52 protein-coding genes, 4 pseudogenes and 1 riboswitch (1 of these 57 running past the window's edge) are annotated in these 57,671 nt (G+C 58.7%); of the genes and pseudogenes, 25 read left to right on the top strand and 31 right to left on the bottom strand.

All coding sequences use genetic code 11. The features are described 5' to 3' along the window. Positions 1-1,569, top strand: the 3' portion of a protein-coding gene (locus tag BMX61_RS20155; protein ID WP_075627954.1) for a GAF domain-containing protein. It extends 1,452 nt beyond the left edge of the window; the window shows 1,569 of its 3,021 coding nt (coding positions 1,453-3,021); the start codon falls outside the window, past its left edge; the stop codon is at positions 1,567-1,569. Positions 1,570-1,828: 259 nt separating this feature from the next. On the opposite strand, the gene BMX61_RS20150 is transcribed toward BMX61_RS20155, so the two are convergent. Together BMX61_RS20150 and BMX61_RS20145 are read right to left on the bottom strand one after the other, a co-directional pair. Next, the gene (locus tag BMX61_RS20150) at positions 1,829-2,437 is read right to left on the bottom strand and encodes an NAD(P)H-dependent oxidoreductase (protein WP_075627953.1); all 609 of its coding nucleotides are present in this window, start codon (positions 2,435-2,437) and stop codon (positions 1,829-1,831) included. A 42-nt stretch (positions 2,438-2,479) separates the two neighbouring features. Continuing rightward, complete coding sequence (locus BMX61_RS20145; protein ID WP_075627975.1) at positions 2,480-2,878, bottom strand: RidA family protein; 399 nt, start codon at positions 2,876-2,878, stop codon at positions 2,480-2,482. Between the two features lie 140 nt (positions 2,879-3,018). Between BMX61_RS20145 and BMX61_RS20140 the strand changes: the two genes are divergently transcribed. From BMX61_RS20140 to BMX61_RS20120, 5 genes are all read left to right on the top strand, one after another. Further along, the gene (locus tag BMX61_RS20140; protein ID WP_092742956.1) at positions 3,019-3,612 is read left to right on the top strand and encodes a TetR/AcrR family transcriptional regulator; all 594 of its coding nucleotides are present in this window, start codon (positions 3,019-3,021) and stop codon (positions 3,610-3,612) included. A 178-nt stretch (positions 3,613-3,790) separates the two neighbouring features. Beyond that, complete coding sequence (locus BMX61_RS20135) at positions 3,791-4,015, top strand: hypothetical protein (protein WP_075627950.1); 225 nt, start codon at positions 3,791-3,793, stop codon at positions 4,013-4,015. Between the two features lie 2 nt (positions 4,016-4,017). Continuing rightward, the gene (locus tag BMX61_RS20130) at positions 4,018-4,443 is read left to right on the top strand and encodes a gamma-glutamylcyclotransferase family protein (protein ID WP_075627949.1); all 426 of its coding nucleotides are present in this window, start codon (positions 4,018-4,020) and stop codon (positions 4,441-4,443) included. Continuing rightward, positions 4,440-5,417, top strand: coding sequence for a TIGR03885 family FMN-dependent LLM class oxidoreductase (locus BMX61_RS20125; RefSeq protein ID WP_075627948.1), 978 nt, complete (start codon positions 4,440-4,442; stop codon positions 5,415-5,417). Before BMX61_RS20130 ends, BMX61_RS20125 begins: the two co-directional genes overlap by 4 nt. A gap of 612 nt (positions 5,418-6,029) precedes the next feature. Next, complete coding sequence (locus BMX61_RS20120; RefSeq protein WP_075627947.1) at positions 6,030-8,315, top strand: methyl-accepting chemotaxis protein; 2,286 nt, start codon at positions 6,030-6,032, stop codon at positions 8,313-8,315. Positions 8,316-8,362: 47 nt separating this feature from the next. Here the strand turns inward: BMX61_RS20120 and BMX61_RS24385 are convergent, their stop codons facing one another. Beyond that, the gene (locus BMX61_RS24385) at positions 8,363-8,833 is read right to left on the bottom strand and encodes a hypothetical protein (protein WP_139198969.1); all 471 of its coding nucleotides are present in this window, start codon (positions 8,831-8,833) and stop codon (positions 8,363-8,365) included. 250 nt (positions 8,834-9,083) lie between these two features. On the opposite strand from BMX61_RS24385, the gene BMX61_RS20115 reads away from it, so the two are divergent. Both BMX61_RS20115 and BMX61_RS25165 read left to right on the top strand, forming a co-directional pair. Beyond that, positions 9,084-9,284 carry a type II toxin-antitoxin system VapB family antitoxin gene (locus BMX61_RS20115; RefSeq protein WP_006699143.1) on the top strand — a complete coding sequence of 67 codons (201 nt, stop codon included), beginning with the start codon at positions 9,084-9,086 and terminating at the stop codon, positions 9,282-9,284. After that, positions 9,281-9,664, top strand: coding sequence for a type II toxin-antitoxin system VapC family toxin (locus tag BMX61_RS25165; protein WP_075627946.1), 384 nt, complete (start codon positions 9,281-9,283; stop codon positions 9,662-9,664). The genes BMX61_RS20115 and BMX61_RS25165 overlap by 4 nt, the downstream gene beginning before the upstream one ends. A 190-nt stretch (positions 9,665-9,854) precedes the next feature. Here the strand turns inward: BMX61_RS25165 and BMX61_RS20105 are convergent, their stop codons facing one another. The 6 genes from BMX61_RS20105 to BMX61_RS20080 all read right to left on the bottom strand — a co-directional run bounded on the left by BMX61_RS20105 (position 9,855) and on the right by BMX61_RS20080 (position 16,648). Then, positions 9,855-10,829 carry an ABC transporter ATP-binding protein gene (locus BMX61_RS20105; RefSeq protein ID WP_075627945.1) on the bottom strand — a complete coding sequence of 325 codons (975 nt, stop codon included), beginning with the start codon at positions 10,827-10,829 and terminating at the stop codon, positions 9,855-9,857. Then, positions 10,822-11,829 carry an ABC transporter ATP-binding protein gene (locus BMX61_RS20100; protein ID WP_075627944.1) on the bottom strand — a complete coding sequence of 336 codons (1,008 nt, stop codon included), beginning with the start codon at positions 11,827-11,829 and terminating at the stop codon, positions 10,822-10,824. The genes BMX61_RS20105 and BMX61_RS20100 overlap by 8 nt, the downstream gene beginning before the upstream one ends. Then, positions 11,826-13,253 carry an amidase gene (locus BMX61_RS20095; protein WP_075627943.1) on the bottom strand — a complete coding sequence of 476 codons (1,428 nt, stop codon included), beginning with the start codon at positions 13,251-13,253 and terminating at the stop codon, positions 11,826-11,828. Before BMX61_RS20095 ends, BMX61_RS20100 begins: the two co-directional genes overlap by 4 nt. Positions 13,254-13,255: 2 nt before the next feature. Beyond that, positions 13,256-14,020: an ABC transporter permease gene (locus BMX61_RS20090; RefSeq protein ID WP_170854987.1), complete on the bottom strand. Its 765-nt coding sequence runs from the start codon at positions 14,018-14,020 to the stop codon at positions 13,256-13,258. 106 nt (positions 14,021-14,126) lie between these two features. After that, positions 14,127-15,098 carry an ABC transporter permease gene (locus BMX61_RS20085; RefSeq protein ID WP_139198968.1) on the bottom strand — a complete coding sequence of 324 codons (972 nt, stop codon included), beginning with the start codon at positions 15,096-15,098 and terminating at the stop codon, positions 14,127-14,129. Further along, complete coding sequence (locus BMX61_RS20080; RefSeq protein ID WP_083639453.1) at positions 15,083-16,648, bottom strand: ABC transporter substrate-binding protein; 1,566 nt, start codon at positions 16,646-16,648, stop codon at positions 15,083-15,085. Before BMX61_RS20080 ends, BMX61_RS20085 begins: the two co-directional genes overlap by 16 nt. A 164-nt stretch (positions 16,649-16,812) precedes the next feature. Here BMX61_RS20080 and BMX61_RS20075 point away from each other — a divergent pair, with 164 nt between their 5' ends. Next, complete coding sequence (locus tag BMX61_RS20075) at positions 16,813-17,760, top strand: LysR family transcriptional regulator (RefSeq protein WP_075627939.1); 948 nt, start codon at positions 16,813-16,815, stop codon at positions 17,758-17,760. A gap of 233 nt (positions 17,761-17,993) precedes the next feature. Here the strand turns inward: BMX61_RS20075 and BMX61_RS20070 are convergent, their stop codons facing one another. The 6 genes from BMX61_RS20070 to BMX61_RS20045 all read right to left on the bottom strand — a co-directional run bounded on the left by BMX61_RS20070 (position 17,994) and on the right by BMX61_RS20045 (position 23,816). Further along, complete coding sequence (locus BMX61_RS20070; RefSeq protein ID WP_075627938.1) at positions 17,994-18,761, bottom strand: HAD-IIA family hydrolase; 768 nt, start codon at positions 18,759-18,761, stop codon at positions 17,994-17,996. Between the two features lie 88 nt (positions 18,762-18,849). Continuing rightward, entirely contained in the window at positions 18,850-19,686 is an 837-nt protein-coding gene (locus tag BMX61_RS20065) for a phosphodiesterase (protein ID WP_075627937.1), read from the bottom strand. A 69-nt stretch (positions 19,687-19,755) separates the two neighbouring features. Next, positions 19,756-21,006 (bottom strand): ABC transporter substrate-binding protein, encoded by a 1,251-nt coding sequence (locus BMX61_RS20060; RefSeq protein ID WP_075627936.1) that lies wholly within the window; start codon positions 21,004-21,006, stop codon positions 19,756-19,758. 37 nt (positions 21,007-21,043) lie between these two features. Next, positions 21,044-21,874, bottom strand: coding sequence for a carbohydrate ABC transporter permease (locus BMX61_RS20055; RefSeq protein WP_075627935.1), 831 nt, complete (start codon positions 21,872-21,874; stop codon positions 21,044-21,046). After that, the gene (locus tag BMX61_RS20050) at positions 21,871-22,752 is read right to left on the bottom strand and encodes a carbohydrate ABC transporter permease (protein ID WP_075627934.1); all 882 of its coding nucleotides are present in this window, start codon (positions 22,750-22,752) and stop codon (positions 21,871-21,873) included. The genes BMX61_RS20055 and BMX61_RS20050 overlap by 4 nt, the downstream gene beginning before the upstream one ends. Next, on the bottom strand, positions 22,749-23,816 hold the full coding sequence (locus BMX61_RS20045; RefSeq protein WP_234794762.1) for an ABC transporter ATP-binding protein: 1,068 nt from the start codon (positions 23,814-23,816) through the stop codon (positions 22,749-22,751). The genes BMX61_RS20050 and BMX61_RS20045 overlap by 4 nt, the downstream gene beginning before the upstream one ends. 179 nt (positions 23,817-23,995) lie before the next feature. On the opposite strand from BMX61_RS20045, the gene BMX61_RS20040 reads away from it, so the two are divergent. The 3 genes from BMX61_RS20040 (at position 23,996) to BMX61_RS20025 (ending at position 31,924) form a co-directional block, all read left to right on the top strand. Next, complete coding sequence (locus BMX61_RS20040; protein ID WP_075627932.1) at positions 23,996-24,868, top strand: LysR substrate-binding domain-containing protein; 873 nt, start codon at positions 23,996-23,998, stop codon at positions 24,866-24,868. A gap of 673 nt (positions 24,869-25,541) precedes the next feature. Then, positions 25,542-26,996, top strand: a complete 1,455-nt coding sequence (locus BMX61_RS20030) for a Shedu immune nuclease family protein (RefSeq protein ID WP_083639452.1) — start codon at positions 25,542-25,544, stop codon at positions 26,994-26,996. A 62-nt stretch (positions 26,997-27,058) separates the two neighbouring features. After that, a complete protein-coding gene (locus BMX61_RS20025; RefSeq protein ID WP_223215461.1) occupies positions 27,059-31,924 on the top strand; it encodes a P-loop NTPase family protein in 4,866 nt (1,621 codons plus the stop codon). Positions 31,925-31,953: 29 nt separating this feature from the next. Here the strand turns inward: BMX61_RS20025 and BMX61_RS20020 are convergent, their stop codons facing one another. From BMX61_RS20020 to BMX61_RS20005, 4 genes and pseudogenes are all read right to left on the bottom strand, one after another. Next, the gene (locus tag BMX61_RS20020) at positions 31,954-33,903 is read right to left on the bottom strand and encodes a DUF3732 domain-containing protein (protein WP_075627928.1); all 1,950 of its coding nucleotides are present in this window, start codon (positions 33,901-33,903) and stop codon (positions 31,954-31,956) included. Then, complete coding sequence (locus tag BMX61_RS20015; RefSeq protein ID WP_075627927.1) at positions 33,900-34,403, bottom strand: three component ABC system middle component; 504 nt, start codon at positions 34,401-34,403, stop codon at positions 33,900-33,902. Before BMX61_RS20015 ends, BMX61_RS20020 begins: the two co-directional genes overlap by 4 nt. Then, complete coding sequence (locus BMX61_RS20010) at positions 34,400-35,611, bottom strand: ABC-three component system protein (RefSeq protein ID WP_075627926.1); 1,212 nt, start codon at positions 35,609-35,611, stop codon at positions 34,400-34,402. The genes BMX61_RS20015 and BMX61_RS20010 overlap by 4 nt, the downstream gene beginning before the upstream one ends. Positions 35,612-35,759: 148 nt before the next feature. After that, positions 35,760-36,842, bottom strand: a pseudogene (locus BMX61_RS20005) (RHE_PE00001 family protein); the annotation flags it as partial. Positions 36,843-36,948: 106 nt separating this feature from the next. On the opposite strand from BMX61_RS20005, the gene BMX61_RS20000 reads away from it, so the two are divergent. The 4 genes and pseudogenes from BMX61_RS20000 to BMX61_RS25160 all read left to right on the top strand — a co-directional run bounded on the left by BMX61_RS20000 (position 36,949) and on the right by BMX61_RS25160 (position 40,343). Beyond that, on the top strand, positions 36,949-38,601 hold the full coding sequence (locus BMX61_RS20000) for a Mu transposase C-terminal domain-containing protein (RefSeq protein ID WP_075627974.1): 1,653 nt from the start codon (positions 36,949-36,951) through the stop codon (positions 38,599-38,601). A gap of 6 nt (positions 38,602-38,607) precedes the next feature. Next, positions 38,608-39,486, top strand: a complete 879-nt coding sequence (locus BMX61_RS19995) for a TniB family NTP-binding protein (protein ID WP_075627925.1) — start codon at positions 38,608-38,610, stop codon at positions 39,484-39,486. Between the two features lie 20 nt (positions 39,487-39,506). Beyond that, positions 39,507-39,890 (top strand): annotated as a pseudogene (locus tag BMX61_RS25460) (TniQ family protein); the annotation flags it as partial. Between the two features lie 177 nt (positions 39,891-40,067). Beyond that, positions 40,068-40,343 carry a hypothetical protein gene (locus tag BMX61_RS25160; protein ID WP_234794761.1) on the top strand — a complete coding sequence of 92 codons (276 nt, stop codon included), beginning with the start codon at positions 40,068-40,070 and terminating at the stop codon, positions 40,341-40,343. 114 nt (positions 40,344-40,457) lie between these two features. On the opposite strand, the gene BMX61_RS19985 is transcribed toward BMX61_RS25160, so the two are convergent. Further along, positions 40,458-41,429, bottom strand: coding sequence for a malate dehydrogenase (locus BMX61_RS19985; RefSeq protein WP_075627923.1), 972 nt, complete (start codon positions 41,427-41,429; stop codon positions 40,458-40,460). Positions 41,430-41,459: 30 nt separating this feature from the next. Beyond that, positions 41,460-42,221: a substrate-binding domain-containing protein gene (locus tag BMX61_RS19980; RefSeq protein ID WP_075627922.1), complete on the bottom strand. Its 762-nt coding sequence runs from the start codon at positions 42,219-42,221 to the stop codon at positions 41,460-41,462. Positions 42,222-42,347: 126 nt separating this feature from the next. Between BMX61_RS19980 and BMX61_RS19975 the strand changes: the two genes are divergently transcribed. The 6 genes from BMX61_RS19975 (at position 42,348) to BMX61_RS19950 (ending at position 47,945) form a co-directional block, all read left to right on the top strand. Next, positions 42,348-43,226 carry a LysR family transcriptional regulator gene (locus tag BMX61_RS19975; RefSeq protein WP_075627921.1) on the top strand — a complete coding sequence of 293 codons (879 nt, stop codon included), beginning with the start codon at positions 42,348-42,350 and terminating at the stop codon, positions 43,224-43,226. A gap of 59 nt (positions 43,227-43,285) precedes the next feature. Beyond that, entirely contained in the window at positions 43,286-43,858 is a 573-nt protein-coding gene (locus BMX61_RS19970) for a uracil-DNA glycosylase family protein (RefSeq protein WP_210186302.1), read from the top strand. 63 nt (positions 43,859-43,921) lie between these two features. Continuing rightward, positions 43,922-45,064, top strand: coding sequence for a TDT family transporter (locus BMX61_RS19965; RefSeq protein ID WP_078057769.1), 1,143 nt, complete (start codon positions 43,922-43,924; stop codon positions 45,062-45,064). 77 nt (positions 45,065-45,141) lie between these two features. Continuing rightward, positions 45,142-45,750 carry a DsbA family protein gene (locus tag BMX61_RS19960; protein ID WP_075627919.1) on the top strand — a complete coding sequence of 203 codons (609 nt, stop codon included), beginning with the start codon at positions 45,142-45,144 and terminating at the stop codon, positions 45,748-45,750. Between the two features lie 420 nt (positions 45,751-46,170). Beyond that, positions 46,171-46,572 (top strand): DUF305 domain-containing protein, encoded by a 402-nt coding sequence (locus BMX61_RS19955; protein WP_075627918.1) that lies wholly within the window; start codon positions 46,171-46,173, stop codon positions 46,570-46,572. Further along, entirely contained in the window at positions 46,569-47,945 is a 1,377-nt protein-coding gene (locus BMX61_RS19950) for a YncE family protein (protein ID WP_075627917.1), read from the top strand. Before BMX61_RS19955 ends, BMX61_RS19950 begins: the two co-directional genes overlap by 4 nt. A gap of 99 nt (positions 47,946-48,044) precedes the next feature. Here the strand turns inward: BMX61_RS19950 and BMX61_RS19945 are convergent, their stop codons facing one another. From BMX61_RS19945 to BMX61_RS19900, 10 genes and pseudogenes are all read right to left on the bottom strand, one after another. Further along, complete coding sequence (locus BMX61_RS19945) at positions 48,045-48,824, bottom strand: anti-sigma factor family protein (RefSeq protein WP_075627916.1); 780 nt, start codon at positions 48,822-48,824, stop codon at positions 48,045-48,047. Further along, complete coding sequence (locus BMX61_RS19940; protein ID WP_075627972.1) at positions 48,821-49,327, bottom strand: sigma-70 family RNA polymerase sigma factor; 507 nt, start codon at positions 49,325-49,327, stop codon at positions 48,821-48,823. Before BMX61_RS19940 ends, BMX61_RS19945 begins: the two co-directional genes overlap by 4 nt. A gap of 57 nt (positions 49,328-49,384) precedes the next feature. After that, complete coding sequence (locus BMX61_RS19935) at positions 49,385-49,855, bottom strand: nuclear transport factor 2 family protein (protein ID WP_234794760.1); 471 nt, start codon at positions 49,853-49,855, stop codon at positions 49,385-49,387. 128 nt (positions 49,856-49,983) lie between these two features. Next, on the bottom strand, positions 49,984-50,790 hold the full coding sequence (locus BMX61_RS19930; RefSeq protein WP_075627914.1) for a universal stress protein: 807 nt from the start codon (positions 50,788-50,790) through the stop codon (positions 49,984-49,986). Between the two features lie 217 nt (positions 50,791-51,007). Beyond that, the gene (locus BMX61_RS19920) at positions 51,008-51,445 is read right to left on the bottom strand and encodes an EamA family transporter (protein WP_075627912.1); all 438 of its coding nucleotides are present in this window, start codon (positions 51,443-51,445) and stop codon (positions 51,008-51,010) included. Further along, positions 51,442-51,831: a fluoride efflux transporter CrcB gene (crcB, locus tag BMX61_RS19915; protein WP_075627911.1), complete on the bottom strand. Its 390-nt coding sequence runs from the start codon at positions 51,829-51,831 to the stop codon at positions 51,442-51,444. The genes BMX61_RS19920 and crcB overlap by 4 nt, the downstream gene beginning before the upstream one ends. Before the next feature lie 10 nt (positions 51,832-51,841). Further along, entirely contained in the window at positions 51,842-53,659 is a 1,818-nt protein-coding gene (locus BMX61_RS19910) for a voltage-gated chloride channel family protein (RefSeq protein ID WP_075627910.1), read from the bottom strand. Positions 53,660-53,754: 95 nt separating this feature from the next. After that, positions 53,755-53,834, bottom strand: a riboswitch (Fluoride riboswitch). A gap of 72 nt (positions 53,835-53,906) precedes the next feature. Then, positions 53,907-54,020, bottom strand: a pseudogene (locus BMX61_RS25150) (cytochrome b); the annotation flags it as partial. Positions 54,021-54,051: 31 nt separating this feature from the next. Next, positions 54,052-54,738: an SMC-Scp complex subunit ScpB gene (scpB, locus tag BMX61_RS19905; protein WP_075627909.1), complete on the bottom strand. Its 687-nt coding sequence runs from the start codon at positions 54,736-54,738 to the stop codon at positions 54,052-54,054. 2 nt (positions 54,739-54,740) lie between these two features. Further along, positions 54,741-55,694 (bottom strand): DUF1403 family protein, encoded by a 954-nt coding sequence (locus BMX61_RS19900; RefSeq protein ID WP_234794759.1) that lies wholly within the window; start codon positions 55,692-55,694, stop codon positions 54,741-54,743. Between the two features lie 270 nt (positions 55,695-55,964). Here BMX61_RS19900 and BMX61_RS19895 point away from each other — a divergent pair, with 270 nt between their 5' ends. The 3 genes and pseudogenes from BMX61_RS19895 to BMX61_RS19885 all read left to right on the top strand — a co-directional run bounded on the left by BMX61_RS19895 (position 55,965) and on the right by BMX61_RS19885 (position 57,671). Next, positions 55,965-56,219, top strand: a complete 255-nt coding sequence (locus BMX61_RS19895) for a type II toxin-antitoxin system VapB family antitoxin (protein WP_075627907.1) — start codon at positions 55,965-55,967, stop codon at positions 56,217-56,219. Then, positions 56,219-56,604, top strand: a pseudogene (locus tag BMX61_RS19890) (type II toxin-antitoxin system VapC family toxin). Before BMX61_RS19895 ends, BMX61_RS19890 begins: the two are co-directional and overlap by 1 nt. Beyond that, on the top strand, positions 56,601-57,671 hold the full coding sequence (locus BMX61_RS19885; protein ID WP_075627906.1) for a site-specific integrase: 1,071 nt from the start codon (positions 56,601-56,603) through the stop codon (positions 57,669-57,671). The pseudogene BMX61_RS19890 and the gene BMX61_RS19885 overlap by 4 nt, the downstream one beginning before the upstream one ends.

Here is a 57,671-nt window from a genome sequence, read left to right as displayed (position 1 = left end):
GCGCGCGCCGAAAGCGCTTTGCGCACTTTGAATGCAACGCTTGAGGAGCGGGTAAATCAGAGCCTGGCCGAACGTCGCATCTATGCGAGCATCGTTGAGGACACCGACTCCCCAATTCAGATGATCGGCCGCAACTACACGTTCCTGGCGATAAACCCCGCAGCACAGGCGGATTACGAGCGGGCCTTTGGCGTTCGCCCCAAATTGGGGCAAAGCCTGATGGACTTACTGGCCCATGTTCCTGTGCAACGGGATAAAGCAAAAGCCATATGGGATCGTGCCCTCGCGGGTGAGGCATTCGATCAGACTGGTTGGTGGGGCGAGGATGACGCAGAGCAACGTGCTTATGAGATGCGCTTCCGCCCGGTCGTTGGCGTCGATGGCAAGGTAAGCGCAGCCTACCTGATTGGTCGTGACATGACCGACCTTCTGAAAGAGCAGGAACGTCTGTCGATCGCTGAAGAGCAGCTTCGACAGGCTCAGAAATTGGAGGCGATCGGGCAACTGACCGGCGGCGTCGCGCACGACTTCAACAATCTTTTGACGCCGATCATTGGAAGCCTCGATATCCTGCAGCGTAAGCAACTCGGCGGAGAACGGGAGCAGCGCATGGTCGCTGGTGCCGCTCAAGCAGCAGAGCGAGCCCGAGTGCTTGTTCAGCGATTGCTGGCCTTTGCGCGAAGGCAACCTCTGCAGGCAGCAGCTGTCGATGTGGGAGATCTGGTCCAGGGAATGGCTGAATTGATATCAAGCACCGCAGGACCTCAGATCCACATCGCGATCGACGTCTGCGAACATCTTCCGCCTGCTTTGGCCGATCGCAATCAGTTGGAGATGGCGCTCTTGAACCTTGCGGTCAACGCTCGCGATGCGATGCCGGACGGCGGAACGCTGCGCATTACCGCTTCTTCGTCTTCGGGGAGAACGGCAAGACCCTCCGAGCTCGCAGCGGGAACGTACATATGTCTTTCGGTGTCAGACACCGGCGCAGGCATGGATGAACAGACTTTGAAGCGCGCGACCGAACCCTTCTTTTCGACGAAGGGCCTCGGCAAGGGAACTGGGCTTGGGCTTTCGATGGTGCACGGCCTGGCGCTTCAGTCGGGGGGCACCCTTACCATCAGGAGTCGGCTCGGACTTGGCACGAATGTCGAGATCTGGCTCCCTATCAGTAAAGGAACCGTTCAAGATGAGGAGCGTCCGTCAGCAAGTGCGACAGCCACCCTTTCCGGTGTTGCCCTGCTTGTCGATGATGAGGACCTCGTTCGCCTCAGCACGGCGGAGATGCTGCGCGAGCTTGGCTATGATGTTGTCGAAGCGGAATCTGCGGAAGTCGCTCTAAAACTATTCGAACAGGGTCTTACGCCAACGCTCCTGCTCACCGATCATCTCATGCCTGGCATCAGCGGGACAGAGCTCGCGAGAGCGATCCTTGCTGCTCGCCCTGACGTCCAGGTCCTAATCGTCTCTGGGTTTTTGGAGGTTGAAGATGTGGCACCGGACCTGCCGCGGCTGACAAAGCCGTTCAGAAGGGAAGAGTTGATGAACATGTTGAGCAATCCGTCGTAGTCATCGATGATCTGCTCGTCGCTGACATCGAAATGATCCATTCTCTGTGTTCTTCTCCACAGAACAGAACAACGTCAGCCTTTAAGCATGTCGTACAAAAGGTTGCAGTGGTTGTGCGGTAACGCGGCAAACCATGACATCAAAGCGGTGGGAGCGAGAATCTGACAGATCGCCACATGCTTTGGCAAATAACAGCGAAGCAGGTCAGCCCGCTCAAGATCGCAAAACTGCCTGAATGCTGCATTTCCGTTGCAGCAAGCTACACACCTTTCCCATCCCTTATCGCCGAGGTAAGGTTCGCTCCGATCTCGCGAGCACGCTGGAGCCCTGCCTGAGAGGAAGCAGCGTCCAGCGGAAGCAGGAGTTCCGATCCGACCATGCGCGCACCGACATAGCCGAAAATGCCCTGGTCGATCTGGGTCTGGATTGCCTGGGCGTATCCGCGCTTGTGATAGGTACGTTGCGTCGCTCCGCCGATCGCAATCGTCTGGACCGCTAGTCGACCGAGAAGACGCGTTGTGTCTTCCCCGCCGGCATCGATATAGGCCCAGCCATTGGTGAACACACGGTCGATCCAGCCTTTGAGGATGGCTGGCAGGGACCACCAATAGACGGGGAAGATCAAGATCAGCAGATCGGCACGGTCGATCCTCGCCTGTTCGGCGACAATGTCAGCCGGAGGAGCCGTTCCGTCTCGGAACGCCCGATAATCGGCCGCTGTATAGCGAGGATCAAAATCCTCGGCCGTGAGATCGGCGATCTCGTACGTGTTGTGCGGACTGTCCTTGAGGCCGCCGATCACTTGCTCGGCTACCGCGTGCGTGTAGGACCCGGCCTCGGGATGCGCGATCACGATCAGGGAATGCATAAAAGTCTCCATCTAGGGAGGGGTCGGCTCAAAGAGAGATGGCTACGCCGTCGGCCGTATGCGCGCGATGACTTTGATTTCGAAATCGAAACCAGCAAGCCAGGTGACGCCGATAGCGGTCCAGTTCGGATAAGGCCGCTTGGAGAAGAACTCCTCCTTTATTGGTAGCAGGATATCGAACTGGTTCTGGGGGTCGGTGTGAAACGTCGTGACATCGACGATATCGTCAAAGGTGCAGCCGGCAGCCTTGAGCGTTGCCTTCAGGTTCTCGAACGCCAGCCGTGCTTGTTGGCCGAAGTCAGGCTCTGCCGTTCCGTCCTCTCTGCTACCGACCTGGCCTGAAACAAATAGCAGGTCACCGGACCGAATCGCCGCCGAATATCCATGCTGTTCATAAAGGGCGTGCCTGTTGGCTGGAAAAATTGCTTCACGGTGGCTCATGGAATTTTTCTCCATCGACGCGAAGGAAGCTCAAGCCGCTTCCATCGCCGCAGCACTTCAGATACATTATGTATGTGAAATAGCAGGATACGAGACGTATGTCAAATTAAATACGTACCGTATATGAAATGGGGGATGAGATGGCCAAAAAACGTGCGCAAACGATGCAGGAAAACCGGGCGAAGCTCATCGCGGCTGCACGCAAGGCGTTCGCCGAAAAAGGCTATGCCGCTGCCTCTATGGATGAGCTGACGGCAGAGGCGGGTCTCACGCGGGGGGCGCTCTACCACAATTTCGGCGACAAACGCGGGCTGTTCGCCGCGGTCGTCAACCAGATCGATTCGGAAATGGCTGCGCGTGCAAGGACGGTGGCCGCAGCCGAGCCTGACGAGTGGAAGGGTCTGCTCGCTGAGGGAATAGCCTATATCAAGATGGCGCTTGATCCAGAGGTTCAACGCATTGTTTTGCTCGATGGGCCCGCTGTCCTCGGCGATCCCTCCAGATGGCCGAGCCAGGACAACTGCCTGCAGATTACAAAGCAAGCTGTCGAAAGGCTGATCGCGAGTGGAACCATGAGGCCTTTGGATGCCGAAGCCGTTGCTCGCCTGATCAGCGGCGCGTCGCTCAATGCCGCACTCTGGGTGGCCGCGAGCGACGATGCTGCCGCGGTGCTGACGAAAGCTGTCGAGGTCTTTTGCGCGATGGCCAGTGGGGTTCTCGTACCACGCAACTGACTGTCGAGGCCTTCGCCCTGATACCGAACAGCCCTCCCCCCCCCCCCGCTTGAAAACGTCCTATCCGCATCAGGCGGGGATGTACGATACCGGACTAGGCAGGTGTAAACCCGCGAACGACAGGAACAGAACGTTCCAGCTTGGTGTTCATCGGGGCGACAAAGGAGTTGTCTACGTGATGTTCAAGCCCAATTCTCGTCCGCAGGACAACGACAAGGAATGCCAAGACGTGATCGAAGCGGAGGCCGTAGCGCTCATCGATCGCGCGCAGCAGGCCGGCTGGAAAAGACAGCAGGTCATACGCGCTTTGAACGATCTGGCAGCCGGCCTCTGGTTCGACGAGCAGAAAACCGCCGGCGTAAAGCCCAAAATGCCTGTAGTCGGCACCTTCCCGATCGACTGACCATGCCGCTCGTTTTCATCTATGGCACCCTGAAAAAGGGGTTTCCGCTTCACGAAAAGGGCCTGACTGGCGCGCGGTTTCTCGGGCTTTATCGGACAGTCGAGCCTTATCCGATGGTGATCGCTCAGGATTTCTTCGGCCCCATGATGCAGGACAGGCCCGGCGAAGGACGACAGGTCGAAGGCGAGCTTTACGAGGTGCAGGAGGAGCGTCTCGGAATCCTCGACGAGCTTGAAGATGTCGGAGATCCGGGGAGTTTTCGGTCTACCTTGCTGATCGAACCAAAAGATGGCGGCGTCAGAGAGACAGCCATTGGCTTCATGAAGGCCGAGAATTGGCTGCAGCCAACGCACACCGGCTTCTTGTCAGACTATCAGGACCGCCGGTTCATTCCGCCATGGCAGCGATCAGGAGAACGATCCGAATGATCATCGGATACCACGCGTCTCATGAGCAGTTCACGCCGAGCGAACTGCTGGACTACGTCCGTGCAGCGGAAGACGCCGGCTTTCGGGCGATCATGACGTCCGACCACATCGCGCCTTGGAGCAGGCGCCAGGGAAACGCCGGCAACAACTGGGCTTGGCTTGGAGCCGCGATGGCCTGTACCTCGCTTCCGTTCGCCAGCCTGGCCATTCCCGGCGGTTGGCGGTACCATCCGGCAGTCTTGGCACATCTAATTGCCACTCTAGCAGAAATGTTTCCCGACCGGCTGCGCTGGATCGCGGTCGGTAGCGGTGAGGCGCTGAACGAACATGTCGTGGGCTCGGTTTGGCCTGACAAAGGCGAACGCAATGCACGCCTTTTGGCCGGCACAGAAATTATGCGGTCCTTGCTGCGCGGCGAAGAGGTTAGTGAAGAGCGTCCCTGGTTTTCGACGGATCGCGCACGGCTTTGGTCCTTGCCCCTAAATCCGCCCCGAATGCTTGGCGCAGCACTGACGCTGAAAAGCGCCGCGTGGATGGGTTCATGGGCAGACGGTCTGATCACAGTCCGAAAAGCACCTAACGAACTGGCGCAGATCGTCGAAGGTTTTCGTGCTTTCAGCGGCAAAAACAAGCCACTGGCATTGCAGCTCCAGATTTCCTGGGCCGAAGACGAAGAAGATGCGCGCAGCGCAGCTTGGGAGCAGTGGCGAAACGCTGCGGCGCCGCCTGCCTGCCTTGCGGAACTGCAAACACCTGACGAATTCGATGCGGTGACGGCGGCTGTGCGATCGCGTGACATCGACGAGGTGATACCGCTGATCACGCGGTCGGATCAGTTGCTGAAGATTATCGAAGAATGCTCATCCTGCGGGTTCGACGAGATCTACATCCATAACGTTTCGCGAGACCAGCCCGCGTTCCTCAACGTCATGAGACATACGGTGCTACCAGAACGACGAACGAAGGATTCATAAAAGATCTGGCTTGATCCATCACGTGGAAATGCGCTCGGCGCCCGTCACGCGGGTGTCTATCAGCCATAGGAATTGCTGTCTCGACCATTGGCCGCCATTGCTCGGCGACTTCGCGAAAGGCCCGGCCTCGTCTCACGGCCCCCCTTGAGCCCACGGCCGCAGCAGCCGAAAAGACCGATACGGCACGGGGCCGCTGACGCTAGGCTGCAAGCGACGAGACCCGGCCTGTTAACGGCCACCGCACCGCCCTCACAACAAGACAGGCTCCAGGCCGTAGAGAGCCCACGTACATTCTTATGCAGACCGGTCTGGCTGCCGAGGCAGGCGACAACAGAACATCCTCTTTTTCCCTCGCCGAGAGACAAGCCCGACGCGGCTTGCCTGTCGTCCGCGAGAAGGTGGACAGACCAGGCAAAGATTGACCATATATTCTCGCACAGGTTGATGTTCAAAAAACAAAAATATGTAGATCTAATTAATTGATTACTATCGTCTTTCAGAGCCAAGACGGTCCAATAAAAGACGAGTCTTTTCCCTTTTTTGGCAACTTAACACAATTTTTAGCTGTTTGAGTCAGCTATACAACAAATTATTTTATGCTTCGAGGATCCCGTGGCTCAATCAACTGTCAGACATCCACTCTGGATAAAGATCACTGCTTATGGCTTCGCTGCCGTGCTGTTTTCAGCAGCGGCAATTGGCAGCATTGCCTGGTACCGACAGTCGGAGTCGACCGCCGATACGCTGGATCGCGAAGCTGCAGCGGATCTTGGACTGGTTGAGACCGACATGGCCGCACAACGCAAGACGGCCGCGACCCTGGCAGTGGCGCTGGCAGGCGAACCGGACATGGCGGGGCTGATCGAAGCCAACAGCCGCGACGCCATTATCAACCGGTATGCCACATCCATGCCGTCGATCATTCAGGATGGAGGTGTCACGCTTATCACGGTTGTCAACGCCAAGGGTGAGGCGGTTGCCCGCATTCATACGCCGGACAAATTCGGCGACGACATGACGAGCCGACGCAAGACAGTGGTCGAAGCCATCAAGACAGGCCGTCTGGTCGCCGGCATCGAACCTGGCCGCAACGCGGTCAGCATGTTCGCCTCTGCGCCGGTCAAGCGAGATGGCGCGGTCGTCGGCGTCGTCGATGCGGGCACGGCGTTGACGAATTCTTACTTCGCCCGGCTTGCCAAGGACATCGGCGGCGAAATTGCGGTTCATGTCAATGTAGACGGTCAACTGGTCAAGCAGGCCTCCACTTTCGACGGCACATTGCTTTCCGACGAGAGCCTGCAACCCGTCCTCGAGGGGGAAAGTGTCCGCTCGGAAATTTCTTTGGCCGGGCGGTATTATGTCGTCAACGCACGGCCGCTGACGAATTTCTCTGGCGCCACGATTGGCGTGGTTGAGATCGCGTCCGACGTGACGGAAGTTATCCAGGAAGCACAGGAGGCACTGTGGATCAGCATTGGTGGCACGCTGATCGTATCCCTGTTCTCGCTCATCGGCTTCTTCGTCTTCGCACGTTCCCTCGCCTCGGTGATCGGGAACATCACCTCGACCATGACCAAGCTTGCCAATGGCGATCTCGCCGCCACTGTCGAGGGTGGAAACCGACCCGACGAGGTCGGCGCCATGGCACGGGCCGTTCAGGTTTTCAAGGACAATGCGCTGCGTAGCCGCGATCTGGAACAACAGGCTGAGCGGGACCGATCCGCCTCGGAAAAGGAGCGCCAGCGCACGATCGATGCCGACCGCGACCGCACCGCGGCCATGGCACAGGCCACCAGCGGGCTGGCCAATGGGCTGAAGCGCCTGTCGTCCGGCGATCTCTCCTTCCAGCTGACGGAGCGGTTTGCAGACGATTTCGAGAGCCTGCGGGCCGACTTCAACCTAGCAGTTGACCAGCTACGCCGGACACTCTCCTCGGTTGCCGATGCAACAAGCTCGATCGACGGCGGATCGCGGGAAATCAGCCGCAGCGCCGATGATTTGTCGCGGCGCACCGAGCAACAGGCCGCGTCGCTCGAGCAAACAGCCGCCGCGCTGGACCAGATCACAGCCAATGTCTCCAACTCGTCCAAGCGGGCGGAAGAGGCGCGAGCCGTTGCCGTTCAAGCCAACGAAAACGCCCGCCTGTCGGGCGCGGTGGTCTCCGACGCCGTTGATGCCATGAGCAAAATCGAGCAGTCATCCAACCAGATCTCTTCGATCATCGGTGTCATCGATGAGATCGCCTTCCAGACCAATCTGCTGGCGCTCAATGCCGGGGTGGAGGCTGCACGGGCTGGTGAGGCCGGGAAGGGCTTTGCCGTTGTTGCCCAGGAGGTGCGTGAGTTGGCACAGCGCTCCGCGCAGGCAGCCAAGGAGATCAAGGAGCTGATCCGGAACTCATCCGGTGAGGTGCAAAGCGGCGTCAAGCTCGTCAGCCAGACCGGCGATGCGCTGAAGACGATCGAAGGTTTCATCGTCACCATCAACCAGCATATGGATGCGATCGCCACCTCGGCACGCGAACAGTCGGTAGGCCTGTCGGAGGTTAACACCGCCGTTAATCAGATGGACCAGGTGACCCAGCAGAACGCCGCAATGGTCGAAGAAACCAATGCAGCCGGTTCGACGCTGGCAACCGAAGCCGCCCGCCTGAAGGATCTCGTTTCGCACTTCCAGCTGGGCAGCGGGGCGCCGACATTCGCACAGGCGGTCAATGCCGGTCCGGCCAGTCACGCGGTTTCAACAACGCTGCAGCGCAAGCCCGTGGCCGCAGCCGCCGGCACCAGTCATCCTGCCCCCTCCCCCGCGCGCAGCATGGTCAACCGGGTTGCCCGCGCCTTCACCGCAAAATCCGGAGTCAATGCAGCGCCTGTCAGCGAAGGTTGGGAGGAGTTCTGATGATTTGTTGTTCGACATTCGGTCTCAGCTTTTGCAGCGATCCTGTGTCAAATACCCAAGTCACGCCAGTTGAAGGCTGTCCGAGCGGATAGAAGAACGGTCAGCCTAGAAAGGCGGGCCGTGATCGCAAATTCGATGACCATACCTGTGCAAGAGGCTTCAGACGTCCGTTCTTCGAGCAGAGCCTTGCAGATCCTGGGTTCACCGCGGCCTGGTGATGCTCCACCACCAAAGGCCCCTGCAAGGCTCAAATCAGCCGGCGTGCTCCATGAAGTACGGGTGCCGTACGCGATGCCGAAGCCCACTTGTGTCTGCGCCTGCGTCAAGCGTCCGGAGGAAGGGCAAAGCAACGACAGACCTCCCCTCACACCACCTGCCGATATACGTAAGCCGGTCTGCCGCTCGGCACGAAGGAGAACAGCGCTGGAGGCGACAATGAGGATGGCGCCCATGACAACAGCATGTGACGGCATATCTAGACGTTCTTCTTCGATGCTTTGACTTTGCGTCTCGCTCACCCACTCCCCGTCTTCGCAGTCCGCACAATCACCGAATGTCTTGGGGCTCAAGGGTCAGCGAGAGCCATAGGTAGCCGAGAAGCTTCCCCTCTATCGCCGGAAATTCAACGATAGGGTTTTCGGAGACGGCATTTTTCGCTCTTGGTGAGCTTCGAACCGCGACTGCAATAGGCATAACAAAGCGGGCTTGATGCGCGTAGATTTCTGCACCATTTGGTGCTATTTTCATATCAGCGTTATGGAGCTAGTTATGCGATCAACCATCAATCTCGACGACAGCCTTATGGAAAGAGCGAAGTCCCTAACGGGCACGAAGGAAACGGCGGCTCTTGTGCGTCAAGCATTAGAGACTTTGGTGCGAGTCGAGTCTGGCAAGCGGCTAATCGCTCTTGGAGGCACTATGCCTGAGGCTGAGGCAGCGCCTCGCCGCCGGAGCGAAGTGGGGAAGTGATCCTTGTCGACAGTTCAATCTGGATTGATCATTTCCGACAGGTAGACCCGGAGCTAGTCAAAATCATCGGAGATGATCAGCTACTTTGCCACCCTTTCGTTGTAGGTGAGTTGGCCTTGGGTAGTCTGCGAGAACGGGATGCGGTATTAGCGTTTCTCACAGCTCAGCGTGAAGCAGTAGTTGCAACCCATGCAGAGGTGATGACAGTCATTGATCGCCATTCGATATTCAGCATGGGGATCGGCTATACTGATGCACATTTGTTGACGTCAACTCTCCTGGACCGACGATCCAGCTTGTGGACGAGGGATAAGCGCCTAGCGGCCGCCGCTCGGAAGGTTGGCGCGGCGCTTTATCCCCCACCGCATATTCCTCATTAGAAATGAATTTACGAACCCTTTAGTGCAATTCCTGCTCTTGAGAGGATACGAACCGTCGACCATGCTTTAACACCAGATGCTCCCACTTTGCATCAGCTAGCTTTGCCGCTCAAGTTCAAGCGGTAAAAGCCAATCACATTCATACTGCTAAGTTTCGTAACGAGCAGCATTTTTACGGGGTGAGAAGCACTTAGGCGAAATGGCATGCGACTAGATGGGTCGTAGCCGGCCCGCTCTCAATCTCCCCGGCGAGCGATGGCGCTTCGTTTGCGCAGAGTTCAGTCGCGATCGGACACCGAGTTCGGAAGCGGCAGCCCGATGGTGGGTTCACCGGGCTCGGAACGTCTCCAGAAAGAGTGATCCGTTCACGGCGCTCCGCGCCGATTTCCGGCTCCGGTATCGCCGACAGAAGCGCCTTCGTATAGGGATGGCGCGCGCTGCTCATGATCTCCCGGGTCGTTCCGATCTCGACGATCCTGCCAAGATACATGACCGCGATTCGGTCGCTGACATAAGCGACCGCCGCGAGATTATGTGCCACGAACACGTAGGTCAGTCCTAGTTCGCGCTTCAGGTCGCCTAAGAGGTTCAGGATCTGCGCCTGCACCGACACGTCGAGAGCCGAGATCGGTTCGTCAGCGACAATAATCTGCGGGCGCATTACAAGCGCCCGGGCAATGCCGATACGCTGACGCTGGCCACCCGAAAACTCGTGCGGAAAGCGGCCCAAGGCATCACGGGGCAGGCCAACACGGTCAAGAACCTCCTCGACGCGCTTTATAATCTCCTTGCGTCCGATAGACCCATCGGCCCATAGCCCCTCGGCAATGATGTCCCGAACCTTCATACGAGGATCAAGAGAGTCGTTCGGGTCCTGAAAGACATACTGGAGCTGCCGGCGGACGCGCTTGCGCTCCTTTCGCGGCATGCTTTGCAGCGCTTCGCCGTTAAATGTCACTTGACCAGCTGTGGCCTCGTGTAAGCCGACCAGAAGCTGGGCAATCGTCGATTTGCCGCAACCGGATTCACCGACGAGGCCAAGAGTTTCGCCTTGCTGGATGTCAAGAGTGACATTGTCCACGGCTTGAATCACCATACGATGCCGACCCGAGCGAACCGGGAAATGTTTCGTAAGGCCGCGAACTTGCAAAATGGGGTCAGTCATCAGTCACCTGTTCTCGCATCGTGCCCTGGTCAGGGATCCAGCAGGAGAAATGGCCCTGCGGGCTAACTACCTTCGGCGGCGCCTCGCGGCTGCACTTCGCCATCGCGACGGGACATCGGTTTTCAAAACGGCACCCCTGAGGCCAAGCCTTGGGGCTTGGCACCGTCCCGGCAATCGTGCTGAGACGCACCGTTGGGTCGGTGTTAAGCCGCGGGATGCAGGCGAGTAGCCCGCGGGTATAGGGATGCTGCGGATTGGCCAGGATGCTAGCGACAGGTCCGCTCTCGACAATTTTTCCACCATACATGACGGCAACATCGTCACATATTTCAGCGACGACACCCAGATCGTGGGTAATGAACATCACGCCCATGCCGAGTTCGTCTTTCAGGCGCACGACAAGGTCAAGGATCTGTGCCTGGATCGTCACATCCAGCGCGGTTGTCGGCTCATCTGCGATCAGGAGGCTCGGATCGCAGGTCAAGGCCATGGCGATGACGATTCTCTGGCGCATCCCTCCAGAGAGTTCGTGCGGATAGCTGTCGACGCGGGTCTCCGGAGAAGGAATGCCGACCATCGTCATGAGTTCAATTGCGCGGGCGCGGGCGTCCGACTTGCTGATGCGTCGGTGCAGCCGGAGATTCTCGATGATCTGGTCGCCGACACTGAACACCGGATTGAGCGAGGTCATCGGCTCCTGGAACACCATGGCAATCTCGTTGCCGCGGATTTCGCGCCATTCCTTTTCGCTTAGCTTGACGAGATCCCTGCCCTTGAACAGGATATGGCTGTCGGGATCGACCCAGCCAGGGCGTTGGATGAGCCCCATGATTGACGCACCCGTAACGCTCTTGCCGGAGCCGCTTTCGCCGACCACGCCGAGGATACGCCCTTCACGAATAGTCAGGTCGACGCCATCGACTGCGCGGGCCAAACCATCTCTCGTTGGAAAGTTCGTGCGAAGGTTCCGGACCTCAAGAAGCGGAACAACACTTGTCATGACGCGAGATCCAGTTCGAATTCAGGGTGACGGTTGCCCAGTTTCAGTGCCTTCTCGAACTGCCTGCTTGCGCGCAGCACGAGCGCCTCTTCGTTGGGGCGGCCAATGATCTGCAGCCCGACCGGCATGCCACGCACGAATCCGCAATGGATGCTGGCGGCGCAGTAGCCCGCGAAACTGATTGGCAGGGTGTAGGAGACGAGAGAGGGAATGCGCAGCGTCAGGTCGTTTGGATCAACGACTGGAGAAACGATGCCAATGGTGGGAGAGATCAGGAGGTCGGTTTCCTCGAAGACCTCCTCGAGATGGCGGATGAATTCCGCGCGCCTGCGCACGGCACGGGAATAGCCGGTGGCTGTGACAGTTGCCGCCCATTCGAACCGGCTCGATGCATAAGGCGCCAGGAGGGCAGCTTTTTCCGGGTCCGCCATGATGGCTTCGCCCAGATCGGCGTGGCGATCGACGAAGTCGAGCACGCGCCAAGCTTCATCGACATCTTCGGTTTCCAGGACGATATCCATGTCCGACATGACAGCACCGAATTTCTCGGCTTGCCGCCCTGCCGCGCGGACGGTGGATACAACGTCCGGATCAGAGAAATCGGCCGCTGCGATATTGTCCCACCAGGCTATGCGCACGCCATCTATTCCATTCTCCAGAGCGTCGACATAGTCCGGGGGCGCGTCGGTGCGGCAGAATACGTCACCTTTCATCGGGCCCGCGATGACCGAGAGAAGTGTCGCTGCATCACGGACATCGCGCGTCATCGGGCCGATGGCCGAGAAGAAAATCGTGGAGCCGAACCCGCCGTGACGGGGCACGCGCCCGCGGCTGGGAAGCAGCCCGAAAACCCCGCACTGTGCCGAGGGGAGCCGGATCGAGCCACCGGCATCGCTACCAAGCGCCAACGGCCCAAAACCCATCGCAAGGGCGGCGGCTGCACCGCCGCTGGAGCCGCCTGACGTGCGTGTGGTGTCCCAAGGGTTAAGGCACTCGGGCGCGACATTGCCCGCAGTGCGCCAGTACATGCCGAACTCCGGCGTATTGGTCTTGCCGAGGATCACCCCGCCTGCGGCGCGGATGCGTGACACATGGATACTGTCGTGATCCGGGATGTGGTCCTGAAGAAGACGCGAGCCGCCCGTCGTGCGCAGGCCACGAGTAAAATACTGATCCTTAATCGTTACAGGCACACCGGCCAGCGGCCCCAGCGGACGACCGGCAGCTATATCTGCATCAACGGCGCGCGCCTCGGCAAGCGCCTGGTCCTCGTCAACGGTGATGAAAGCGTTTATCCGGCCGTCCAGCCGCCGAACACGATCCAGCAGGGCGCGCGTAAGATCTTCCGAGGAGAGCTTGCCGGATTGGATTTTTGCTCGCAGCGCCCAGGCGGATTGCCATTCGATATTCTGATGGTATTGCATTCTCATTTCGCTTTCGGATCAAACTTGTCGCGAAGCCCGTCGCCGAGCAGAAGGAAGCCCAAAACAACCAGCATGATCGCGGCGCCGGGTGCGAGCACCAGCCAAGGAGCGTTCGTCATCACCGATGTCGATTCCGCGATCATCGCACCCCACGTCGGGGTCGGCGGCTGAATACCCATGCCAAGAAAAGACAAAGCGGATTCCGTCAGAAGGCTGGCGGTGATTGTCGAGGTCGTCTCGATGATGAGCGGCGTCGATATGTTGGGCAGGATATGGGTGAGAACATTCCTCCATGCCGGTACGCCAAGCACTTCGGCAGCGCGTACGAATTGTCGCTGGCGCAGGCTCATGGTGGAGGCGCGAGCAACACGGGCAAATTGCGGAACGAACAGGCCGCCCATGGTGAGGATGAGGTTACCCGTGCTGCTACCCAGTACGGCAACCAGCGCAATCGCGAGCAGGAGTGGTGGGAAGGCTTGCAGGACATCGAGAAGCCGCATCAGCCAAGCGTCCGTGCGACCGCCTCGGAAGCCCGCAACCGTACCCCAGATCGTTCCCACAGCAATCGACAGAAACGTGGCGCCGAGCGCGACCAGCATCGAACTGCGGGTGGCCTCGAAGGTTCGGGTCATCACGTCGCGCCCGAGAAGGTCCGTGCCGAAAGGGGTTTCCGCCGAAGGCGGACTGAGTGACATCCCGACCATGTCGGTGGCCGCATAGGGCGACAGGATCGGCACGACAATGGAGCCGACGAAGATCAGGACCAAAAGCAGCGCGCCGCTCTGGATCAAAAGGTTCTGGCGCAAGAGGCTCAAACCACGCTTCTGCGACGGCTCGTGGCGGGCGGATGCTTGATGTGTTTCGGCCATTCGATCAGATCCGTGGGTCTAGGAATTGATAGGCAAGGTCGACCGCGAGATTGATCAGGACCACCATGGCACCGACAACGATCACTGTGCCCTGTATGAGGGTATAGTCCCGGCTGGAGATGGCGCTGAGCATCAACTGACCCAGGCCGGGAAGCCCGAAGACCTGTTCAACGACGACGACGCCTGAAATCAGCTGCGCCGCGATCAGGCCGGAGGCAGTCACCACCGGGAGCAGCGCCGTCCGCAGCCCGTGCTTGAGCAGGATGCGCATCGGCGCCGCGCCCTTGGCGCGAGCTGTCGTGATATAGGGCTCACGCATGACCTCCAGCATCGCGCCGCGCGTGTAGCGCATTATTGTCGAAATCGAGGATAGCGACAGGACGGCGGCTGGCAGCAGCAAGGTGCCGATGGCGCCATGGAAATCATTGGCGAAATCAAGACGGTCGAACAGCTGGACCTGAGGGAAGAACAACGAGAAAAACAGCACGGCCGTTACACTGGCGACGAAAGTGGGGATCGCCATGCCCGCAAGCGAGAAAATACGGAGCGAGAAGTCCGACGGCCTGCCTTGGCGGCTAGCTGCCCATACACCCGCTGGGATTCCGATGATCACGGAAATCAGCATGGCAATTCCCGTGAGTGCCAGAGTGACCGGAATATGTCCGACGATTTCCTGGCCGACTGACGACTTGTTGACCAGCGACATGCCGAGATCGCGTTGCAACACGTCCGTGATCCATCTGAGATATTGGACGGGCAAGGGCAGGTCGAGGTTGAGACTGCGGCGAATGTTCATCGCCTCTTCAGAATCCGCGGCAATCTCAGCCCCGGCGATGACAGTGACGACATCGCCGGGGATCAGGTGAACGAGCGAGAAGCTGACAACCGACATCCCGAACAAGACTGGAATGAGCAAGGTTAGCCGCTTAAGCAGGAATGTTGAGAGCATGGTAGTGACCCTTATCGGGTTAGCCAAGATTCACGCAGAAGCACACGCTGGCCGAAAGGCGTGCTCTTGTAGCCCTTTAGTTTGTCGCTCCAGACCTCCAGGAACATCGGACTGGCGGCCGGAAAGATCGCGTAGGCCTGGTCGGCAATACGCTCCTGCATTGCGCGGTAGACCGCAACGCGCTCCTCCTCGTCGTTTGCGGCACGACCGCGCGCAAACAATGCATCCAGTTCCGGATCCTTCGTCTTGCCAGGATTAACACTGGAGGCCGAATGGAAACGCACCCTGAGATTCGCTTCCGGGTCGGGCGCGGGCGCCAGGCCAGCCATGCTGATCGGGGCCAACGTTCCCTGGAAGTCGCGGAGAAGTGCACCCCATTCCTTCTGTTCGATCTTAATGCGGATGCCGATGCGCGCCACTTGCTGTTGCACCACCTGGGCCACGGTCACATCACTCAAAGTCAGTGGCGAGACCGAGAATGTCGTGTCCAGACCATCCGCATAGCCGGCCTCAGCCAGCAGCGCTCGCGCCGCATCGAGGTCCTCGGTATTATACGGCAATGCCGCGACATCCTGGCTCGAAACGCCATAGGGTGTTTGCGCCGGCGGGATTGAGGCGCTCTGCGCTGCGCGACCACGCCAGACGACGTTGACGATCTGCTGACGGTTGATGGCCATCGAGAACGCCCGGCGCACCCGTACATCGTCGAAAGGCGGCTTGCTCTGGTCGAGTTCGATTAGAAGGGCGCGGATCATCGCGGGTGTGTCAGGCGTGACGAAGCCTGAACGCTGGGTGAGCTGGTCGGCAACCTCCGGCGTAATGACCCAGCTCATAGCGGCAGATCCGCTGCGCAGGGCCGCAGCACGGCTGCCTTCATCGGTGATGATGCGCAATTCGATGGCATCGAGATAGGGGAGCCCCTTCTCGTAATAGCCGTCGTGCCGGGAGAGGAGAACGCTGGCATTGGATTTGAAGCTGTCGAGCTTGAATGGCCCCGTCCCTGCCCCGCCCGCGGCAAGGTCACCGCGCTCGGTCACATCCTTCTTGTTTATGATGGCGCTGTACTTGACCGTGGCCAGATAATTCAGGAAGGGAGCGAAAGGCTCGGAAAGATGGAAGATAACCTTGCGATCATCTGGCGTTTCGATGCTCTCGATCGACGCAAAGATCGACTTCCACGGCGAACCTGTATCCGGGCTGGCGATGCGTTCGAAGGTAAAGCGGACGTCGGCACTCGTCAGCACCTCGCCATTATGGAACGTCACGCCCTCACGTAGAGTAAAGCTGTAAGTTTTCGGATCGACGATCTCGTAGCTTTCGGCAAGGTCGGGTTCGACTGCCGTGCCGCCTGCATTCCAGCGCAGGAGACATGTATAGATCAGCTCCGTCACATTCGTCGTAGCGAAGGCGGCCGATTTTTGCGGATCGAGTGTTGGCGGGTTGGAGTCCTGCGCTATCACCAGAGTTCCACCGCGCGTGGGCGAAGAATCCTGCGCCTGCGCAGCCGTAGTTGCCAGCCCGGCGACCGCTAGCATCGAAGCACTAGAGTAAAGAAAACTGCGTCTTGTAAGTGTCATTGCTTTGATCCCCTTCGTCTTCTTCCCGACGTCGCTGGTCGGTTTTCCGCGTTGTCTCGCGTTGCCAAGTCCGGCCGTTAAGCCACTTTCCTGCTTTTTAGAACCAAGTAGAAAATCCGGACAATATCGCCTATGAACGGATAATATAACTAAAGAGGCATATCGTGGACTTCCCTCACCTTCGCGAATTTCTTGTGGTTGCAGATCACCTAAATTTGTCGCGCGCGGCTGAAAAACTGGGCATTTCACAGCCGTTTTTGTCCAAAAAAATGGCACGCCTGCAGGAGCATGTCGGGCTTCAATTATATGCAAGAAAAGGACATGGTATCGCATTGACCGACGCGGGCGTGACGCTCTGGCGTCGTGGCACTGCCATCTTCGATGCGATCACGAGCACCAACGATCTCCTTGCTGATCTTCGCGGCGGAGTGACCGGACACGTTAGACTGGGTGCTGGTCCTTCGTTTATGACGCATGTCGTACCCGTGGCTCTCGCGGAACTTCATCGCGAGGAACCCGGCCTTCGCTTCACCGTGAGAGAAGGCACCACACAGGAGCTCTGCGAATGGGTAAAGACGCGCGAGATCGATTGTGCGATGCTGGGATGGGTTGGTACGCCCGGCGGGCGCGAGCCCCTTGATCCCGCCCTGTCATTCAGCCGATTGATAACCGACGACCTGGTTTTGGTGACACGCCGCGATCACCCGTTGCAACAAGCCCCGCTTCGGCATTTTTCGGATGTCTCGCCCTATAGCTGGATTATGCCCCGATCGAACTTGAAATTGCACCAGGAAATCGATCGCTTATTTCTGGAAAACAACGCGCCTTCGCTTACCGTGAAGATCCACACAACGTCACTCTTCGCGACCTTTGCGATCCTTCGGCGCACCGACATGATCACGGTACTAGCAAAAAGCGCCCTGTCCGAAGCCGACACGGGCTCCGTGCGTGCCCTGGAACAGCCGTGGTTAAATCTTCGGCGGGAGGCATTCCTCGTCACCATGAAAGGAATGCAGCTTTCACCTTCCGCGAACAAGCTGGTGCAGATGGCTCGTAGGAAGTTACGTCCCTTGTCTCACCATCAATTCGGGAATCAAACCGAAAGCGAATGAGACGAGAAGGAATACTTATGGATGCGGATGCTTGAATGCTTCGGGTCGTAGTGATGTGGCAAGGTGGGTTGGCTGAGCCGAGCCGAGCCGAGCCGAGCCGAGCCGAGCCGCAAGTGCACTTATTGCGCGGGCGATCAAGGTTTAAATGAGTAGAGCAGTAGGGCCTGCTTTGGTCTTGAAAGGACACGAACCGTCGACCCGCTGTCAACGCCGCCTCGAGTTTGGCTTTTGGTTCAATCGAACCTTGACAACCTGTCGCGCTTCCCGACTCGTTCAGGATGAGCCTGCAGGAGCCAATCTTCGTCGCCATGCTCAAAACCTACTCTAACAAAGCGGATACCAACGCCCGCTGCTCCCTTCCCATCGGTTTCCGGATTATCGCCGACCATCAGCGTTCTCGCCGGTGTGCTTCCAATCAACGCCATCCCGGCCAGAAACAATCCCGGCTGGGGCTTGCCGATGATGTGATGAGGAACAGGGCCGGTACATGCAAGGACTGATGCGGCAAGCGCTCCAGTCTCCGGCACGACCGAACCGTCGGCTCCGGGATGGGTTCTGTCCGGATTGCACACGAACAGTTGCGCACCGGCCAGGACGGCATTCGATAGCGTCCTGATCTTGTCATAGGAGAAGGCGCGGTCACGGCCGATCAGCACTGCATCCGGTTTGATGTCCGTAACATCGAGACCGAGACATGTCGCATAGTCCTGCAGAGACTTGCTCGCCGCCATGGAAAGACGCGCGCCGGGCATGTCGATGGCAACCTGGCGAATGGCTTCCATTCCAGCTGACACGATCCGGCATTCCGGCACCGGGATTCCAATTGCCTGCATCAGTACGGCGATCTGGCTCGCCGTGTGCTCGGCATCATTGGTAACGATGGCAAAGCGGCCCCGGCTTTTCTCGATGAGCCCATGCGCCCAGGGCAGCGGCTTGCCGTCGCTGGCAAGTGTTCCATCGAGGTCGAAGAGAACGCCGTCGGTGTCTTGAAATTCGTGCATGTCAATCGATGTCAAAGTTGCAAACGGGCGGGCCGCAGACAGCGGACTGTCTGCGATCGCGCTTCGGATCGAAATGGGTCGATTTCAGTTATGCGGCCGGGAAGCCCAATGCGTATTCGCGGCCCTTGACCTCGTCGCCATCGAGCGGGAAACGCCTCGTGGCATCAAGGAAGTAATTCAGGTGCACGACGAGACTATCCTCATTCACCGAGACGACAGCATAGGCCGGCGGCTCGTGGCTTCCCGGAATATCGTCACCATGCGGATGAAGTGCGAGCGGAACCTGATGGTTGAGGCCGGGGATGAGCGAGAAGGAAATTCCGTGCCAATTGCCGAAGATCGGCCGATGGATGTGACCGAGGAAGATATGGCGGATACGCTCGGCATGCGGTTCCAGCACCTGCCACAAGGCACCGGCGTCCTGCTGTGAAAGCATATCCATCGAGGAAATCCCAACCGGGAAGGCAGGGTGATGCATGAACAGCAGAACCGGTTCGTGGCTTTCGGAAAGTTCCTTTTCGAGCCAGGCGCGTCGTGCCGCACAATAGGCGCCGGCATGCGTTCCCTGCTGCTTGGTGTCGAGGAATATCAGCCGATGGCCATCCACGACGCGGCTGCCCTGCACGAAACCGTTGCCGTCATCCATCGCTTCCGGAAAGACGCTGCGGAAGGCCATCCGCTCGTCGTGATTGCCGATAAGCAGCACCGTCGGGATCGGGTTCGTCGCGATACGCTTCTGAAGCTCCTCGTAGGCCGGGATTTCACCCCAATGGGCAAGATCGCCGGTGATGACGAGCAGGTTGGCATCGGAATGTTCCGTCGTGATGCTCTTCAGCGCCGCATCGAAACGCTCGCGCGGATCGAGGCCGAAGAGCGTTGCGGGTTGCGGGACGAAATGCGTGTCGGTCAGGTGGATGAGCTTCATGACGGATATCCTTTTTTGAACAAGCGTCGCGTGGCCGCATGAAGCGGCCACGCGACGCCCTGTTGGTAATCAGCGACGCGGCAGAAGCGCCTGAGTGTCGGCTGCCATCTCGGCAAGAACGGCCTCGGCTTCTTTGGCGCGGGTGCCATCCATGATCGACTGCATGTGATCCTTGATGACATCGGTGATCTTCAGGCCGTTATCGCCCGGGAAAGCATACCAGCCGGTCAGGTAAGGAAGCTCGGAAAGAGCGACGGCCTGGTTCGGATTCCGAGTGTAGAAATCCTTGAGCAGATCAGCAGCCTTGGTATTGGGCGCCATGTAGCCGGTGGTGCGGACCATGATCGCGCCACCTTCCGGACCGGTGGCGAATTTCAGGAATTCCCATGCCGCCTTCTGCTTCTCTTCTGTCTTTGCCGTGATGATGGCGACATTGCCACCGGCCGGCAGACGCGTGACGCCATCCTTGATATCCGGATAGACACCGGTCTTCAGTTCGAACTTGTCACCGACCTGCTTGGTAACGGCATTGACGCGCGACGTGGTGGTGACCATGACGCCGATCTTGCCGGCAGAGAAGGCCGCCAGCATGTCGTTGGCCGTCATGTTCGGAGACTTGGCTTCGGTGGCAAGGCGTGCCAGCGTTGCGATCGCCTGCTTGCCGGCCTCGCCATCGAAGGCAACCTTGGTCTCGTCAGCGGTGAGCATCGTGCCGCCATTAGCGAAAACCATGGCCTGCCACAGCCAGTTGCCGGTGATCGACCACTCGGCCATCACACCATCGGCTTCGCCCTGGGCATTGATCTTCTTGGCAAGCTCGATGATTTCGTCCCAGCTCTTGGGCAGGCTGTTTTCGTCGAGACCAGCCTGCTTCACCAGATCCATGTTGTAATAGACGATCGGCAGCGAGATCGCGAAAGGAAGACCATAGACCTTGCCGTTGACGGCACCGGCCTGACGCATGCCGTCATGATAGCCTTCGGCGTCGAAGTCTTTTTCATTCGCGATGAAGTCATCGAGCGAGACGGCGATTTCCTTGTCCGCCAGCACGCGAACGCGGTTCAGGCCCTGAAAGGTGACGTCCGGCACATTGCCGGTAATGCCTTCGCGCAACACACGCTGTGCGGCATCCTCGTATTCCTTGTAGGGCGTACGGAACTCGACCTTGATGTCAGGATGCTTCTTGCTGAACGCTTCGGCGAGCTGCTTCTGGGTTTCATCGAACAGTTCCGGATAGGGATACTGTACGGTGATCGTGGTCTGGGCGAGCGCCATGGAAGCCGTCAGCGAAAGCGCTGCGGCGGTCAGGATCATTCTCATTCATAGTCTCCAGTCGTGGATGGATGTTGGGTTGCGGTTATTTGATGCCGGTGAAGGCAATGCCTTCGATGAAGCGCCGTTGTGCCAGGAGGAACAGGGCGAGAAGCGGAGCGACAATGATTGTCGCGGCGGCCATGAGCGGGCCGAAATCGTTGCCGGCTTCGGCGTTGCGAAAGGCCATGATGCCGAGCGGCGGCGTGAAATAGCTGTCGCTCGATACGGCGACCAGCGGCCAGAAATAGTCGTTCCAGTGGGCGACGACCGAGAAGACGCCGAAGGCCGTGAGTGCGGGGATAGCTGCAGGCAGCATGACGCGCCAGACGATCGACAATTCGGACATGCCGTCCATACGCGCGGCATCGACCAGATCATCCGGTACGCCCATGAAGAACTGCCGCACAAGGAAGATGCCGAAGACCGAGATGGTGAAAGGCAGGACGAGCGCGCTGTAGCTGTCGAGCAGACCGACATAATAAAGCAGGATGAACAACGGCACGGCGATCGCCTGATAGGGGATCAGCAAGCAGAAGAGCACGAAACCGAAAGCGACATGGCGGCCGAAAAAGCGCAGTTTGGCGAGTGCATAGGCGGCCGGCAAGGCGACCAGTACCTGCAGGAAAAAGATCGCCGCCGTGACGACAACGCCGTTGACCAGATAGAGCATCAGGGGCGCTGCGGAAAACGCTTCCGAATAATTCTCGATCACGGCGAGCTTTTGCGGCCACCAGCGCACCGTATCGGAAAAGATCTCGTCGGCCGGTTTGATCGAGGTGGAAACCATGACCGCGAAGGGCAGAAGCGCAAAAGTCGCGATCGAAAGCAGGGCGGCATGACGAAAGGCCGAAGCGGCGAAAGAGCGGGGCATCATGCGCTTGCTCCATTCTTCTTGAGGGACACGAAACGCAGCAGGCTGACACCGACGACGAGCAGGATGAAGACGATGGTGATCGCTGCTGCATGGCCGCTGCGGAAGAACTCGAAGCCTTCGGCATAGATCGTGTAGAGCAGCACTTCCGTTGCCTTGTTGGGGCCGCCCTGGGTCAGCGCATGCACCGTGTCGAAGACCTGAAAGGAGCGAATGACGGAGGTGACGGCGACGAAGACGGTAACGGGCGCCAGCAGCGGCCATGTGATCAGCTTGAACCTCGCCCAGGCATTCGGTGTGCCATCCATTTCGGCGGCGTCATAGAGGTCGCGAGGGATGGCCGAGAGGCCGGCCATGAACAGGACCATGTTGAAACCAAAACTCTGCCAGATGCCGATCACCGCGAGCACATAGAGCGCGATCCCGCCGTCCTTCAGCCAGTTATGCGGGGCAAATCCCAGCGCCTTCATCGTGGCGTTGACGATACCGAAGCTCGGATGCAGCATGAATTCCCAGACCACGGCCATGGCAAGAAGGCTCGCCATGACGGGCAGGAAGAAGGCGGTTCGATAGAAGGAGCGCAGCGAGGTTCCGGCATCGATGAGGAGCGCGCTGACAAGGCCGAGCAGCATCGAGCCCGGCACGACGACGGCCGAATAGATCAGCGTGTTGCTCAAGGACTTCCAGAAGGTCGGATCATCCGCCAACGCCTCGAAATTCTCGAAGCCGACAAAACTCAGGCTGCGGTCTCCGAGCTGGTAGTCGGTAAAGGCCAGCACGAAGATCGACGATAGCGGCGCGAAAAGGAAAAGCAGGGCCAACACCGAAGCCGGCGCGATGAGGGCAAGGCCGGCCCGGTTCTGGCTGGCGGAAAGGCTCATCGGCCACCCTCCAGCCGGAAGGCACCGGCGATACGTCCGTTGTCGGCACCGAAGACATGCAGGCGCGTCTCGTCGACATGAATGCCGGCCTTGTCACCGATCGCCGGGCGAATGCCGGCCGGGTCGCAACGCACGATGACGAGATCGCCGCCCGCTGTCATTACCTGAACGAAAAGGTCGGCGCCAAGATTTTCGATGTGATGGATGGTGCCGCCGAGCGGTGCCTCAAGTCCACCAGCTAGCCGCGCCGCTTCCGGTCGAAAAGCTGCATGCACGCGATTGCCGATGGAAACTGGCGAGGCAAGCGAGAGGGTGCCATTTTCTGAAATCACCGCCTGCAGGACATTAATTTTCGGGCTGCCGATGAATTCCGCGACGCGCAAATCCTGCGGCATCTGGTAAATCCGGTCGGGTGTATCGACCTGAAGAATTTCGCCGCCCATCATGACCGCGATACGATCGGACATCGTCATCGCCTCGGCCTGATCATGGGTGACATAGATGAAGGTGGAGCCCAGCTGGCGGTGAAGTGCCGCGATCTCGCCTCGCGCCTGTACTCGCATCTTGGCGTCGAGATTGGAAAGTGGCTCATCCATCAGGAAGGCGCTCGGCTTGCGCACCATGGCGCGGGCCAGCGCCACGCGCTGACGCTGGCCACCGGAAAGTGCCGCCGGCTTGCGGTCCTTCAGCATGGAGATCGACAGCGCCTCGCAGACCCTTTCCACTTCTACGGCAATCTCCTTGCGTTTTCCTCTGCCGGACGGGAACAGTCCTCCGACCAGCGAACGCTCGGTCGTGTTGAGGCGGCGCATGACCAGCGGCACGGCAATGTTTTCTGCCACCGTCAGATGCGGATAAAGCGCGTAGGACTGAAAGACCATGGCGAGATCGCGGTCGCGCGGCCGCATCCGGTCGACGGCCGTACCATCAAGCAGAATGTTGCCATCGCTCTGTTGCTCCAGCCCGGCAATGATACGCAAAAGCGTGGACTTGCCGCAGCCCGATGGCCCCACCAAGGAGATGAACTCGCCGTCACGGATATCCAGATCAACGCTCTTGAGCACATGGGTTTCCCCGAATGTCTTTGCGACAGATCTGATGTTTACGCCGGCCATGGTTGAAGTCCTGAAGGTTCATTCGATGGCCGGGGGGATATTTCACAAATTTTACATCTGAATGACGCATTATAAATTTAGGTTATGCCGCCTATCAGATCGCCATTTTTGAAAAGCAATCGCACACCATGCGCTCCAAGCTAAGTTATGCCCAGTTGCGAGCTTTCAATGCCGTAGCAAAGGAAGGCAGTTTTTCGGCGGCCGCCCGCCGCCTCGAGCTCAGCCAGCCTGCCATAACCGCGCAAGTAAAGGCGATGGAGCAGAGCTACGGGGTGCTTTTGTTCGAGCGCACCGGCGACGGAGCACGCATGACGGCGCTGGCGAAATCGCTGTATAAGGAAACACGTGAGTTGAACGCCATAGAGGAAGTAGCGGCCGATATCCTGAGTGCCTCCAGCGCTCTGAAGACTGGAGAGCTCAATGTCATGTGCGGTGCGCCGAACCCTGCCATGGCGCTTCTCTCCGAATTCCGGCGTCGTTATCCCGGTGTGAGGATCAATGCCAGCTTCGGCAACTGGCATCAGGTGACGACGGCGCTTTACGAGCAGCGATGCGATGCGATTATCCTCACCGGCGTTCCACAGGATGAGGCGCTCAATCGGGTTGCATATATGGAGCAGCGCGCCATAGCGCTTGTTCCTGCCAGGCATACGCTTGCGGTGCGCGGCAAACCGGTATCACTACATGAACTGGCTGATCAGCCCCTGATATTCCGCACGGAGCACTCTCTGACCCAGACGGCGGTCAATCGCGCCATGAAAGCGGCCGGCCTTGATCTGGAGCCGGCGCTGCGGCTTGGTGAACGCGAGGCCGTCTATGAAGCTGTGCTGCAGGGTCTGGGTATCGGCTTCATGTTCGAGTTGGCAGTGACGCGCGACGACCCCGCCGTGCTGCGCCTTCCCATCACCGAGGTCGAAGAGACTTTTGTCGAGCATGTCGCATGTCTCACCCGAAACATGCGACGCAGGGAGGTTCGCGCGCTTATGGCGCTGGTAGGATGACCACATCGCGCCGTAGGCACTAGCAACGCTCTTGAACGGATACGAACCTACGACCTCTGAGCAAAAGCCATAAGTCATTGGATATTAGGCGCCTTTACATCCAGCGGATCGACATGATGGTCAGGCACCTATCCTGAGCCGGAGACTATGCCGAACCCGTTCCCTAAAGATATAGGTTTCCGGTAAGTCGCCCACCAAGTTCGGCATAACGCTGATGCGCTGCGCTGGCTGCAGATGAAGTCGGATGGTCGGCCGCGGCGCCTATTTGCCAGCCGCACGTGTCAGTTCGAACAGTGCCACGGCCTGCAAAACAAGTCCCGCAGACGCTTCCAGCCCCCCGGGATAGGCGGTCCAGCAGCCGCGGTCGTTTCGCCAAAAGCTGCGCAAGTCTCTCCCGAAACAGGACGGCCATCCGCCTGCCTCGAAACAATGCCCTCGAGCGAAAGCTTGCATGCCGACCGCAAGACAGCGTCGCCGCCGGTTTGGAAATGGTCGACGAAACGGAGCCGCGGATCGTCACCGTCGTTGGCGAGGAATACCTGCAGGTCTCCGATCGAAGGCTGAGTCTGCAGCAGCTCGGTTTTACTAGCTCGCTGCTTCAACTATCCCGTTCACTCCGATTGCAGGTTGTACCTACGGCTCCTATATTTTCCCGATATTTATAGGATCGCACATGGCAACCTTCGGCCCCCAATTCGGTGATGACGATAAAGGAACTCTCTTCTTATGGAGAAAGGGACCCGGCCTCGTTGAGGTGTCGTTCACACCGTCGGATCGGCGGATCGAGATTGCGGACCTTACCGAGATCAATACGACGCAAGTGCTTTTGCGCTTCGATGCAGCCAAGCACACCACCACGTTGTTCCCGATCAACACCATGCCAGGCTCCGAATATTTCCTGATGCCGAAATATGATCCTATCGAGTCGATCGAAATCATAGAGGACGAGAATTTCTTTCAAGATTTCAGCGATTTCCGCACCTTAGAGGATGTTCAGGGCTATCTTGCCAAAGGCATGCCAAAAGGGTTCGTCAAAGACCCGAATTACGGTCTCGGCCTCGAGCGCAAGCTTTCGTTTATCGTGAATGCCATCACGGAAGTAGATGGTATCACGAACCTGCGGATCACCGACAAGCGCGAGCTGGACGTCGCCGTGACGGATGACGGCACGACCTACGAGCTCGGCTATACGCTCTTCCATGAACTGCGCCGGAATGCCAACCGCTTCGAGACGAAGGCTCAGGGTTCGGTGCGCAGGAAAAAGCAGCAGGCTGCATATACCAACCTTCTCACTCGCCTGGACCGCGAGAAATTCCCAGTGAAAATATTCGACCGCGCCCCCGACGACATCGCCGAAGTGATCGGCAATACGATCACGGATGCCAAACTTTCGGAAAACGATCGGGCGGCCGTGGTCAATATGGCCGCGGCGTCCGTGCGCACTTCGATGAAGTCGCAGCGCGTCGGCCTGGCAAAGCTTCACGACGAGATCGAGCTGGCTTCGCTCGACGAACTGATCGCTCGTGTGGAGGAGCGGTTCGTCGAAAGAACGAGTGAGCTCCAATGGCAGAAACTTCTCGAAGCCAACCCGTTCATTCTCGATATGGCGTTCAATGTGCCGGTTTTGCTGGTACAGGGCCAGGCGCATGTGGGTGGCAAGGTGCTGAACGGCTCCGGCGAAAAGATCGCCGATTTCCTGTTCACCAACAAGCTGACCGACAGCATCGCCCTGCTCGAGATCAAAACCCCCGGCACGGAGCTGATCGGCAAAAGGGAATATCGGGGCGGCGTTTATACTGCATCGGCAGAGCTCGTCGGCGCCGTGGCCCAGGTACTCGATCAGATCGATAAATTGCGCAGCGATATCTATCGGCACAAAGCGCAGAACGCGCCGATCTCGCTCGAGAGCTACGGCATCAAGGGAATGATACTGGCGGGCATGATTCCGGAAGGTCCACGAAAGCGAGCCTTCGAGCTGTACCGTAGCAGTCTCGCCGGCGTCACGATCATCACATTCGATGAGCTGCTGTTAAAACTGAAATCCCTTCGTGACCTTCTGGGCGGAAAAGCCGATATCGCCCCCAGCAAGAAACCAAATCCCGCTCGTGAATTCGAGGATCTGTTCTAATGGCCGCTTGCAGACCCACTCGAACATCGAGGCCGGCCGGAGGACGTGCGACCGAGGGAGGCATGGATTTCCAGGCCGAAGTCGGTACGTGGCTCGCCGCCCATATCCTCGCCCGTGTCCCGGTTGGTGGCCGGTTCGGCCTCGCCAACGTGGTGTTGCCCGTCAGCTTGCGCCTCGAGACCGGCGAAGGCCTCGATGACATCGAACTCGGCCAAGATGACGGTAGCCGGATCGAGTTTCAGAGCAAAACCAGCGCTGGCCTCACGCAGGATGCTGAAAGCCCTCTCGGCAAGACCATCGCGCAGCTCGTCAGCACCATGTTCGAAGCACGTTCAACAAGCGTTGCCGTCGATGTCGCGCGGTATCGAGCCGTTCTCGCAGTCGCGGCCGATGCACCCCGCACGCTCGATAATCTCGAGAGAGGATGCCGAGCCTTCGATACTGGGGGCACTTGGACAAACGTGAGGGCGCAGCGCAGCCGGGCCGAAGCCGACGCGCTGCATCTCTTCGAGAGCCACGCCCGCAACGCCTGCACGGCGCGTTCCGCAGCGCCTCCAAGCGATGATGAGCTGGTGACGATGGCGCGACTGTTCAAAATCGTCCGTTTCTCGATGGACGAGGGCGAAGATAATTGGCGCGAGGCCTCCCGTGTGCTCGGGTCACGGGTCTATGGCTCGGAGACCGCAGGCGACGCTCCCTTGCGAGACCTTAAAACGATTGTCCGGAACCTCATTGGCAGTGGCGCGCCAGCGGATCGAGAAGGGCTTTTGCGTGCGCTTCGCGCCCTAGGGCACAATGACACCGGGGCTCCTGGTTACGATGCCGATCTCGCTCGCCTCGCTACGGCCACCGATCAGGAACTTACGCGGTTGGCTGGCCATACCCGCCTGCCGATCGCGGGCGGGATACCGGTTCTTCGTCAAAGCGACGGGCCGATGGCGGCGGCGATCGCGACCGGTTCGCTGATCGTGATCGGCGAGCCCGGTGCGGGAAAGACCGGCGCCCTCGTGGCGTTGGCACAAGCGCGCCGTGCCGCCGGCGAGACCGTGGTGTTTCTCTCGGTCGATCAATTTCCGGGCGTTGCGATTGCCGCCGATCTTCAATCCGATCTTCAGCTCGCTCGCCCATTGGCCGAGGTACTGGCCGCCGCACCGGGGGCAGGTCAGAAATTGCTCGTTATCGATGCGCTCGATGCGGCGCGAGGTGGACCCGCCGAAGCTGTCTTTGCGCAGTTGATCGAGACGATGGCAGCGCAGAATTCCTCCTGGGCGATCGCGGCTTCTATCCGCACGTTCGATCTCAGAAATGGGCGGCGTTTCCGCGACGCACTGCCCGGCTCCCCGCCCGATCCGGCATTCGCCGACCCGACGCTGCGCAACGTTCGGCACTTCAACGTGCCACGGCTCAGCGACGGGGATCTCGACCAGGCCGGTGCGGTCGCGACCGGTCTGGGTAGCTTGCTCGAGGCTGCACCCGAGCGGCTGCGCGCACTGCTGCGCAATATCTTCAACCTTTCGCTCGCCGCGCAACTGCTCACCGATGGCGCGAGCCCCGAGAGTATTCGGACGGTAGCGACCCAGTCGGACCTGATCGATGCTTACGAGGATCGACGGCTCGACAGTCAACCGCTTCACCGTGCGGTCGGCGCAACGGTTGACGCCATGGTGCGCCGCCGGCGCCTGGCAGTCCGCAAAGTGTTCATTGAGCACGATAACGTCGACAAGGTTATCGCCTCTGGCGTCCTCACCGAAACGCGCGATCTGGTCAGCTTTTCGCACCATGTGCTCTTCGACCATGTCGCTAGCCGGTTCTTCCTGGAATGGGAGGACCCGAGGAGCCTTATCGCACAGCTCGGCGGTGATAGCTCTATCGCGTTGATGCTCGCCCCCGCCCTGCGTTTTGCCATTGAGCGGCTTTGGCGCGACGATGCCGAGGGTAAACGAGCGGTCTGGCGCCTGGTCGCGGATATCTACGCCAGTCCGACGGTCGATCCCGTGCTTGCCAACGTCGCCCTCCGCACCGCAATCGAGCACGTCAGGTCCACATCCGACGTCGCCGGCCTTACCGAACTCGTCGCAGTACGCGCCGGCGACGCAGCGACGGTGACGATGATGGCGCGGCTGGCGCGGTTCGTCGGGCTTGCCGTCCCCAGCGGTGTTGGCAACATTCCCCCGGGCGAAGCGCTCGCCTGGGGGAATGTTGCCGATGCTGCCATTGCGACCGGCATTCGTGATCTTTCCGACGCTACGCGATTGCTGCTTATGATGTTGTTCGAGAGGGATGAGCTCTCCGAACCCGCATTGCTGGCCGTCTTCGGTCGGGCCGCAAGAGCGCTTTTGGCTCTGGCCTGGAATGCCGACCCGCCTATGCAGCTGACGGCTACCAACGCAATCCGGTGCGTGGGCAAGAGTTTCGCCTCTGATCCCGCAGCGTCGCGTTCCCTCCTCGACCGAATTTTGCGCGATCCGAGGTTTTCAGATCATGCCGATGAAGAAGCCCCATGGCTTGCCGAGCAGATCATGCCGATCGCCCGCTCGGATGGGGAGTTCGCAATCGAGATTTATCGCGTGCTCTATATGCGCGACATCTCCGATCAAAGCGTGTCGCATTTCGGAGGACGGCCGAGCAGAATCCTGCCCCTCGCATCCAATCGCCGCCAGGACTATCAACACTGCCGATACCATCTCGCCCGGCGCCTCGGCCGACTTCTGGAGATGTCGCCACGGCTCGGCACCCGCCTCGTGATCGAGGCCGCGGTCGGCAGCATCGATCGTGACAAACCCTACGGCGATGAGTGCGAAAGGGTGAGCATTTCGGAAGGCATTTCCTTCGATCTTCTCGGTAATGAGTACGCTTTGAATGCGTGGGACGACCCGGATCAAACCCACGGTAACCCGGATCATAATCCGCTGGCACACTACGTTGTCTTCCTACGCACTTGTACGCCTGCAGCGTTTGTCGAGAGCATCGAAGCGGCTGCCTCCAGCTACTCCAGCTCCGCAGTGTGGGCTCGGCTCCTCGGGGTCGGCACAGAGCGCGTCGCGGACGTTGCGAACGAGCTATGGCCCTTTGCGAGCAACGTGACGGTTCTTGCCCATCAGGACACGATTCGTGATGCCGTTCGCTTTCTTGCCGCCGCATATCCGTCCCGTCCGGTCGAGGACCGCCGAGCCTTTGAGACCGAAGCGACGCGCCCGGATCTATTCACCGAGGAACGGCAGCAGCGCTGGTGGACACATGCGTTGAGCCGGTTTCTCTCATCCGTCGACGAAACGTTGCTCGCAACGGACGCGATGCGCTCGCTGCGAACGGAACTGGCCGATGCAAACCAACTCAACGGAAATGCCCCACTTCGCTCCATGACCATCACCTCCGGCTCTTCAACCGGCATCACTCGCCGTATCCTCGCCCGGGATGGCGTGAATGTTGACGAAGGCCCCGACGCACAGATGGTCGCTCAGTCGGAGGCGCTGCATGATCTTGTCAACCGGACACCATCGACCAGCGATGCCGCCGCGCTTGCCGCGTTATGGGCAGCAACGGAAGCCGCAATCGTCATGTACGACGCCAATGCGGCTTTCCTGCACGAGAAAACGGAACAGCCCGTATGGGGCCACATCAGTAATGCTGCCGAACGCATCGCGGGCAGCAACGCCTATACCCCCGGCGCCGAAGGGTTGCCGTCGATAGAGGCTTTCCTGTCCGTGCTTCGCCGCCTCTGGGCAAGCCGTTACCCGGAACTCCGGGAATCCGGGAATTCCGCTAATAGTTGGGGCAATTGGGAGGTGCGGGTCTATGCGGCGAACGCCTACGTGAGTCTGGCGGACAAATTCGGCGAAGCGCACCCCGAAATCGTCGATATGTTCGATGCAATTCTGGCAGACCCTATCCCGTCGGTCCGGCTCCAGGCCGCTCAGAACCTTCAGGTCTTAAGCCGGATCGCGCCGGAGAGGATGTGGGCGCTCGCAGAGCGCGTTGCGCGCGACGAGCCAAATCTCGAGGTTCTCGCGTTCTTCCTGGGTAATGTCCTGTATCGTTTTACTTGGCATGAAGTGGAACGCTGCGAAATGACTATCGAGATCGCACTTTCCCGACGTCATGGCTTTGAGCGTCAAAACGAATCCAGCCGCGATCAATTGTCTGAAATGCTTGGCGGGCTTGCTGCTCAGCTTTGGGTTCGACAGGAACGGCCGAAAGCGTTGGGCTGGCTGACTGATTGGACGACCGACCCTGCTGCCAATCGCGGCCTGATGATGGCTTTCCTCTCGCCGCTGCGCGAAGCGTTTTTCGCTCGATATGCCGCAGGCGAGGATCACGACCCGGCCCTCACCGATCGCGCACAGCAAGCGGCTATGGCTATTCTCGAAACATGCTCAGCTGCCGCTGCGCAGAGCCACACTGCGGTGATGATAGAGCGTGTTGAGGGCGCCGATCGAGAGGCCGGGATAGCGACATACCGCGCGGCCGAGGATGTGATACATCATCTGATGAGCCAGCTCTATTTCGGTTCCGGGGCTCACACTGATAGCGGCGAACCGAATGGCGGCCTCGAAAGTGCAGATGCGATGCAGCGGTTCATGCGCGACTACCAGCCGATGCTGAACCTGCTCGCGAATTCCTACGAGCCCTCGACCCAGCATTATCTGGTCGAACTTTATGAATACCTCATCCCCGGCAATCCCGCAGGCGTCTTCGATGCGCTATATGGCTTATTGGTTGGCGCCGGAAGGCGGGAGGGCTATCACCACGAGAGCCTGGCTACCGGAATCATAGTTCAGATCATCACGCGCTATATCGCGGATCACCGCTCTCTCTTCGAGAATGACGCCCGCCGCGCCGCACTCGTCGAGATCCTTCGGCTGTTCTCCGATGCGGGCTGGCCCGAAGCGCTCAGGCTCCTTTACGATCTGCCAGAGCTGCTGCGCTAATGTGATATCGATCTATTTGATCGAACTTGTCATTGATCCTCGCTGGTCGTGGACCAGGACAACGGAACCAACTTGATACCGTCACGCCAGCGTTCAGCAATAATTGACCGGAACCATTCATCGAGGAGCTCAACATGGTCCGCGACAATGATCTGCATATTTTGGTTTGGGTCGGCGCAGTAGTCATACAGCACGCGATAGAGCCGCGCGACGGCGACCTGGTCCTCGTCTTCGCTACCTGAAATCTGCCCTAAGTCACGCTCTGGTGGATAGTGAGCCTGGGAAGGCTGATCCAACATCAGAAAGGCGGGAACTGGTCTTGCCCGAGCGCGGAAGAGACGATGTAACGCTAAATGAGCGGCAACATGGTACCCAACCCAATTTTCACCGCTGCCAATTTGCGCCAGAGGCAGTGGACCGTGAATCGTATCGGCGACAACGGTGAGATTGCGCAGATCGATTCGCAAAGAATTCTCGCCGTGCTCCAGACGAAGGGCAGTGGCAAACGTTGTGAGATCGCGGCCCACAACACTGATCGCACTGCTCACTCGCTCATTCAAAGCGTCTTGGTCAAGTTCGGCATTGAGCGCGTCGACCTCCGCTTGAACTCTGGCTACACGCAGCCGAAGCCCATTGTCTTCTGCAACTATCCGAACATTATCGAGATAATAACTGATGCGACCGGCAACGCGCGCCTGCTCCGTAAATTGATCTTGCTCTATTCGTAGGCGCTCATTTTCAGCAATTCTGGTAGTGATATCAGTCTGTACGGTTTCCAGCTCGACCTCTCGTTGCGTTCGCATCGCTTCAAGATCGCTGATACGCGCCTGAACTCGCGGGCTGTCCTTGCGAACCGACCGTAACTGAAGTTCGAGACCCGACAGTGACCGCCTCATGTCATCAACGGTTGGCACCGGTGTCTTGAGATGGCTTTCGCAGAGAGGGCAGGTATCGTGTGACCCGTCAGCCGTGACCAAAAGTTCGATGGATGCCAAGCGAACACGCTGTTCGTCAGCCTCTCGTTCGAATGCCGACGCATCGCTGACGAGCCGATTCAACTGCTTTATCTCCTCCCTAATTTCTTGAAGTTCTGACCGCAACTGTCGTCGACGATCCTCTAGATCGGCAAGATCTGCCTCCGGATTGGCGAGTGTGGCATAGGAAAGCGATCGGGGTATCGCCGCCTGTCGCAGCATTTCTCTCGCGGCGTCAGGCGTCTCTGCAAACGCATTTGAGTCCAGCAACCCAACACGTCGCGCTTCCGAAACGAGCGAGATGGCGGTGCCTGACGCTTCGTTTGCGAGAGCTCGTGCTTCGGTAAGTTCACGCTCGAGCTTTCTCAGCCTAAATTTTGCATCATCCAGACGCTTCTTTTTAAGAAAATAGTCCTCCCCCATCGCCCCAAGGAAATACGGGAATGTGTCGCGTATCGCCTGCGCGATCCCTGTTTCGCCCTGCCTGTGAAACAGGAGACGCCGACTGGCAATTTCATCTTGTGCTTGCAGCGAAAAGAATATCGCTTGGCCGGCTGACGCCTCGACCTGCCGCCTGTTTGCTGCCGGTTCCGGATCGGAGAGATTTTCCGCGATCCCCAGAATTCCGCTGAACTTGCTCCGGAGAGCAGCGGCGGTCATGTTTTTCACGAATTCCGTTGGCGCGTCTGGGAACTCTTCAACATTTCGCTCGAAGTAGATTTCGTCGCCGTCATTGCCGGATGGTCCCGGATTATGCCGCGCGACAAGGATACCCTCGCCGGCATTGTCGAATAGGACCGCGAACCAAGAGACGCCATTTCGGATCTCACCTCGTGGCACAGTGCATTCATCTCGGCCCCAGCAGAAGTCCACAATATCGAGCAGGGCGGATTTGCCCGTCTTCGAAGCACCTGTCACGACATTTAGAGAATTCAGTTTAAAACGAGTTTCTCGCTTCTCGCCGCTTCTCGAATAGATCGCAATACCTCTTACTTGAATGCTCAAAGCGTTACTCCCATCGCCTGGAGCACGGGCGCCACAGCTGGCTGGGATGCAAACCAGCGACCTACAAGAGCAGCACGTCTCCTGGTCTCATCGACCTCGGTTGTCGTATTTTTCGGCTTCGCCGGCATCTTAATTGTCTTCGGTCCGAGCAGTAGTCCGTCCTTCGTGACCGTGATTGCCTCTAGCTGCGCAAGAAAGAGAAGCGCTTCGCGCGTTACAGGGCGCAAGGAAAGTACCCGATCAGGCACACCCACCAAGATTTCTTGGTTATTGGCGCACCAAGATTCGAATGTTGTATTCGCCTTGCTTGGTAATGCTCGCCGAGTACCGGGATGCATCACGAGGGGAAGAATGAGGAAGGCTAGTGCAAGAGGGAGCGGCTTACCACGCGTCTCCATAAAGTCTCGGATGCTGCGACTGATCAGCTCGCCACAAAAGGCCGGGTTGAAATACGCGGCTTCCTCTGGAGGGCGAGCAGACCACGAAATCTCCCGGCTCACGCTTCTTCCTCTTCATGGCAAAGATGCTTGTACTCGCGGTGCCAGCCAACACGCAGGGTGTTGGCCAACATATGATAGGAACCGACATTCAGGGACTTTGAAGTAAGCGTGCGCAACGGAAATCTAGCTTCCATCTCTACCCAATCGTAGATTTCCCGTCCCACTGAAGCCAGCTCAGGACTATCGCCGGCAGCTTCTGCGGTGGTGTCGCACATTGCCGCGTATCTCGGCTCCCATTCTTCAACAAGTATTCTTTCGAACTTTTCCAACTCGTCATCGAGGACGGTGTGTTCGCGGGTCCACTTTGATCGCTGTACGAATGCCCGGTAAAAATCGCGTTTGGCATAACCTATGCGGTTACCGCCAATACCAATGATCTGAAGCTGTCGGATGAAAATGAAACTGTCGTACTCCTCACTCGCGCGCGCCGGTGGTTCTGCATGTTCAAACTCCGCAAAAAGCGCATCGCGCTTCAAGGCGTCTCGGATATCGTCTAGCTTGGCCTCAATCTGGCCAAGAGGAATCGACTGGACCGTTTTGGCCGACAGGGCTGCGCAAATGCGCGGCCACCACCAGCCTTCAAGCATTTCTCTCGCCAGCTTCGCTTTCCCGGGCGGCGCAACCAAACGTAGTCCGTGCTCCAGTTCGGCCTCGAGCTCCCCGAGCAAAGGCTGGTTGTCCACAATCTCAACCGCGCTAAGCAGAGACGCGCGCATTCGCTCGGGCAGTGCGAGGAATGCCGCGAATGCCGGTTTCAGCTCCTTGTTATCCGATCGAAGGGCCGCTGCGGAGAGCAACTCGGCTGCAGTCTTTGGATCCCTGGATTTTCCTCGGCCTTCGGTTGGCGGGCGCAGCAACGAAGCCGCCGCTCCATCAGGAATTCTTCCGGTAGTCACGAGAACCATTTTTGCTCGTGATGGCAATGATGGGTCAGCGAGGGCCTGCTCAGACCAAATCCTCAGAGTCTTCCAGATGTCCGCACTGGTGTCCGAAAGATTCGCGACGCGTTTAATATGATGTTTTGCCTGGAGCAATTCCTTAGGTTCGCCGTTGCGTTCGAACGAAACGTCGTCCAATTTCTCGATCGCAACTTCGAGCTCCGTGCCTGCGTTTAGATGCGGGATGCAAAGAAGGAGAGCTAGCCTCGCCTGATACAGATATCCGGCGGCTGCGGGCGCGGCGTTGAAATCGTTGATTTGCCCACTCAAGAAGCGTCTCCTCACACGCCTTTAAATAAATCCATAATCAATGTACGCACAAGCATAGCGTTCAAGAAAGCTCCGCTTGTTCACCATCTTTACTCGCCGACGAAACGGGTGCTGCCTTGGAGCATTCGCGATTTTCATGTTTTAATCGCTAGAGTATACCCCACGCCCGAAACCTCCCCCTCCCCGTCATCTCCCTGAGGCCGAGTTCCAACACGATCCGCCGCGCCGCCTGCGGCGTCACCTCCAGCGTTTTAGCGACCATCCCAGCCGACACAAGGGGACGCGCCATCACCAGCTCGACCAGTTCTGGCAGCTTTGACGACGTCCGCCGCCCCTCTAGTTTCCGCTCGAACAGGGTCCGCGCCAAAACCAGCCTGTCATGTTCTTTCATGCCGATCTCGGCCGCAGCGATCAGGCCGTTGGCGATGGCGAGCAGACGGGTTTCGCGATCGCGGTGGCGGCGCCGATCGACCGGAATGGTTTTGAGGCCAAGGTTGATGGCTGCGAGATGGGCGCCGGTGGTGATGCCGGCTTCCCGCAGGATTGAGGCGGCAAACAACCGGCCGAGCCACGGGGCATGCTGAAGCACGGAAAGCTCGTTCCAGGCATCGAGGGCGACAATCGCCTGCAGCATGGCGGGCAGGTGTTCGGCCTGGCGCAGGACGCCGCGCCATTCGTCGAGCCGGGCATCCTCGTCCCAGTCGAGCTCATAAACGAGCGGATCTTTTTCCGCCGCGCGATTGCCGCCGGCCCGGCCAGGCCGCGTCGCGCTCTCGATCGCCGCCTCCGATCGGGCCAGCACCGCATCGATGGCGGCGTAGTCGACGCCCGGTAGGTTCTCCGCGTCATCACCATCATCCCCCTCCCCTTCCGGATCGATGACGACCTCGGGTCGAACGACGCCGGCCGGCTCCCCTGCCTCAGCGTCGACCGGGTTGATGTCCGACGTTTGCCGCAAGGTCCGGATCCCCTCTGCGGACAAGGCCCAGTCCGGCGACTGCGCGGCAATGCGCCGGCGGGTGCGCAGCACGTCGCGCGCGATGGTGAGTTCGTGGGTGGGGGTGCGGGTGTCGCGCAAGGCGTCGTGGAGGACGAGGTCTTCGAGATGCACCAATTCGCCGTCGATCCAGAGCGAGGCCCAGGCGTCAGTGAAATTGGATCGTTCGATCCAGCCGCTTCCCACCGTAGACCGAGCAATACGCTCGTCGAGGCGGGTAAGCGCGATACCGGCTGTGGCTTTTACTTTGAGGTTTCAAACTGGAAATCGTCATTAGGCTGTTAGAGTTAGGCGTTATTGGTAGGAACGATTATCGCTAACGATTTCGATGAGGCCAGATGTGCCAAATCCATTTCAATATTGCCGATCGACACCTGCCCGTGAATCTACTGAAGCCGATTGGGCGGCTGCGCGCAGGCTCGCGGACCAACTGGATCGCATCCTGGAAGGATACGGTTCGCGCAAATCGGCCATTGACCGCGCTGCTGCGGAATTGAGGCTGTCGTCCCGACAAATATACAATCTCTTGGCCCGATATCGAACCGACAGAACGGTGACCGCGCTCCTGCCGCGCACATCCGGCCCCCGGCGAAAGCGGATCTCGGCGGACGTCGAAGCTATCGTTGCGAGAACTTTGCAGGAGCAGTGGCTCACCCTCGAAGCGCCGCCATTGGCTCCGGTCGTCGCCGAAATCCGCGCGCGCTGCGAGGAGGCAGGCCTGTCCCAGCCATCGTATGTCACTGTCGCGCGCAGGATCCCTGAATTGTTTTCAGCCGAAACGATCGCGAGGAAGCGCTCGGCCAATCCGAAACATTTGTTGCGGCTGAAGCCACGGCCTGGATACATCCATGCAACAAACCCATTAGATGTCTGCCAGATCGACCACACGCCGACGGATGTAAATTTCGTCGAGGTCATCGATGGGGCCGGGGTTTTCGTCGGGCGGGCGTATCTGACACTGGTGACCGACGTTGCCACCCGTGCCATCCTGGGCTTTTGCCTATCGCTGGAAAAACCCTCGGTGCTGTCGGTGGCGCTTTGCCTTGCGCAGGCGATTTGCCCCAAGGATGGCTGGCTCGCATCGCGCGATATTCGCCATGACTGGCCAATGTATGGAAGGCCCCGGCTGCTTGTGGCCGACTCGGCGATGGAGTTCAAGGGGCATGCTTTTCAGCGAGGCTGCGACGAATACGGGATCCGCATTCGATATCGGGATCGCGCTCGGGTTCACCACGGCGGCGTCGTGGAACGGCTTCTAGGAAAGCTGAACGGTGTGTTGGCAACATTACCGGGCACCACGAAACGTTCCGTGGCAGCTCGTGACGAATATCCTGCCGAACACCGTGCCCGCCTCTCATTTTCCGAATTGGAGCGGTGCGTGGTCCTGGCGATCCTGGATCATAATCGCCATCAAAATCCGAAAACGCTGAACATTCCCGTCAAGGAGTGGGAGCAGCGTGCGTCAGGCCACCCTCATATCATCGACGACCAGCACCATGTGCTGCTCTCCTTCTTGCCGGCCGGTCAGAGGCAATTGTCGCCTCAAGGGATCAGTCTGTTCGCGCTGCACTACTATTCGAGTTGGATTGGCAGGCTGGTGCCGGAACGAGATCGGCTCAGTAAGCTCGAAGTGCGATACGATCCCCGCAATATAAGCCAGATCTTTGTTCGCGACCCCGAAACACAAGTGTTTCGGGCAGTGGAGCGGCGAGATGGCGTGGTCGCCAGTATCACACTGTGGGAGCATCGGGCCGAAAGGGCACGGAGGCGCGACTTGAGCGGCCGATCCAGCGTCGAGATCGTCTCGCTGCGCCGGGAAATGACCACGATTGCAAACACCGCCGGGCTTTCAAAGCGCCGGCTGCGCAATGCGGCGCGGGGCATTTATGCCGCGCCCGCGGAAAAACGAATGGCTGAAACATCGGAATCAGTTCCGATACAAACGATCCAGCAAGAGCGGCCAAAGGCCCGACTACAGGTCGAAGACTGGTAGTCGGCTATGGAAGATCACCTCTTCGAACATGTTCGCCCCTATCTCGACCGCACCATTGAGGAGCGGATCGCGTATATCCGAGCTCCGAGGTGGATCGGGCATCAAGCTGCGATCGAAAGCCATCAGCGGCTATCGGATTTGTTGTCACGCCCTCCTTCACTGCGCACGCAAGGGCTGATGATTGTCGGGCCTTACGCCAATGGCAAGACGATGATCGTCGAACGATTTGCCGTGGATTGCCTGAAGGCCTCCGCAGACCAGAAGGTCTGGATCGTCCAGACCCGGGAAGGTGCAGGACTTGGCCATTTTTACGCCAGCATTCTCCACGCGCTCAACGCGCCGGGCGGCGATGTGTGGACTGTCGGACGCAAAGCGGAGCAGCTCGACCATCTCCTTGCGGCGCTCAGGCCGAAGGTCCTAATCTTTGACGAATTCCACAACGCGCTTAGGGGCCGGCCGCGTGACGTTGAAGCAGTCTTCGCATTTCTGCGTCGCATTGGTCGGCAATACGATATCTCGCCGGTTCTGGTCGGAGAGGTCACGGTTTACGACTACATATGTGCAACCAGCGAGATGGCGAGTCGGTTCGAACTCTTTCCGATTCCGCGCTGGTCGTACGATGAGGCCTACCTGTCATTGTTGGACAGTCTCGAGGCCGCCTTGCCCCTCGCACGCAGCTCGGATCTGTCGGCGGAGCGAAAGGCCCGACACATTCTTGGTCTTTCCGAGGGGCTGATCGGAGAGATCGTCGCGATCCTGACCAAGGCCGCGATTGCAGCAATCCAGGAGGGAGACGAACGTATCACCAGATCCTCCATCGATAACCTGCGGTACATTCCGCTGTCCAAAAGACGGCATGGGCCCATTCGTGAGGCGCTTCTTTGAGCCTGCTTGGGCCGTCACTGATGGTGGTCATTCCGCAGGAGCGCTACCGGGACGTTGTGTATGAACGGTGGCCGGTTAAAGTAGAACCACACGCCGACGAACTCCTGTCGAGCTGGTTACATCGGATCGCTTCTGCCAATGGCGTAGCACCGCGAGATTTTGCGCGCGTTCTTGGACTGCGCCACAGAATGTGGTCTGCCAGGTTCGATTTAAAACTTCAGGACGATGTCTTGGACCAGCTCTCGGAGGGATCTGGAATTCCGAGAGACCGATTGTCGTCAATGGCCTTGCAGCCATGTGATTACAGACACATGCCGCTACCACTGGTCATCAAAGCCCGTCGTGCTGCTTCGACGTGGCTGCAATTCTGTCCTGCGTGCCTCGATTCTGATCAGCCCCCATATTTTCGGAGGGGATGGCGACACTCGACTAGAATCTCCTGCTTTATCCACAGGTGCGGATTACGCGACCGTTGCCCATCGTGCCACCGCGGAATTACTGCCTTCGCTCAGCCACGGCTTGTCGGCCAGCATGTCTGCACCTCTTGCGCTTATGACCTGCGGCGGGCATCCAAGGTGCCGGTGACCATTGAAGCGCAATACTTTGAACAGATAATCAATCGTTCTATCGGTACAGTGGCGAACATCCTGGCGACGAACAATCCGCCGAAATGGCCTTGGCGACAAGATTTGATCGCAGTTCTACCGACTATGTCGGTTTCCAGCCGGATACGCTTGTTCGAGCGCTTCATCCCCGACGACGCCTATCTGGATGAGGGCTTCGTCCTTCCCATTCGGCGGTCGAAGCGGATTATGAAAGATAAAATTGAACCAGCCCGTCAAGCTGCAGCTCGCTGATCGTCGTGGCGGCATTCGCCTCTTCGGAGGCTGGCGCCTATTCTCAGAAATTTTGCGGAGAACAGGCGTGCAATCTCCGCACAGGTTCTGTGCCAGCCTCCCCATCCCACCATATCAGGATAAGGCGTCGCGCTCTCCGACAAGCTCTTCTATCGTTTTGTCCAGCTTACTCTTCTGAAACCCGTCCAGATCGAGACCTTCAACGACGCTATAATCACCGTCCTCGCACATCACAGGTACGCCACACACCAGACCCTCCGGTATGCCATACTGCCCCTGCGATATAACAGCCATCGATGTCCAGCGCCCATCCGTGCCATGCATCCAATCACGCATCTGATCGATCGCTGCATTGGCGGCGGATGCCGCGGACGACGCGCCGCGCGCCTCTATGATGGCGGTGCCACGCCTTGCGATCTCAGGGATCAGCACCTCCTTGTACCAATGGTCGTCGGCGATGGTCTCGGATAAGGGCCTTCCGGCAGCCGTTGCATAGGTCCAGTCGGCAAACATGGTCGGCGAGTGATTGCCCCACACAACGAGCTTGTCGATGTCGCCGACGCCACAGGCGGCCTTGCGCGCCAGTTGGGTCAACGCCCTGTTGTGATCAAGCCGGATCATCGAGCTGACCTGCCTTGGGTTAAAGTCCGGAGCATTGGCGATCAGGATGGAAGCGTTGGTGTTGGCAGGGTTGCCAACCACCAAAATTTTGGCCCGGCGTCCGGCGACTTCGTTGATCGCCCTGCCCTGCACCTTGAAGATCTCTGCATTCGCAGCAAGCAGGTCCCGCCGTTCCATACCCTTTGATCGCGGTCTGGAGCCGACGAGGAACGCCGCATCGACACCTTCGAACGCCTGGCGGGGATCATCCGTCATGACGATGTTGTGCAGCAGCGGAAAGGCGCAGTCTTCCAGTTCCATGACGACGCCGCGTACGGCGTCCTGGGCTTGAGGCAGATCGAGAAGTCGAAGTTCGATCGGCTGCGACTTGCCATAAAGGTCACCATTCGCCAGCCGAAACAGCAGGGAATAGCAGATCTGGCCGGCAGCACCGGTCACAGCGATCTTTTTGGGAGTGGATTGCATGGTCGTTATCTTTCCTGAGACGGTATAGGGTTATTTCGAGGGCGTGGTCCAGCCGGCCTTGGCAAAAATCGCCTTGGCCTCAGGGCCCTGAAGGAATTGCGAAAACGCTTTGGCGTCGGCATTCTTGCCTCCGCGCTCGGTCAGCACGATCCCGGTGTCTCGGTAGATGCGATAGTCCGGTTCGACCTCGACGACATCTGCGAGTTTTGGATTGGCGACCTGCCAGATATTCCAGATGATCCAGGCATCGAAGGACTTGTCCTCGGTCCAGGCTTTTTTGGCTTCGGCACTGTTGGCGGCAAAGGTCTTGATATTGGCGCGAAGAGCTTTCACCTTTTCAATGTCGCCGGTTCGTCCGGCCATGTCTTCCCAAAGACCGTTCTGCCCGGCACCATTGACGACAAGCACTTTGTGGCCGGGCTTGAACAGATCAGCGAGGCCGGTGATCTTCTCCGGGTTCCCCGGACGCACCAGGATAGCGGAAGGACGCACGTAGAGCGGTACGACATCGGCGTCCTTGATCTGGCCGTCCATCGCCTTCACGAAATCCGACATCATCGTCTCTGAGCCGCTGAAGATCAGGTCGGCATTGTCTTTAGCCTTGCCGATCCATTGCGGCGTTGGGCCGGCGGTAACGATCACCGTGTTGCCGGAGCTTTTCTCGAAGGCGGCTGCCGCCTCCTTCATGGCAGGGAGTGGTCCACCGGGACCATAGACGTGGATATCGGCGGCAAGCGTTGGTGCTGTCGTGGCGACAAGCATCACCGCGCCGGTGATGATGGATTTCAGCATGGTATTTCCTCCGTATCTGGTAAGAGAAAACTAGCGCCATTCTGCATCAGTTCCATCGCATAATTTTGCTACGAACATTCGGATAAATCGATTATAACTCGGAGCAGATTCAAGGTTGCTATCCTCATGACCCTCGACCAATTGCGCATCTTCGCCGAAGTCGCCCGCCAACAGCACATCACCAAGGCTGCCAAAGCGATGAATATGACGCAGTCGGCCGTCAGTGCTGCGGTCATCGCGCTTGAGGAACGGCACGGCGTGGCTTTGTTCGACCGGATCGGTCGTTCTATCGTCCTAAACCAAACCGGAACGATCTTTCTCGAGCATGCACTTCAGGTCTTGGCTGAAGCGAAAGCCGCCGAGTCTGCGCTAAGCGACCTTGCCGGACTTTTGCGCGGGGAATTGTCGATTATGGCGAGCCAGACTGTTGGTGCCTATTGGCTGCCCTCCAGGCTAGCGAAGTTTCACACACGCTATCCTGGTCTCGGTCTCGACGTCAGGATCGGCAATACCGAGGCGGTAGGCGACGCGGTTGAGGCAGGGCGGGTTGAGCTCGGCGTTGTAGAGGGCGCGGTCGACAGACCGGCCTTGTCGTCGCGCATGATCGCCACGGATGAGATGATCCTCGTCGTGTCGCCAACTCATCCATGGACCAAAGGCAAAAAGCTCGGAAAAGCCGATTTTGAAGACGCGACATGGGTTCTTCGCGAACCCGGATCGGGAACACGGCTCGCCTTCGAGACGATGATGACGAAAGAGAAATTGAAGCTGCAGGCGTTGAACGTTGCAATTGTCCTGCCCGGAAACGAGGCCGTGCTCGGCGCAGTCGAGGCCGGCATGGGGGCAACACTGACATCGCGAAGTGCTGCCCAGACCGAACTCAACAGCGGCCTGCTGGTCGAGGCCAATGCTTCTCCGCTTCCGCGGCCATTCTTCCTGCTCCGGCATAAGGAGCGGTATCGCTCCAAGGCGGCCGATGCGTTCGAAGCCCTGTTGTCGGAATAGACACGATGACCTATCGCGGACCTGATACGCTCTGGCACGAGCATCGACGCGAGAAGCGGTTGGCCGCGCTTGACAGCGCGCATATGCAGCCATTGAACGCCTTCCGGGAGCACCTTCAGCTCAACTCCGACCGGGATATGCCGAACTTCGATCCATACGATGGCGGTATCAGCGCAAGACTGCTGATCCTTTTGGAGACGCCTGGACCAAGTCCGGTCGAACGCGGCCGGCGTTTCGTTTCGATCGATAACCCGACCGGCACGGCGAAGAACCTGCGCACGGCGCTGACTGGCGCAGGGATATCGCGCCGAGACATCGTTCTGTGGAATACAGTCCCGTGGGTCCGCGCAACCCGAGGCTCGATCGTGGCCAGCGAGCGGCGCGAGGGCATCATGGGACTTGCAGGCCTTCTGCCGCTGCTGCCGAACCTACGTGTCGCCATCCTGGCGGGCGCGGTGGCGAGCGGTGCTGAAGGGGTACTGGTGGATGCCGGCATTGAGGTGATACTCTGCCCCCATCCGAGCCCGACGCTGATCAATACCTCGCCGACGCTGCGCGACCGCCTTCACGCGGCTTTCGAAGCTGCCGCCGCAAAACTCGATCAATCGAAAACGGCGATCGAAATATCCTGAACTATGCGTTGGAACTGATCGATGTACCCTCGTATTTTCTCCTCAACGATCAGGAGAAATTCGATGCACAAGGTTGTTGCCTTCAAGAGGCCGGTCACGCCAGCCCCGGACGTTCCTATGCAGGGCTACGTCATACGAAATTTTACGCCAAATTGGTTCGCGACCACGATGGGCACCGGCATCCTTTCGGTCGCTCTCGCACAGTTTCCTGGGCATCCGTGGCTTTTCGCGATGGGTCAGGCGCTTTGGCTCTTCAATATCCTGCTATTTGCCACCTGCACAACGCTCTACACGGCACGCTGGCTGCTCTATTTTCATGAGGCAAGCCGCGTCTTCTCGCATTCTGTCGTGTCGATGTTTTTTGGCTGCATCCCGATGGGACTGGCCACGATTATAAATGGCTTCCTGATCTATGGCATCCCGCATATCGGCGACACGGCGGTGGCAATCGCAACGACGCTCTGGTGGATCGACGTCACACTGTCGCTGGCCTGCGGTCTTGCAATCCCATTCATGATGTTTACGCGCCAATCCCACTCGATTGACCAAATGACAGCGGTCTGGCTGCTGCCGATCGTGGCGAGCGAGGTGGCGGCCGTCAGCGGTGGCCTGCTTTTGCCCCACATCGCCGACGCTCAAACGCAGTTGACGGTGCTGATGACCAGCCTGGTCCTATGGGCCTGCTCGGTTCCGCTGGCCATGAGCGTGCTCGTGATCCTTTTCCTGCGCATGGCGGTCCACAAGCTTCCGCATGTCAACATGGCCGCCTCGAGCTGGCTGGCTCTCGGCCCGATCGGAACCGGTGCCCTTGGTCTTCTCGTCATGAGCCAGACCGGACCCGCCGTGTTGTCGGCGAATGGATTGGCGAGCGTTGCTCCGGCCTTCGGTGGTGCCAGCTTCCTCGGCGCGATCCTCCTGTGGGGCTACGGCATCTGGTGGCTGGCGACTGCTGTCCTGATCACCCTGCGCTACCTTCGCGAGGGCCTGCCATTCAATATCGGCTGGTGGGGCTATACCTTCCCGCTTGGCGTGTTTGCCGTCGCCACACTTCGTCTCTCAACGATGGTGCCGATGTCGTCTATCGCGATCTTTGGCGCGGTTCTTGTTACTGCACTTGTCTGCATGTGGCTGCTGGTCGCGGCCAAGACGATCAAGGGCACTCTTGACCGCTCGCTCTTCGTCTCGCCCTGCCTCAAGGCCGACTGATGATCGAAACACTCCGGCATTGCTCATGCCGGAGTGTTTTTTCTCGTAACCGAACAGGAGAAGACATGACGTTTCGTATGATGGCCGTGATCGTCGGCATTGCTTTGGGATGCGTGACATCGGCCAAGGCCGAACCCGTGCAGGATTTGATGAACCCGGCCGTATTCCAAGACAGCTTCGTTGGCGAGAAGACCGCTCCAGTGACGCTTGTCGTCTATTCCTCCCCAACCTGCAGCCACTGCATCGACTTCCATGAACGAGACCTGCCGAAACTGCATGATACATATGTCGCATCGGGTAAGTTGAAGATCGCTTACCGGCCCTTCGTGCGAAACTCGGTGGATGCCGTTATCTTCATGCTGGCGAATGCGCGGGGCCGAGACAAATTCGACGAGACGGTATCGTCCTTCATGACGAAATTCGATGAGATTGCCGGCGCCGCCAATGCCGAGGATGCATTGCGCGAGATCGCCGCTAGCATGGGCATCGACCGCGCGGGTTTCGATCGCGCTGTCGCCGATCAGGCCTATCTCGACAAGCTCAATGCTGCGACAACCGAAGCGAACAAAAAATTCGGAGTCGCCGGCACGCCATCGTTTTTCGTCAACGGCCACCAGGTTCGGATTGAAATGAGTTTCAACGAGGTCGCCAAAGCAGTCATGAAAGCCACCGCCAGCCTGGAGTGAAACCAAAATCTGAGAGTGGCGGAATTCCCTGTGGGAAGTTTTCCTACGATCGACCAGGCTGGTTTTCCTCTGAAAAGACGGACGACTGGGCGCCGTCGTCGAACGGCTTAGAATGTGTGCTTTTTCGCCCTGTTCCAACCGACTGTTCATTCTCCATACCGTAATCCGCTGCGGGTATCGCCCTCAGACATCGTTCACAGGCAGATTGGATCCGCCGCGCGTGATCCTCTTGGCGGCATATGAGCAAGCAGTATTTCGGCACGCTTCGTGTCAAGATACGCCTTCCATAATTCTTAGCGCAGACCGGCAAGTACCGCGCGTGCCAACCGCTCACGCCGACGTGAGAACAAATACGGATGAGCAATGGAATAAACGGCGACCCACAGCGTTCTTATCCACTCAAGCCAAAAGGATTTTGCCATGCGCGTCTACAGTTTCATACTTGTTGCCAGTTTCGTCTTTGTGGGAAGTGCATCTGCTGAGCAGTCCCACGACCACCATTCGGCGATGAGCATGGAAGATAGCGGCACTTCCACTGCGTTCTCCAAAAGCATGAAGGTCGCCATGGACAAAATGCATGCCGGCATGATGGCGGTCCCCGAAACAGGCAATCCAGACCACGATTTTCTGGCGCAAATGATCCCGCATCACCAGGGCGCCATCGACATGGCCAAGGCTGTGTTGCTCACCACCAAAGATCCGCAGATCCGAAACCTCGCCCAGTCGATCATTACAGAGCAGGCTTACGAAATTCAGTTGATGAATTCGATGCTCACACAACAGCGCGGCTCCGTCGCCGCCAACCCGGAGACTTCGAAATGACACGTTCCGCAGCCCTGCTGATCGCCCTGATGGCGAGCACGCCAGCCTTTGCCCTGCCCGAATCCAAGGACCGGGTCTATGCTGCTGACCAGAACAGCAACACCGTATCTGTCATCGATCCATCGACCAACACGCTTCTCGGCCTGATCAAGCTCGGCGACCCACGCCCGAATGTCTTGAGCCCGCTTTACAAGGGTGAGGTCAACGTCCACGGCCTTGGCTTCTCGCCGGATCACCGTACCATCGTCGCCGTCTCGACGGTGACCAATTCCGTGACCTTCATCGATACCGCGACAAACAAGATCAAAGGTGTCGCCTATATCGGCCGCAACCCGCACGAGGCCTTCTTCACGCCGGATGGCAAACACGTCTGGGCAACCGTGCGTGGCGAGGATTACCTTTCGGTCATTGATGCGAAGACATTCAAGGAGACCGATCGCATCAAGACCGAGAGCGGTCCCGGCATGACGATCTTTACGCCAGACGGCAAGCGCGCCTTTGTGGCCAACAGCTTCAATCCGGTCGTTCAGGTGTTCGATGTCGCGTCGAAAAAGCTGCTCGCATCCATTCCGGTGGTCTCCCCATTCTCACCGTTCATTCAGGTGACACCAGATGGAAAGGAAGCCTGGCTAACCCACAAGGATGTCGGCAAGGTGACGCGGATTGATACCAAGACATTGAAAGTCAAGGGCGTGATCGATAGCGGTCCGATCACCAACCATCTGGCGTTCGCCAAAACATCCGCCGGAACATTGGCTTATGTGACCATCGGCGGCGAGAACGTCGTAAAAGTCTACACGCTGAACGACGAGGCCAAGCTGATAGCCACCATTCCCGTCGGTGCCTTGCCGCACGGTGTCTGGGGTTCGGGCGACGGCAGCCGCGTCTTTGTTGGCCTCGAAAATGGCGACGCGGTGGACGTGATCGACACTCAGAAGAATGAGAAGATCGCCCATATCCCCTCAGGCCAGGCCCCACAAGCGCTGATCTACGTTCCGGATGCGGTCCCGACAGGCGATGGCCGCCAAAACCTTGAACCACGCAAGGACATGCCGGAGAACATCACACTTATGCTGAAGCCTGCCGCAGATGCGCAAGGCGGCGGAATGGTCGTCTCGCGCAATCTTGGCCTGATCGATATCGTAGATCTCAGCGTTTCGAAATTGAAGCCGGACACGGCTTATGCGCTGTTGTTCGAAGGTCAGCCGGAACCGATCGTGGCGTTCAAGACAGATGCCAAAGGTGCCGCGATGGCATCTGCCACCAGTCCGACCCGCTCCATCGTTAAACCGGGCGAAGCCTCCAAGACACCTAAGGTTATCCTCGTTGAGGGAACAGAACCGCTAGCAAATGCGGTCTTGCAGAGCAACTAACAGTTTGGCTACCTGTTACGGGCAACCCCAAAACAAGTTGACTGCGGCGTTCTTACAATGCCGCAGTCATTTTTGACACCGCACTGAGATTGACCGGATTCAAATCATTCCTTGATAGATCGCAGTTGCGATCGGAAGGAGCTTTGCCCGATCGACCGAGGCGGATACCGCGAAATCGAACCCCTGATCCACCCAGACAAAACTGGACACGCCGTTTTTCTCTTCAAACGTGAACGCTGTCTGCGCTGATTGGCCGGCGCGTAGATAAACGGCCAGCCTCTCGCCTTTGTCATCCTCGTACATGAGTTGTGCAGCCGCAGCGCCACCGCCCGGAAGGACGCGTCCGCCGAGCAGCTTATACCCGAATGCCGAAAGGTTCGGTGGCGTCAGTGCCCGGCCGGATCGCTTCGACAGCCATGTGACCAGATGTGCCTCGTCATCCGCTCCAACTTCGACCGGATGGGCTACTTCGACCACGAAGGTCCGATAGGCGTCAGATGCATTCGCGGCAAAACCCGCCTCGGACAATCGCGCTGCGTTGATTTGCACGCCTTCAGGCTTTAGCCACCAGCCACCGGCCAGGCCTATTCCCAGGAAGATGCAAGCGGTCATGGCGGAGCGATACCAGCCTTGTCTTCGCAAAGCTGCGTTGGACTGAAGGTTGGCGATGCGCAGCCGCGCTGGAATGGGCTCTGCGAATTTTTCAGACAGCCGCACACGCAAAGCTTCCCGGTCCGCAAGCTGTTGCGTGACCCTTGCGCTCACTTCAGGATGACCAGCAAGATAGGCGTCGACAAGCGCCTGACGGTCAGGCGGCAGCTTTCCGTCAATGTAAGCCTGAAGATCATCTTCGCCGATCGGCGAACCGGTGTTCATCATTTTACCCTTCGCAAGGTCACGGGCGTCTTGTTGTCTAGGATAGATCGGAATTTCTGCCTGGCGCGCGACAGCCGCGACATCACGGTTCCTACCGGCACACCAATGACGGCAGCAGCCTGCTCATAGGACAGATCCTCGACGCCAACCAGAAGCAGAAGCGATTTTTGATCGTCGGAAAGCCTATCGAGCGCTTCGAGTATATCGCGCACGGCAATGCCATGATCCTGATCGGCTGGCGATCCGGGGAGCATAACGGTATCGAGGTCGTGGTGTGGACCCCGGCGCTGGGATTGGCGTCCAGCCGAGATGTGCAGGTTTCGCATGATGGTAAACAGCCATGCCCGCAGGTCACCATCAGTCCGGCGCAGATACCAGCGCGATATCGCACGCTCAAGGCAATCCTGCACGAGATCGTCGGCGCGGTTGTGATCACGCAGAAGCGCGAAGGCATAGCGTCGCAATGCCGGTATTTCAGCCTCCAGTCGCATCGCCATTGTCGACATCATCAGCCCTTCGGATCGGTGGCCACACCGGCGAAGCCGGCATGGCCACCCGTCGCCTTACTTTGCAGGCGGGTTGACCTGCCAGATTTCGTCGACAAGTTTTCCGTCACGATAGGTCATGATGTAAAGAACGGGAACCTTGTTCTTGCCGGCAAAGACAACATTCGCGGCAACGGTCGCGCCCTTGGGATTGGCTGCCTCCCAGAGTTCACCGACTGTGGCGGTCTGTTCGCCCTGTGCCGTCGAGAATTTGGCCCAGACTTCCGCAATCGCCTTTTCCGACGCATAACTGCCGTCGAGCGGACCACCAATCCAGGCAAGGGAAGGATCCTTGCCGTAGTCTTTGGTGATTGTCGCGACATCGCCCTTGGCAATCGCTTCGATACGGGTCTTGGCCATGTCCATGGCAGGGCCAGCAAGGGCTGCACCGGTAGACATGAGAAAAGCGAGCGGCAGAGCCATCAGAACTGTTTTGCGCATAGTGTGATCTCCTTGTTGAAATGACAGCAGAGAGACGCTGGCAATCACGCGTTATTCCACCCGGCAGCAAAATAATTTTTCACTCTTTCACTGCGCTCAAGGATATGGAACTCTTTTTTGCTTGTAGAACGGATTCCTTGGGCGAAGTTCCACATGAAGATGCGTCGTATTTGGGCCTAATGGCTAAGAAAAGCGGGCAAACTTGTGTGGTCCATCACTGTCTTCGTGGCCCCGCCAAAGACGGCCTCAAGAAATGCGCCATGACGGTAGGCGCCCATCAAAAGTGTATCGGCACCGCCCCTATTGGCCTTTTCCAGAAATTCGTCGGCGTTTTTCGCCACGGAGGTCTGCAGCCGCCCTGTCCCGCTGACATGCAGTGACTGAATGAACCCAACCGCCTCTGGGACTTCGTTCTCGTGTGCTGCGAGAATTACCAATGTATCAGCAGCGCGGAGCCAAGCTCTGGCCTTTTGAAGGCAAGAACGTATTTCGTCATCGTCCCTCCAGAAAATGGCAATCGAGCGGCCGAAAGAAACCGCAGTTCCGTTAGTATCCGGCGTAAAAACCACCAGCCTATGATGATCGAAGAGCGCCGCATGCAGGGCGTCGCCGCCGTCCATCGATTGCGGGCGGGCGATGGTCACCAGATCGGCCGATCCGAGATGATTGCGGACACCGTCTTCTTCTCCACCATCAGCTTCCACCCACTCGACCTTGGCGCCAGCCGGCGACGGTTCACGCCCTGCCGACCACTCCTCGAAGATCTTTCTGACCTCGTTCCGTCGCTGAGAGGCCGTGCCCTCATCGCGGATCCGCATTTCCTGCATGTCGACTTCCTCTACACTGCCTCCGATCTTGGCGGGATCGACGCAAACATGGAGCGCCGTGATTGTTGATCCCGGTTCGACCGCTGATGCAGCGTCGGCGATCAGCAGGCTGGAAAGGGCTGTTTTAGGATGTGGGATGAGCGCAACAACGTGCATGGTGTTCCTCCTGATTCAGATTTCCTGCGACGCAGCTTCTGCGTCCCGTTCGTCTCGTGTTCGAAATGAGCGATACCGCCATCGCCCATCCGTCGGCTCCCATCGCCTCCACACGACTTCCAGCCAGAATATACGATCATCCTCTGGTAGAACTGCGTGCCACGCGTACCAGACCTGCCAGATGGGGAGACGGAGTGGGTTCGACATCTGGTCTGCTCTAGGCGCGGTAAGCGACGAGGACAGCGCCGCAGGCAATCAGGCAGACGCCAAGCCAATTGGGGAGCGACAGACGCTCCCCCAGAAAGAGTACGGCAAAGATTGCGACAAAGACGACACTGAGCTTGTCGATCGGCGCAACGCGTGCGGCATCACCGAGTTTCAACGCCCGGAAATAGCAGATCCACGACGCGCCGGTTGCCAGGCCCGATAGAACAAGGAAACTCCAGCTACGGCCGGACACCGTACCCGGCGATTGCCAGTTTCCGGTGACATAGACCATCATCCCGGCGGCGGCCAGAATGACGATCGTGCGAATGAAAGTCGCGAAATCGGAATTGACGTTTTCGACCCCGACTTTTGCGAAGATAGCCGTCATTGCCGCAAAGCCAGCCGACAATAGCGCCCAGAAGGGCCAGCCAAGAAGAATACTTTTCATGCCGTTTGACCTCCAACCATACCACGCACCAGCGCCATGCCAGCGAACACTGCAATGAATGCCAGGATGACAGAAGCGCTGGCGTAGAGGATGGCGGCGCTAGTCTCTCCCCTTTCCCAAAGCCCTACAGCATCCAGCGAAAACGTCGAGAAGGTCGTAAAACCGCCAAGAATGCCGGTTGTCAGAAACAACCGCAGTTCCTGCGGCAGCCCGGTTCGCATGACAAAAATCTCCGTCAGGATACCCATCAGCAATGACCCGATGATATTGATCGATAAGGTTGCCCATGGAAAACCAAGTCCGAGCAGATGGGCCACTATAAGGTTCACACCATGGCGGACGGCACCACCGACGCCTGCATCCAGAAATACGATGACAAATCCCATGATCGCTTCCTCAGAACGTGCTGGATGACGACAAGCGACCCGACAGCGCGTCTTGCGCCGCAATCTCTTCACCCAGGACTTCCCACTGCTCGATATGCTTGTAGATGACCACCTTGCGGCATAGCAACTCACCGTGCGTCCGGCAGAAGGTCTCGAGATCCTGCTTCGGCGCGATCAGTTCGACGCACATGGTGAGATTGGGGTTCTGGATCTCCACACCTTCTGACTGCATCTTGCCGTGGTTGCTGTATCCGAACGTCGTGTGATGAGCGACCGCATTGATGATCCCTGCCGCTTTCGCCTGGATCACAAGTTCACGATAGAGCGGCTTGCTGCCGAACCAGCGCTTAGCCGCCTTCACTTTCTCCCCAGGGCGAAGATAGATGCGCACCATGCCGAATTCGCGTGAGGAGACGGTGTGGGTCATGACGATAGGCCTTTCGGTCAGATTGGAGTGAATGGAGAGGGAATTTGCATGCGTTGCCACAGGCGCGGGCGTTCTGCCGCCCTTCGTGCGGATCGCGCGCACCGGAACACCGGTCGGCAGGTCCGAACCAGCCGATTTGACGACGCCGATACGCTGAGACAAATAGATGCTCGAATGGCCGCTGAAGAGGTAGGCGAGAAAGCAGGCGGTGGCGATATAGACGCCATGGGTGGCCCCGAAGAGTTCAATCCCCATGACCATGCAGGCAAGTGGCGTGTTCGTTGCGCCAGCAAAGACGGCGACGAAGCCAAGTCCCGCCATCAAATCGACCGGGGCGCCGAGAAGCCCGCCGAGCGCACTGCCAAGCCCTGCACCGATGAAAAACAGCGGCGTCACCTCACCACCCTTGAAGCCGGCCGAGAGTGTGATGATCGTGAACAGTGCCTTCCACAACCAGCTCCAGTAATCGACGTGATCAGGGCGGAAGAAGCCGAGAATGGTCGGGTCCGCCGGATCAGGCGACCAGACCCCCAAGCCGAGATAGGCTCGAGTTCCAAGAAGATAGGTCAGGCCGATCAGGACCAGCCCTGCGAGGACGGGCCTTAGCGGCGCGTACCTGATCACCTTTTTCAAGAGGGCCGACAGATCGTGGCTGGCCTCGGCAAAGAGATGGGCGACCAACCCGAATATCACCCCTGCCAGAGAGACTTTCGCCAGTAGCCAACCGTCGAGATTGAAGGCGCCGCCGATATCGAAATTGGACAGATAGGCGATATGATACTGGATATGACCGATTCCCCAGGCATGACAGGTCCAGTCGGCCAAGATGGCCGCCATCAGAGCAGGCAGAAGGGCCTCATATTGCATGCGCCCGATGGTCAGCACCTCCAGCGCAAAGATCGCGCCGGCGATCGGCGTTCCGAAGACTGCCCCAAACCCTGCCGCGATACCTGCCATCAGCAGGATGCGGATGTCGGCGGTTGATAGCTTGAACAGTTTGGCTAAGGCGCTGGCGATACTACCGCCCAGCTGAACCGCCGTTCCTTCGCGTCCGGCCGACCCTCCGACAAGATGGGTGAGTACAGTCGAGACGAGGACGAAGGGCGCCATGCGTAGCGGCACGCCGCCACCTGGCTCATGGATCTGGTCGACGATAAGATTGTTGCCGGCCTCAGCCGTCCCGCCGAAGCGCCCGTAGGCCCAGACCATGGCAAAACCGGCGATCGGCATCAGAAAGATCAGCCAGGGATAGGCGAAGCGCAGTTCCGTGGCGCGATCGAGGCTCCAGAGGAAAAAGGCGACAAGGGACCCGACAATCATCGCCATCGGGACGGTGACCGCAACCCATTTGCCGATGCTCTGGATTTGCTGAAGGCGCAGGCTGGAAAACTGACGGATCATCACGCGAGCGCTCCAGAAAAAGCGCACGCCACAACGACGATCGAATTCGATAGTTGGTAATCTGACACAACTCTACCCCTCTGCCGGCTGCGGCAAGTTGAGTAGGAGTCATCAGCTTCATCCTGCGAAGCGGTTCGGCCACCATGGCCAGGCAGAATCCATTACCGGAAACTTGAGTAGATGAAGTCTGGTGCCGCGTCAACATGGCCGAAGCTGCAGCGGCAGCCGGAAAGGCGCGGATCAGATGCTAGCCGCTTGTCATGCGACGCAGGACATCTGTCCGGAAATAAAAATGCTGTGCCAAAGCACCAACGGCGTGCGCAGCGATCGTCGCCCGCAGGATCGCCTTCAATACCTGTGAAGTGCGCAATGCGGTACCAAGCCGAAAGCTGTCAATCTTCCAACATGTCGTCCCCGATGGCCGGGTCAGTATCCACCGAGCCACCCTGCTTACTTAAGAGACCAGCGTCTTCCAGCGCCTCGATATTTGGCAGGTCCCGCAATGTCTCCATGCCAAAGGCCGAGAGGAAATATGGCGTCGTGACATAGGTATATGGGGCGCCCGGAGTGGGGCTCCGTGGGCCGGAGCCGATAAAACCTGCTCCACGCAAACCGCCGATCGTATCGCGGCTGACGTCCTTGCCAAATATCTTTGACAACTCACCGCGCGTGATTGGCTGGTAATATCCGACAGCCATCAGCACCATCGCCTCAGATTCAGACAACGCTGCCACACCGCCTCGCGTAGGCGCGGACGAAGCACGGATCGTCTCGGCAAACCTTGGTCGGCTCCGGTGTTGCCACCCGCCTGCGACCGAGACCAGTTCATAAGGTCGATCTCGCAGCTCTCCGACCAGGTCGTCGATCAGCAGGTCGATGCTGCAGTCTTTGCCGACCACCCGCGCCAGAGTCTCGCGGCTGACCGGCTCGGAGGACGCAAAGATGACCGCCTCGACCCGCATCATCCATTCCCGCCAGCGCATTTCCGACGGCAAGTCCAGGAGCTCGCGATCATACAGGATCTCCTGCTTGCGTTCCTCGGCTTTACGGCGGGGTTTGGCTGCGCGCGCTCCTGCCATTGTCACAATCCAAATATTCGGAAGGAGGACCGGCCCGAGAGCTCGCGTATCGCCTCAAAGCCTTCGAGCCGCTCGAACAGCCGGCTTGCCGCCCATCGTGACAGGCTGGCCCCGGCTGCCGAAGCGGATACAGCGTCTTCGTTCAACAGCCGACGGATGACCGGTTCAGCTCCTCTGGTCCTGACTTTGGCTGCGATGGCCAACAAACGGCTAGCGCGGCGATCGATCTCCGCAGCGGAACGAAGTGCCAGTTCGGCGCCATCGACAATCGCCATGCAGATCGCTTTCGAATAGGTTGACTCACCCGGCTTGACGCGACCCCGGCCACCGATGGTGCGGAAAGCTGGGCCAAAGCGCTCGGGTAGCACCAGGGGAACTGGTTGAGACCAGTTCAGCTTCTGAGCCAGCACCATCTCGCCCAGACCAAGTGCTAACACTTCTGCGTCCGGGCGAGCCGTAGAAATCGCCATTATAAGGTCCGCCACCGCGAAAGGTGCCGAACGCCCGGACTGGATGGCAGAATCAACGAGATCAGGGACCGAGGCAAGATTGTCGTCCCACCGGATCGATAGAAGCGTGGCCAATTCCTTTATAAACGATGTGCCCGGCATGCCGATCCGGCGGGATAGCATTCGTGTGGCCAAAAACAGCTTCCCGGCAGGACCGGGATCACCGTCCGCGGGCGTCAACAAAACGGCGTCCCGCAGCGCGGGCTCTTCCTCGTTGCGACCGAGCATCCTGGCCGCGACGGCGGCTGACTTGAGAGCAAGACGATCACGCCAGCAGCCTATCCATGGTGTATTCGAACGGATCAAATCGTCGAGTGATTTCAGCGCGATACCTGCGGCGAAAGCAGCATCCCGCTCGTCAATGTCACGGCCACGCGCCAGCGCCCAGCTTGGGAGGTGGCCGGGCCATGTGGAGGTGGCAGAGGACGCAGATGTGATCGAATACATGCGCAGCAGCATAAATCAGATGTGCGGTTTTTGCTAGTTTTTTCCTAATAAACCGCACAGCCTGTCGCGAAGATAAAACGTCCGATAATGTTGCATTATCGGACGCCTTGTGCTTTAAATAGAAAATGGTTGTTTCCACGGCCTTCAGCCGCACCAGCACCCGCTTTTGCAAGAGAGCGCAGCGAGAGTGTGCGGCGGCGGCATGATTAACCCTCGACCGTCGTGCCCGCCTAGGTAGAATATATATGCTGAGGAACCTGGAAACCTTCGATGGCGCTAAGCATCAAAGATCCTGAAACAGAAAAGCTCGCCCGCGCGCTTGCAGCGCGCACCGGCGAAACCATTACAGTTGCGACGCGGCGTGCCCTTGAGGATCGGCTCAAGCGGATCGGCTCGCAAGCTCATAAGTCTGCTCTTCTTGACCACATGGAGGCGATGCAGCGGCGGCTGAGCGTTTTGCCAGTCCTCGATGATCGCAGCGATGAAGAGATCATCGGTTACGACGAAAATGGCATTCCGAACTGATGGTCATCGATACGACAGCAATCGTCGCGATCTTTTCAATGAACCGGATGCCCAGCATTATCGCGAACGCATCGCCGATGATCCCATACGGCTTGTTTCCGCGGCAACGCTTGTGGAAACAGCCATGGTTGTCGAAAGCCGCTTCGGGGAGGCTGGGGGTGCGGAACTTGATCCATGGCTACCTAAAGCGAAAGTTGACGTCGTCGCGGTAACCAGCGAGCATGCTGATCAAGCCCGCCGAGCCTGGCGTCGTTACGGCAAGGGCCGCCATCCTGCCTCCTTGAACTATGGCGACTGCTTTTCCTACGCGCTTGCCAGGCTGACCGGCGAGCCGCTCCTCTTCAAAGGCAACGACTTCAAATGGACGGATATTGAGGCGGCATGAACAGCGGCGGCGAGATCATACCTGGCGAAGAGTTGTTAGAGACGGCGCCCTCGCCTCCGACGCAACCGGCGTCCCGCCTGCCTGGTCATCTGCAGGATCTCACCGATCGCGCGCGGGGCTATGTCGAAGCCGCCAGTTCGGCCAACACCCGCCGCGCCTATGCCGCCGACTGGAAACATTTCTCAGCCTGGTGCCGGCGCTCGGGCCTCTCCCCCCTCCCCCCGCATCCGCAGACCGTCGGCCTCTACATCACCGCCTGCGCGTCCGGCACCACTGAACGCGGTATGGCGGCGAACTCGGTCTCGACCATCGCGCGCCGCCTCTCCTCGCTCTCCTGGAACTATGCACAGCGTGGCCTTTCGCTCGATCGGAAAGATCGCCATATCGCCACTGTCATGGCCGGTATCCGCAAAAGCCACGCTCGCCCACCTGTTCAGAAAGAAGCCCTGTTGGCGGATGACATGATCGCCATGGTCGAGACGCTCGATCGTGGCTCTCTGCGCGGTTTGCGCGACCGTGCCATGCTGCTGATTGGCTATGCCGGCGGCCTTAGGCGCTCGGAGATCGTCGGTCTCGATCTGAAGGCGGAGCAGACGGAAGACGGGCGCGGCTGGATCGAGATCCTGGACAAGGGCATGCTTGTTACGCTGCGCGGCAAGACGGGCTGGCGCGAGGTGGAGATCGGCCGTGGATCATCGGATGCCACCTGCCCCGTCGCGGCCGTCGAGATGTGGATCAAGTTCGCTAAATTGGCGCATGGTCCCCTCTTCCGCAGAGTGACAGGCCAGGGCAGGGCGGTCGGCGCCGAGCGATTGAATGACAAGGAAGTGGCCAGGCTGGTGAAGCGGACGGCGATGGCAGCTGGCATTTGTGGCGACCTCAGCGAGATCGAGCGGGCCTTCCGGTTCTCCGGCCATTCGCTGCGCGCCGGCCTCGCCTCCTCGGCCGAGGTCGATGAACGCTATGTGCAGAAACACCTTGGGCACGCGTCAGCTGAGATGACGCGACGGTATCAGCGGCGCAAAGATCGCTTCCGCGTCAACTTAACAAAAGCGGCGGGGCTTTAG

Origin of the sequence: Xaviernesmea oryzae, from assembly GCF_900109605.1 — a bacterium.
Classification (GTDB): domain Bacteria; phylum Pseudomonadota; class Alphaproteobacteria; order Rhizobiales; family Rhizobiaceae; genus Xaviernesmea; species Xaviernesmea oryzae.
Note: the sequence above shows the minus strand (reverse complement) of the source record. Positions and strands in the feature narration are given on the sequence as shown.

Coding starts and splice junctions, on each gene's coding strand:
- BMX61_RS20150 (WP_075627953.1), bottom strand. CDS start 2,437: ATGCATTCCCTGATCGTGATCGCGCATCCCGAGGCCGGGTCCTACACG.
- BMX61_RS20145 (WP_075627975.1), bottom strand. CDS start 2,878: ATGAGCCACCGTGAAGCAATTTTTCCAGCCAACAGGCACGCCCTTTAT.
- BMX61_RS20140 (WP_092742956.1), top strand. CDS start 3,019: ATGGCCAAAAAACGTGCGCAAACGATGCAGGAAAACCGGGCGAAGCTC.
- BMX61_RS20135 (WP_075627950.1), top strand. CDS start 3,791: ATGTTCAAGCCCAATTCTCGTCCGCAGGACAACGACAAGGAATGCCAA.
- BMX61_RS20130 (WP_075627949.1), top strand. CDS start 4,018: ATGCCGCTCGTTTTCATCTATGGCACCCTGAAAAAGGGGTTTCCGCTT.
- BMX61_RS20125 (WP_075627948.1), top strand. CDS start 4,440: ATGATCATCGGATACCACGCGTCTCATGAGCAGTTCACGCCGAGCGAA.
- BMX61_RS20115 (WP_006699143.1), top strand. CDS start 9,084: ATGCGATCAACCATCAATCTCGACGACAGCCTTATGGAAAGAGCGAAG.
- BMX61_RS20105 (WP_075627945.1), bottom strand. CDS start 10,829: ATGACTGACCCCATTTTGCAAGTTCGCGGCCTTACGAAACATTTCCCG.
- BMX61_RS20100 (WP_075627944.1), bottom strand. CDS start 11,829: ATGACAAGTGTTGTTCCGCTTCTTGAGGTCCGGAACCTTCGCACGAAC.
- BMX61_RS20095 (WP_075627943.1), bottom strand. CDS start 13,253: ATGCAATACCATCAGAATATCGAATGGCAATCCGCCTGGGCGCTGCGA.
- BMX61_RS20080 (WP_083639453.1), bottom strand. CDS start 16,648: ATGACACTTACAAGACGCAGTTTTCTTTACTCTAGTGCTTCGATGCTA.
- BMX61_RS20070 (WP_075627938.1), bottom strand. CDS start 18,761: ATGCACGAATTTCAAGACACCGACGGCGTTCTCTTCGACCTCGATGGA.
- BMX61_RS20065 (WP_075627937.1), bottom strand. CDS start 19,686: ATGAAGCTCATCCACCTGACCGACACGCATTTCGTCCCGCAACCCGCA.
- BMX61_RS20060 (WP_075627936.1), bottom strand. CDS start 21,006: ATGAGAATGATCCTGACCGCCGCAGCGCTTTCGCTGACGGCTTCCATG.
- BMX61_RS20055 (WP_075627935.1), bottom strand. CDS start 21,874: ATGATGCCCCGCTCTTTCGCCGCTTCGGCCTTTCGTCATGCCGCCCTG.
- BMX61_RS20050 (WP_075627934.1), bottom strand. CDS start 22,752: ATGAGCCTTTCCGCCAGCCAGAACCGGGCCGGCCTTGCCCTCATCGCG.
- BMX61_RS20040 (WP_075627932.1), top strand. CDS start 23,996: ATGCGCTCCAAGCTAAGTTATGCCCAGTTGCGAGCTTTCAATGCCGTA.
- BMX61_RS20030 (WP_083639452.1), top strand. CDS start 25,542: ATGGCAACCTTCGGCCCCCAATTCGGTGATGACGATAAAGGAACTCTC.
- BMX61_RS20025 (WP_223215461.1), top strand. CDS start 27,059: ATGGATTTCCAGGCCGAAGTCGGTACGTGGCTCGCCGCCCATATCCTC.
- BMX61_RS19995 (WP_075627925.1), top strand. CDS start 38,608: ATGGAAGATCACCTCTTCGAACATGTTCGCCCCTATCTCGACCGCACC.
- BMX61_RS19985 (WP_075627923.1), bottom strand. CDS start 41,429: ATGCAATCCACTCCCAAAAAGATCGCTGTGACCGGTGCTGCCGGCCAG.
- BMX61_RS19980 (WP_075627922.1), bottom strand. CDS start 42,221: ATGCTGAAATCCATCATCACCGGCGCGGTGATGCTTGTCGCCACGACA.
- BMX61_RS19975 (WP_075627921.1), top strand. CDS start 42,348: ATGACCCTCGACCAATTGCGCATCTTCGCCGAAGTCGCCCGCCAACAG.
- BMX61_RS19965 (WP_078057769.1), top strand. CDS start 43,922: ATGCACAAGGTTGTTGCCTTCAAGAGGCCGGTCACGCCAGCCCCGGAC.
- BMX61_RS19960 (WP_075627919.1), top strand. CDS start 45,142: ATGATGGCCGTGATCGTCGGCATTGCTTTGGGATGCGTGACATCGGCC.
- BMX61_RS19955 (WP_075627918.1), top strand. CDS start 46,171: ATGCGCGTCTACAGTTTCATACTTGTTGCCAGTTTCGTCTTTGTGGGA.
- BMX61_RS19950 (WP_075627917.1), top strand. CDS start 46,569: ATGACACGTTCCGCAGCCCTGCTGATCGCCCTGATGGCGAGCACGCCA.
- BMX61_RS19945 (WP_075627916.1), bottom strand. CDS start 48,824: ATGATGAACACCGGTTCGCCGATCGGCGAAGATGATCTTCAGGCTTAC.
- BMX61_RS19940 (WP_075627972.1), bottom strand. CDS start 49,327: ATGTCGACAATGGCGATGCGACTGGAGGCTGAAATACCGGCATTGCGA.
- BMX61_RS19930 (WP_075627914.1), bottom strand. CDS start 50,790: ATGCACGTTGTTGCGCTCATCCCACATCCTAAAACAGCCCTTTCCAGC.
- BMX61_RS19920 (WP_075627912.1), bottom strand. CDS start 51,445: ATGAAAAGTATTCTTCTTGGCTGGCCCTTCTGGGCGCTATTGTCGGCT.
- crcB (WP_075627911.1), bottom strand. CDS start 51,831: ATGGGATTTGTCATCGTATTTCTGGATGCAGGCGTCGGTGGTGCCGTC.
- BMX61_RS19910 (WP_075627910.1), bottom strand. CDS start 53,659: ATGATCCGTCAGTTTTCCAGCCTGCGCCTTCAGCAAATCCAGAGCATC.
- scpB (WP_075627909.1), bottom strand. CDS start 54,738: ATGGCAGGAGCGCGCGCAGCCAAACCCCGCCGTAAAGCCGAGGAACGC.
- BMX61_RS19900 (WP_234794759.1), bottom strand. CDS start 55,694: ATGTATTCGATCACATCTGCGTCCTCTGCCACCTCCACATGGCCCGGC.
- BMX61_RS19895 (WP_075627907.1), top strand. CDS start 55,965: ATGGCGCTAAGCATCAAAGATCCTGAAACAGAAAAGCTCGCCCGCGCG.
- BMX61_RS19885 (WP_075627906.1), top strand. CDS start 56,601: ATGAACAGCGGCGGCGAGATCATACCTGGCGAAGAGTTGTTAGAGACG.